General features: G+C 67.3%; 57 protein-coding genes and 2 tRNA genes (2 of these 59 running past the window's edge). 31 read left to right on the top strand and 28 right to left on the bottom strand.

The genetic code is table 11. The features are described 5' to 3' along the window. Positions 1 to 29, bottom strand: partial view of a complex I NDUFA9 subunit family protein gene (locus SPDO_RS09475; RefSeq protein WP_088367239.1) — the start only. Its footprint begins 901 nt before the window's first position; 29 of the gene's 930 nt are visible here — the first part of the coding sequence; it begins with the start codon at positions 27 to 29; the stop codon falls past the left edge of the window. 103 nt (positions 30 to 132) lie between these two features. On the opposite strand from SPDO_RS09475, the gene SPDO_RS09480 reads away from it, so the two are divergent. Continuing rightward, a tRNA-Leu gene (locus SPDO_RS09480) sits at positions 133 to 219 on the top strand. Positions 220 to 320: 101 nt separating this feature from the next. On the opposite strand, the gene SPDO_RS09485 is transcribed toward SPDO_RS09480, so the two are convergent. Further along, the gene (locus SPDO_RS09485) at positions 321 to 1,430 is read right to left on the bottom strand and encodes an AI-2E family transporter (RefSeq protein ID WP_088367240.1); all 1,110 of its coding nucleotides are present in this window, start codon (positions 1,428 to 1,430) and stop codon (positions 321 to 323) included. A gap of 159 nt (positions 1,431 to 1,589) precedes the next feature. Between SPDO_RS09485 and SPDO_RS09490 the strand changes: the two genes are divergently transcribed. The 4 genes from SPDO_RS09490 to SPDO_RS09505 all read left to right on the top strand — a co-directional run bounded on the left by SPDO_RS09490 (position 1,590) and on the right by SPDO_RS09505 (position 5,271). Continuing rightward, on the top strand, positions 1,590 to 2,645 hold the full coding sequence (locus tag SPDO_RS09490; RefSeq protein ID WP_088367480.1) for a class I SAM-dependent methyltransferase: 1,056 nt from the start codon (positions 1,590 to 1,592) through the stop codon (positions 2,643 to 2,645). Beyond that, positions 2,642 to 3,157: a GNAT family N-acetyltransferase gene (locus tag SPDO_RS09495; RefSeq protein WP_088367241.1), complete on the top strand. Its 516-nt coding sequence runs from the start codon at positions 2,642 to 2,644 to the stop codon at positions 3,155 to 3,157. The genes SPDO_RS09490 and SPDO_RS09495 overlap by 4 nt, the downstream gene beginning before the upstream one ends. Further along, complete coding sequence (gene pgeF / locus SPDO_RS09500) at positions 3,154 to 3,912, top strand: peptidoglycan editing factor PgeF (protein WP_088367242.1); 759 nt, start codon at positions 3,154 to 3,156, stop codon at positions 3,910 to 3,912. The genes SPDO_RS09495 and pgeF overlap by 4 nt, the downstream gene beginning before the upstream one ends. Before the next feature lie 144 nt (positions 3,913 to 4,056). Then, positions 4,057 to 5,271: a UbiH/UbiF/VisC/COQ6 family ubiquinone biosynthesis hydroxylase gene (locus tag SPDO_RS09505; protein WP_088367243.1), complete on the top strand. Its 1,215-nt coding sequence runs from the start codon at positions 4,057 to 4,059 to the stop codon at positions 5,269 to 5,271. 70 nt (positions 5,272 to 5,341) lie between these two features. On the opposite strand, the gene SPDO_RS09510 is transcribed toward SPDO_RS09505, so the two are convergent. The 3 genes from SPDO_RS09510 to SPDO_RS09520 form a co-directional block, all read right to left on the bottom strand. After that, positions 5,342 to 5,794: a hypothetical protein gene (locus SPDO_RS09510; protein WP_088367244.1), complete on the bottom strand. Its 453-nt coding sequence runs from the start codon at positions 5,792 to 5,794 to the stop codon at positions 5,342 to 5,344. Between the two features lie 76 nt (positions 5,795 to 5,870). Beyond that, positions 5,871 to 6,671: a DUF72 domain-containing protein gene (locus SPDO_RS09515; protein ID WP_088367245.1), complete on the bottom strand. Its 801-nt coding sequence runs from the start codon at positions 6,669 to 6,671 to the stop codon at positions 5,871 to 5,873. Positions 6,672 to 6,778: 107 nt separating this feature from the next. Continuing rightward, positions 6,779 to 6,853 (bottom strand) — tRNA-Gly (locus tag SPDO_RS09520). Positions 6,854 to 6,992: 139 nt separating this feature from the next. On the opposite strand from SPDO_RS09520, the gene SPDO_RS09525 reads away from it, so the two are divergent. The 8 genes from SPDO_RS09525 (at position 6,993) to SPDO_RS09560 (ending at position 14,146) form a co-directional block, all read left to right on the top strand. Next, positions 6,993 to 7,703 carry a response regulator transcription factor gene (locus SPDO_RS09525; protein WP_088367481.1) on the top strand — a complete coding sequence of 237 codons (711 nt, stop codon included), beginning with the start codon at positions 6,993 to 6,995 and terminating at the stop codon, positions 7,701 to 7,703. After that, on the top strand, positions 7,700 to 9,037 hold the full coding sequence (locus SPDO_RS09530) for an ATP-binding protein (protein ID WP_088367246.1): 1,338 nt from the start codon (positions 7,700 to 7,702) through the stop codon (positions 9,035 to 9,037). Before SPDO_RS09525 ends, SPDO_RS09530 begins: the two co-directional genes overlap by 4 nt. A 67-nt stretch (positions 9,038 to 9,104) precedes the next feature. Further along, positions 9,105 to 9,803, top strand: coding sequence for a carbonic anhydrase (locus SPDO_RS09535; protein ID WP_088367247.1), 699 nt, complete (start codon positions 9,105 to 9,107; stop codon positions 9,801 to 9,803). Next, positions 9,803 to 11,332, top strand: a complete 1,530-nt coding sequence (locus SPDO_RS09540) for a SulP family inorganic anion transporter (RefSeq protein ID WP_088367248.1) — start codon at positions 9,803 to 9,805, stop codon at positions 11,330 to 11,332. The genes SPDO_RS09535 and SPDO_RS09540 overlap by 1 nt, the downstream gene beginning before the upstream one ends. 160 nt (positions 11,333 to 11,492) lie before the next feature. Further along, positions 11,493 to 12,338, top strand: a complete 846-nt coding sequence (locus SPDO_RS09545; RefSeq protein ID WP_088367249.1) for a TorF family putative porin — start codon at positions 11,493 to 11,495, stop codon at positions 12,336 to 12,338. Positions 12,339 to 12,450: 112 nt separating this feature from the next. Next, positions 12,451 to 13,347, top strand: a complete 897-nt coding sequence (locus tag SPDO_RS09550; protein WP_088367250.1) for a tetratricopeptide repeat protein — start codon at positions 12,451 to 12,453, stop codon at positions 13,345 to 13,347. Then, the gene (locus SPDO_RS09555) at positions 13,344 to 13,961 is read left to right on the top strand and encodes an LON peptidase substrate-binding domain-containing protein (RefSeq protein WP_088367251.1); all 618 of its coding nucleotides are present in this window, start codon (positions 13,344 to 13,346) and stop codon (positions 13,959 to 13,961) included. Before SPDO_RS09550 ends, SPDO_RS09555 begins: the two co-directional genes overlap by 4 nt. Beyond that, positions 13,958 to 14,146 carry a Trm112 family protein gene (locus tag SPDO_RS09560; RefSeq protein ID WP_088367252.1) on the top strand — a complete coding sequence of 63 codons (189 nt, stop codon included), beginning with the start codon at positions 13,958 to 13,960 and terminating at the stop codon, positions 14,144 to 14,146. The genes SPDO_RS09555 and SPDO_RS09560 overlap by 4 nt, the downstream gene beginning before the upstream one ends. A 111-nt stretch (positions 14,147 to 14,257) precedes the next feature. Here SPDO_RS09560 and pal read toward each other — a convergent pair whose 3' ends face one another. The 7 genes from pal to SPDO_RS09595 form a co-directional block, all read right to left on the bottom strand. After that, positions 14,258 to 14,782 (bottom strand): peptidoglycan-associated lipoprotein Pal, encoded by a 525-nt coding sequence (gene pal, locus SPDO_RS09565; RefSeq protein WP_088367253.1) that lies wholly within the window; start codon positions 14,780 to 14,782, stop codon positions 14,258 to 14,260. A 45-nt stretch (positions 14,783 to 14,827) separates the two neighbouring features. Further along, complete coding sequence (gene tolB / locus SPDO_RS09570; protein ID WP_088367254.1) at positions 14,828 to 16,240, bottom strand: Tol-Pal system beta propeller repeat protein TolB; 1,413 nt, start codon at positions 16,238 to 16,240, stop codon at positions 14,828 to 14,830. A 147-nt stretch (positions 16,241 to 16,387) separates the two neighbouring features. Then, positions 16,388 to 17,503 (bottom strand): cell envelope integrity protein TolA, encoded by a 1,116-nt coding sequence (gene tolA, locus SPDO_RS09575; RefSeq protein WP_088367255.1) that lies wholly within the window; start codon positions 17,501 to 17,503, stop codon positions 16,388 to 16,390. Between the two features lie 5 nt (positions 17,504 to 17,508). After that, a complete protein-coding gene (gene tolR, locus SPDO_RS09580) occupies positions 17,509 to 17,934 on the bottom strand; it encodes a protein TolR (RefSeq protein ID WP_245829394.1) in 426 nt (141 codons plus the stop codon). Between the two features lie 50 nt (positions 17,935 to 17,984). Further along, positions 17,985 to 18,677, bottom strand: coding sequence for a protein TolQ (gene tolQ, locus SPDO_RS09585; protein ID WP_088367257.1), 693 nt, complete (start codon positions 18,675 to 18,677; stop codon positions 17,985 to 17,987). Next, on the bottom strand, positions 18,674 to 19,141 hold the full coding sequence (gene ybgC, locus SPDO_RS09590) for a tol-pal system-associated acyl-CoA thioesterase (protein WP_088367258.1): 468 nt from the start codon (positions 19,139 to 19,141) through the stop codon (positions 18,674 to 18,676). The genes tolQ and ybgC overlap by 4 nt, the downstream gene beginning before the upstream one ends. Before the next feature lie 56 nt (positions 19,142 to 19,197). Continuing rightward, positions 19,198 to 19,941: a hypothetical protein gene (locus SPDO_RS09595; protein WP_088367259.1), complete on the bottom strand. Its 744-nt coding sequence runs from the start codon at positions 19,939 to 19,941 to the stop codon at positions 19,198 to 19,200. 155 nt (positions 19,942 to 20,096) lie between these two features. On the opposite strand from SPDO_RS09595, the gene glsA reads away from it, so the two are divergent. Continuing rightward, entirely contained in the window at positions 20,097 to 21,053 is a 957-nt protein-coding gene (gene glsA, locus SPDO_RS09600; protein ID WP_088367260.1) for a glutaminase A, read from the top strand. A 39-nt stretch (positions 21,054 to 21,092) separates the two neighbouring features. On the opposite strand, the gene SPDO_RS09605 is transcribed toward glsA, so the two are convergent. Then, on the bottom strand, positions 21,093 to 22,130 hold the full coding sequence (locus SPDO_RS09605; RefSeq protein ID WP_211280037.1) for an NAD(P)H-dependent flavin oxidoreductase: 1,038 nt from the start codon (positions 22,128 to 22,130) through the stop codon (positions 21,093 to 21,095). A gap of 38 nt (positions 22,131 to 22,168) precedes the next feature. Here SPDO_RS09605 and SPDO_RS09610 point away from each other — a divergent pair, with 38 nt between their 5' ends. After that, positions 22,169 to 22,585 (top strand): secondary thiamine-phosphate synthase enzyme YjbQ, encoded by a 417-nt coding sequence (locus SPDO_RS09610; RefSeq protein ID WP_088367261.1) that lies wholly within the window; start codon positions 22,169 to 22,171, stop codon positions 22,583 to 22,585. Between the two features lie 30 nt (positions 22,586 to 22,615). On the opposite strand, the gene SPDO_RS09615 is transcribed toward SPDO_RS09610, so the two are convergent. Continuing rightward, on the bottom strand, positions 22,616 to 23,872 hold the full coding sequence (locus SPDO_RS09615) for an aspartate kinase (protein WP_088367262.1): 1,257 nt from the start codon (positions 23,870 to 23,872) through the stop codon (positions 22,616 to 22,618). Positions 23,873 to 23,925: 53 nt separating this feature from the next. On the opposite strand from SPDO_RS09615, the gene ubiG reads away from it, so the two are divergent. From ubiG to SPDO_RS09655, 8 genes are all read left to right on the top strand, one after another. Beyond that, entirely contained in the window at positions 23,926 to 24,687 is a 762-nt protein-coding gene (gene ubiG, locus SPDO_RS09620) for a bifunctional 2-polyprenyl-6-hydroxyphenol methylase/3-demethylubiquinol 3-O-methyltransferase UbiG (protein ID WP_088367263.1), read from the top strand. Positions 24,688 to 24,762: 75 nt separating this feature from the next. Next, complete coding sequence (locus SPDO_RS09625) at positions 24,763 to 26,883, top strand: S9 family peptidase (RefSeq protein WP_088367264.1); 2,121 nt, start codon at positions 24,763 to 24,765, stop codon at positions 26,881 to 26,883. Positions 26,884 to 27,021: 138 nt separating this feature from the next. After that, positions 27,022 to 28,680 (top strand): GGDEF domain-containing protein, encoded by a 1,659-nt coding sequence (locus SPDO_RS09630; RefSeq protein ID WP_245829352.1) that lies wholly within the window; start codon positions 27,022 to 27,024, stop codon positions 28,678 to 28,680. Positions 28,681 to 28,716: 36 nt separating this feature from the next. Continuing rightward, positions 28,717 to 28,920, top strand: coding sequence for a hypothetical protein (locus tag SPDO_RS09635; protein ID WP_088367266.1), 204 nt, complete (start codon positions 28,717 to 28,719; stop codon positions 28,918 to 28,920). A 52-nt stretch (positions 28,921 to 28,972) separates the two neighbouring features. Then, positions 28,973 to 29,209, top strand: a complete 237-nt coding sequence (locus SPDO_RS09640; RefSeq protein ID WP_088367267.1) for an exodeoxyribonuclease VII small subunit — start codon at positions 28,973 to 28,975, stop codon at positions 29,207 to 29,209. Then, positions 29,206 to 30,102, top strand: a complete 897-nt coding sequence (locus tag SPDO_RS09645; protein WP_088367268.1) for a polyprenyl synthetase family protein — start codon at positions 29,206 to 29,208, stop codon at positions 30,100 to 30,102. Before SPDO_RS09640 ends, SPDO_RS09645 begins: the two co-directional genes overlap by 4 nt. A 2-nt stretch (positions 30,103 to 30,104) precedes the next feature. Continuing rightward, on the top strand, positions 30,105 to 30,611 hold the full coding sequence (gene coaD / locus SPDO_RS09650) for a pantetheine-phosphate adenylyltransferase (protein ID WP_088367269.1): 507 nt from the start codon (positions 30,105 to 30,107) through the stop codon (positions 30,609 to 30,611). Positions 30,612 to 30,719: 108 nt separating this feature from the next. After that, the gene (locus SPDO_RS09655) at positions 30,720 to 31,415 is read left to right on the top strand and encodes a peptidylprolyl isomerase (RefSeq protein ID WP_088367483.1); all 696 of its coding nucleotides are present in this window, start codon (positions 30,720 to 30,722) and stop codon (positions 31,413 to 31,415) included. 25 nt (positions 31,416 to 31,440) lie between these two features. On the opposite strand, the gene SPDO_RS09660 is transcribed toward SPDO_RS09655, so the two are convergent. Both SPDO_RS09660 and katG read right to left on the bottom strand, forming a co-directional pair. Continuing rightward, entirely contained in the window at positions 31,441 to 32,034 is a 594-nt protein-coding gene (locus SPDO_RS09660) for an exopolysaccharide biosynthesis protein (RefSeq protein ID WP_088367270.1), read from the bottom strand. Positions 32,035 to 32,153: 119 nt separating this feature from the next. Beyond that, on the bottom strand, positions 32,154 to 34,400 hold the full coding sequence (gene katG, locus SPDO_RS09665; protein WP_088367271.1) for a catalase/peroxidase HPI: 2,247 nt from the start codon (positions 34,398 to 34,400) through the stop codon (positions 32,154 to 32,156). A 175-nt stretch (positions 34,401 to 34,575) separates the two neighbouring features. Here katG and SPDO_RS09670 point away from each other — a divergent pair, with 175 nt between their 5' ends. Continuing rightward, positions 34,576 to 36,897 (top strand): GH92 family glycosyl hydrolase, encoded by a 2,322-nt coding sequence (locus tag SPDO_RS09670; protein WP_088367272.1) that lies wholly within the window; start codon positions 34,576 to 34,578, stop codon positions 36,895 to 36,897. Positions 36,898 to 36,933: 36 nt separating this feature from the next. Here the strand turns inward: SPDO_RS09670 and SPDO_RS09675 are convergent, their stop codons facing one another. Continuing rightward, the gene (locus tag SPDO_RS09675) at positions 36,934 to 38,958 is read right to left on the bottom strand and encodes an amidohydrolase family protein (RefSeq protein ID WP_088367273.1); all 2,025 of its coding nucleotides are present in this window, start codon (positions 38,956 to 38,958) and stop codon (positions 36,934 to 36,936) included. Between the two features lie 233 nt (positions 38,959 to 39,191). Here SPDO_RS09675 and SPDO_RS09680 point away from each other — a divergent pair, with 233 nt between their 5' ends. Then, positions 39,192 to 40,859: a PAS domain-containing protein gene (locus tag SPDO_RS09680; protein WP_088367274.1), complete on the top strand. Its 1,668-nt coding sequence runs from the start codon at positions 39,192 to 39,194 to the stop codon at positions 40,857 to 40,859. A gap of 23 nt (positions 40,860 to 40,882) precedes the next feature. On the opposite strand, the gene SPDO_RS09685 is transcribed toward SPDO_RS09680, so the two are convergent. The 10 genes from SPDO_RS09685 to SPDO_RS09730 form a co-directional block, all read right to left on the bottom strand. After that, complete coding sequence (locus SPDO_RS09685) at positions 40,883 to 41,164, bottom strand: hypothetical protein (protein ID WP_088367275.1); 282 nt, start codon at positions 41,162 to 41,164, stop codon at positions 40,883 to 40,885. 40 nt (positions 41,165 to 41,204) lie between these two features. After that, positions 41,205 to 42,368: a UV DNA damage repair endonuclease UvsE gene (gene uvsE, locus SPDO_RS09690; RefSeq protein ID WP_088367276.1), complete on the bottom strand. Its 1,164-nt coding sequence runs from the start codon at positions 42,366 to 42,368 to the stop codon at positions 41,205 to 41,207. Then, positions 42,365 to 43,435 (bottom strand): single-stranded-DNA-specific exonuclease RecJ, encoded by a 1,071-nt coding sequence (locus tag SPDO_RS09695; protein WP_211280039.1) that lies wholly within the window; start codon positions 43,433 to 43,435, stop codon positions 42,365 to 42,367. The genes uvsE and SPDO_RS09695 overlap by 4 nt, the downstream gene beginning before the upstream one ends. 59 nt (positions 43,436 to 43,494) lie before the next feature. Further along, complete coding sequence (locus SPDO_RS09700; RefSeq protein WP_245829354.1) at positions 43,495 to 44,448, bottom strand: FAD:protein FMN transferase; 954 nt, start codon at positions 44,446 to 44,448, stop codon at positions 43,495 to 43,497. Positions 44,449 to 44,471: 23 nt separating this feature from the next. Further along, positions 44,472 to 45,329, bottom strand: coding sequence for a DUF4198 domain-containing protein (locus SPDO_RS09705; RefSeq protein ID WP_088367277.1), 858 nt, complete (start codon positions 45,327 to 45,329; stop codon positions 44,472 to 44,474). Positions 45,330 to 45,340: 11 nt separating this feature from the next. Further along, on the bottom strand, positions 45,341 to 45,817 hold the full coding sequence (locus SPDO_RS09710) for a DUF2271 domain-containing protein (RefSeq protein ID WP_088367278.1): 477 nt from the start codon (positions 45,815 to 45,817) through the stop codon (positions 45,341 to 45,343). 11 nt (positions 45,818 to 45,828) lie between these two features. Continuing rightward, the gene (locus tag SPDO_RS09715; protein WP_088367279.1) at positions 45,829 to 46,551 is read right to left on the bottom strand and encodes a PepSY-associated TM helix domain-containing protein; all 723 of its coding nucleotides are present in this window, start codon (positions 46,549 to 46,551) and stop codon (positions 45,829 to 45,831) included. 91 nt (positions 46,552 to 46,642) lie between these two features. After that, a complete protein-coding gene (gene ppc / locus SPDO_RS09720) occupies positions 46,643 to 49,312 on the bottom strand; it encodes a phosphoenolpyruvate carboxylase (RefSeq protein WP_088367486.1) in 2,670 nt (889 codons plus the stop codon). A 32-nt stretch (positions 49,313 to 49,344) separates the two neighbouring features. Continuing rightward, positions 49,345 to 49,755 (bottom strand): EF-hand domain-containing protein, encoded by a 411-nt coding sequence (locus SPDO_RS09725; RefSeq protein ID WP_088367280.1) that lies wholly within the window; start codon positions 49,753 to 49,755, stop codon positions 49,345 to 49,347. Positions 49,756 to 49,777: 22 nt separating this feature from the next. Then, positions 49,778 to 50,347, bottom strand: a complete 570-nt coding sequence (locus tag SPDO_RS09730; protein ID WP_088367281.1) for an HNH endonuclease — start codon at positions 50,345 to 50,347, stop codon at positions 49,778 to 49,780. Positions 50,348 to 50,446: 99 nt separating this feature from the next. Between SPDO_RS09730 and SPDO_RS09735 the strand changes: the two genes are divergently transcribed. The 6 genes from SPDO_RS09735 to SPDO_RS09760 all read left to right on the top strand — a co-directional run bounded on the left by SPDO_RS09735 (position 50,447) and on the right by SPDO_RS09760 (position 55,336). After that, a complete protein-coding gene (locus SPDO_RS09735) occupies positions 50,447 to 51,238 on the top strand; it encodes an enoyl-CoA hydratase/isomerase family protein (RefSeq protein ID WP_088367282.1) in 792 nt (263 codons plus the stop codon). A 63-nt stretch (positions 51,239 to 51,301) separates the two neighbouring features. After that, positions 51,302 to 52,132, top strand: coding sequence for a tRNA glutamyl-Q(34) synthetase GluQRS (gene gluQRS / locus SPDO_RS09740; protein WP_088367283.1), 831 nt, complete (start codon positions 51,302 to 51,304; stop codon positions 52,130 to 52,132). Between the two features lie 9 nt (positions 52,133 to 52,141). Further along, positions 52,142 to 52,378, top strand: a complete 237-nt coding sequence (locus SPDO_RS09745; RefSeq protein WP_088367284.1) for a twin transmembrane helix small protein — start codon at positions 52,142 to 52,144, stop codon at positions 52,376 to 52,378. A 156-nt stretch (positions 52,379 to 52,534) separates the two neighbouring features. Continuing rightward, on the top strand, positions 52,535 to 53,788 hold the full coding sequence (egtB, locus tag SPDO_RS09750) for an ergothioneine biosynthesis protein EgtB (protein ID WP_088367285.1): 1,254 nt from the start codon (positions 52,535 to 52,537) through the stop codon (positions 53,786 to 53,788). Positions 53,789 to 53,843: 55 nt separating this feature from the next. Then, positions 53,844 to 54,821 (top strand): L-histidine N(alpha)-methyltransferase, encoded by a 978-nt coding sequence (gene egtD, locus SPDO_RS09755; RefSeq protein WP_088367286.1) that lies wholly within the window; start codon positions 53,844 to 53,846, stop codon positions 54,819 to 54,821. 11 nt (positions 54,822 to 54,832) lie between these two features. Next, positions 54,833 to 55,336 carry a hypothetical protein gene (locus SPDO_RS09760; RefSeq protein WP_088367287.1) on the top strand — a complete coding sequence of 168 codons (504 nt, stop codon included), beginning with the start codon at positions 54,833 to 54,835 and terminating at the stop codon, positions 55,334 to 55,336. A 36-nt stretch (positions 55,337 to 55,372) separates the two neighbouring features. On the opposite strand, the gene kynU is transcribed toward SPDO_RS09760, so the two are convergent. Beyond that, on the bottom strand, positions 55,373 to 55,526 hold the end of the coding sequence (kynU, locus tag SPDO_RS09765; protein ID WP_088367487.1) for a kynureninase. It continues 1,052 nt past the right edge of the window; only the last 154 of its 1,206 coding nucleotides appear in the window; the start codon falls outside the window, past its right edge — the gene reads right to left on this strand; the stop codon is at positions 55,373 to 55,375.

The following is a 55,526-nucleotide window of genomic DNA, read 5'->3' on the forward strand; positions in this document are numbered from 1 at the left end:
CCGATCAGCGTGAACAGTTTGTCTCTCATGTAACGCTCCGCCGGGAAAAAAATCTCGGCACCGCCCCTACCCGTGCAAAGTGCCTGTTGACAAGGCCGCCACCCCGGCCCTAGAGGCGCCGGCCTACCCCGTGCCCAGATGGCGGAATTGGTAGACGCACCAGCTTCAGGTGCTGGCGCTCGCAAGGGCGTGGAGGTTCGAGTCCTCTTCTGGGCACCATTTCTTGCCGGCGCAGCGCGTCGGCCAGCAGCAGACTTAGACGCAACCTCCTGCGCTTCCCTCATCAGGGGCGCAGACGATCGCCGTGCCGCCGGTCGGTGTCAGGGATTGTTGCCGAGGTCTGCCGGCGGCGCCACCGGCACGGGCGCCGGCTCGTCGGCATAGCGTTGTTCGGTCAGGATCTGCCAGCCGGTGATGAACAGCGCCGCGGCGAGCGGCCCCACCACGATGCCGCTCAGCCCGACGATCTGAATACCGCCCAGTGTCGTCACCAGCACCACCCAGTCGGGCAGGCCGGTATCGCGGCCCACCAGGATCGGGCGCAGGATATTGTCGGCCAGTCCAACCAGCAGCACCCCCGACGCGATCACCACGGCCCCCTGCCAGATCGCGCCGGTCGCCAGCAGGTAGATCGCCACTGGCGCCCAGATGATCGCCGGGCCGATCGCCGGCAGCAAGGAGGCGATCGCCATCATCACGCCCCAGAGCAATGCCGCGGGCAACCCGACGATCCAGAAGGTGATCGCACCCAGGGCGCCCTGCGCCAGCGCGACGACGCCCGATCCCTTGATCGTCGCGCGCACCACCAGCACCAGCTGCGCGCTCAGCCGCTCCGCCACCGTCGGCTCCAGCGGCAGCCCGCGCACCACCGCCGGCCCGATCCGGTCGCCGTCACGCAGCAGGAAAAAGGTGGCGTAAAGGCCGACACCGAAGGCCAGCACGAACGCCGCGGCATTGGCGCCGATCGAAAGCGCCCGCTGCACCAGATCGCTGGTGCTGCTCGCCAGCACGCCCGATACCCGGGCCTGCACCCGGTCGAACGTGCTCAGCCCCGACGAATCCAGCATCCGCTGCACGCGCCGGGGCAGCGCATCGTGCATCTGTTGAAAATAGGCCGCGAAATCGACCTGCCCGGTGCGCAGCTGGTTGTACACGCCCGCCGCCTGATCGACGATCAGGCTCCCCAGCACGATGGCCGGGATCACGACGGCCACCGTGATGATCAGCAGCGTCATCGCCGCGGCCATGTTGCGCTGCCTGGGCCAGCGCTCAAGAAACCGCTGAAACAGCGGCTGGAACAGCAAGGCCGCGAGCGCCGCCCACAGCAGCGAGCCGATGAAGCCCGACACGGTGATCACCAGCGCCAGCGTGATCAGCAGCAGAAAGGTGAGGAAGCCGCCGGATTCGACACGGTGGCGGGCGATAGGCATCGTACTCGATCCTCAAGGCTGTCTGGCGTTCGTCCTTGCGCCGGCGAGACGCGCTGTAAAGCGACTTTCCTGCCGGGTGGTGGAGCGGCGCGGCAGCACGCACAATCGGCACGGCGCCGCTTGCGGGATCGGCGGCGTCCCGCCATGTCTGCGCCGCGCATGACCGAAACACCCGCCCCCTCCCCGGCCGACGTCGCCGCCGAGCCCGACCTGCCGGCGCGCCTGGCCCGCGCCATTACCCTGGGCGGGCCGATCCCGGTCAGCCAGTTCATGGCCGCCGCCAATGCGCATTATTATGCCACGCGCGATCCGCTGGGCGCCGATGGTGATTTCACCACCGCGCCCGAAATCAGCCAGATGTTCGGCGAGCTGATCGGGCTGTGGGCGGCCGATCTGTGGGATCGCGCCGGTCGCCCCGATGTCCGCTGGGTGGAGCTTGGCCCGGGGCGTGGCACGCTTACCGCCGATGCGCTGCGCGCCGCCGCCCGCGCCGGCTTCGCCCCGCCGGTGCATTTCGTCGAAACCAGCCCGGCGCTGCGCGCGCGCCAGGCGCAGCGGGTCCCCGCCGCCACCTGGCACGACGATGTCGAGGATCTGCCGACCGACCTGCCGATGATCGTCATCGCCAACGAATTCTTCGACGCGCTGCCGATCCGCCAGCTGATGCGCGGGCGCGCCGGCTGGCAAGAACGGATCGTCGCCTGCCAGGATCTCCTGTTCCTACCCATCCCCGGCGCCTCGGTGCCCGACGGCATCATTCCAGACGAGCTGCGCGATGCGCCATCGGGCGCGATCATCGAAACCTCGCCCGCCAGCGTCGGGATCATGCGCGTGCTCGCCGCGCGCATCGTCGCGCAGGGCGGCGCGCTGCTCGCGGTCGATTATGGCTATGAAGGCCCGGCGATCGGCGAAACGCTGCAGGCGGTGCGCGGCCACGCCTTTGCCAATCCGTTCGAGGAACCGGGCGAGCGCGATCTCACCGCGCACGTCGATTTCGCCACGTTGGGGGCGGTCGGCACGGCGAGCGGCGCGATCGTCTCCGGCCCCGTGCCGCAGGGCGCGTTCCTGACCCGCCTCGGCATCGACACCCGCGCCGCCGCGCTCGGCCCGCGCGTCGCGCCCGATCGCGACCGGCTGGTCCAGGCGATGGGCACCTTGTTCAAGGCATTGGCCATGCGGCATCGCGACTGGCCCGAACCCGCAGGATTCCAATGATCGACTATCGCAATGCCGTCAGCACCGATGGCGACGCCCTTGATGCCATGGCGCGCCGCGTGTGGATGGCGACCTTTGCCCATTCCGCACCGCCAGGCGACATCGAGGCGTATGTGGCGGAGGCATACGGCCCCGCCGGCACGCTCCGCCGCCACCTCGCCGACCCGGCTTATGACTTCCAGATCGCCTTGGAGGGCGGCGCGGTGATCGGTTATTGCAAGGTCGGCCCCAGCTTCTTCAAGGGCGAGGTGCCGACCGAGGGAACGCTTCACCTGCACCAACTCTATGTCGATCCCGCCGCGCACGGCAGCGGTGTCGCCGCGCACCTGCTCGACTGGGCGTGCGACCTCGCGCGCCGCCGCGATCTCAGCGCTATCCTGCTGACCGTGTGGGAGGAAAACCACCGCGCCCGCGCCTTTTACGCCAAGCACGGCTTTGCCCATATCGGCGATTATGCGTTCAAGACCGGCGAACAGATCGACCGCGATCTGATCATGAGGCGCGACCTGTGAGTGACGTTGAAGTAATTCGCGCGGGTGCGCTCGGCGACGTGCCGCACGGCTTTCTCGGCCGGCGCGGCGGCGTGTCGCAGGGCCTCCACGGTGGGCTGAACGTCGGGCTCGGCTCGGACGATGATCGTGCCGCGGTCGAGGAGAACCGCCGCCGTGCGGCCGACGCGGTGCTGCCCGGCGCGCCGCTCGTCACCTGCTACCAGGTCCACGGCGCCGACTGCATCCGCGTCAACGCGCCTTTTGCCGAACGCCCGCACGCCGACGCGTTGGTCACCGATCGACCCGGCCTCGCGCTCGGCATCCTCACCGCCGATTGCGCGCCCGTGCTGCTCGCCGATGCGGCCGCCGGCGTGGTCGGCGCGGCGCATGCCGGCTGGAAGGGCGCGATCGGCGGCGTCACCGATGCCACGGTCGCCGCGATGGAGCGCCTCGGCGCGCAACGCGACCGCATCGCCGCCGCGATCGGCCCGTGCATCGCCCGCCCCAGCTATGAGGTGAACGAGGAATTCCGCCGCCGCTTCGAGGCGGAAGATCCCGCCAACGAGCGGTTCTTCGCGGACGCCCGCGCGGGCCACGCGCAATTCGATCTGGAGGCCTATGTCACGCACCGCCTCGCCAATGCCGGCATCCGCCGGATCGAGGCGCTGGGGCTCGACACCTATGCCGACGAGGATCGCTTCTTCAGCTATCGCCGCGCCACCCACCGCGGCGAGCCCGATTACGGCCGCCAGATCGCGATCATCGGGCTGGGCTAAGGCGCTGCTTTCGCGCGCGCTCCCCAATCGCTAAAGCGGGCGAAACGCGCGGCGTGATCCGCAGGCGGCCGGCGCATCTGATCGACGCGCGCCGCCCCAAGGGTCAGCTAGCCGCCGCGCGACGAGACAGATAGGGCCAGGCACATGCAGCACGCGGACGTACTCATCCTTGGCGGCGGCCTGGTCGGCGCGACACTGGCGATCGCGCTCGATCGCCATGGCCTCTCGACGATCGTGGTCGATCCTGCCGACCCTGCCGTTACCTTGTCCGCCGGCTTCGACGGCCGCGCCTCGGCCATCGCCAGCGCCAGCCATCGCATGCTCTCGGCGATCGGCGTGATCGACCGGCTCGCGGGGCAAGGTTGCGCCATCCGCCAGATCCGCGTCAGCGACGGACTGGAGCCGGGCGCGCTCGATTTCATCCCCGACGCCGACGATGACGCGCTCGGCACCATGTACGAAAATCGCGCGCTGCGCCGCGCGTTGGCCGAGACGATGGCCGAGAGCAATGTCGATTTCCGCCCGCTCACCCGCACGACCGAGGTGGAGCGATCCGCCACCGGCGTCCGCGCCCGGCTCAGCGACGGCAGCGAAGTCACCGCCTCGCTCCTCGTCGCGGCGGAAGGGCGCAATTCGCCCACGCGCGCCGCGGCCGGCATCACCACCGCCAATTGGCGCTACGATCACGCCGCGATCATCGGCGCCTTCCACCACGAAATCTCGCACGAGAATAACGCCTTCGAGATCTTCTATCCGACCGGCCCCTTTGCGCTACTGCCGCTGGTCGACGACGCCGACGGGCACCGTTGCGCGATCGTCTGGTCGGTGAAGCAGGCGGACGGGCCGGGCATGCTGAAACTGTCCGATCGCGCGTTCCTGGCGCAGGCGGAAAAGCGCATGGGCGGGTTCCTTGGCAAACTATCCAACGCCAGCCCGCGCTCGAGCTACCCGCTCGGCTTCCACCACGCCGCCTCGATCACCGCCGAGCGGCTCGCGCTGGTCGGCGACGCCGCGCACGGCATTCACCCGATCGCCGGCCAGGGCCTGAACCTCGGCTTCCGCGACGTCGCCGCCTTGGTCGAGGTGCTGGTCGACGGCCGCCGCTTGGGGCTGGAGGCGGGCGACGCGCAACTGCTCGATCGCTATCGCCGCTGGCGCAGTCTCGACACGATGCTGGTGGCGGGCGCGACCGACGGGCTCAACCGCCTGTTCAGCATCCCCGGCCGCACCGCCAGCGCCGTGCGCCGGCTGGGCATCTCCGCCGTCAACGCCGTCCCGCCCCTGAAGGATCGCTTCATGGCCGAAGCCCGCGGCGAAAGCGGCGCGCTCCCCCGCCTGTTGCAGGGGCAGATGGTCTGAGGGCAGGCACGACGCCGGCTGATCGGTAAGACGAAGGCGCTCGCAAGATCCGCCATTCGGCGCTTGCTGTTCAGTCGCCGATTGCTGGTGCCTTACGACGCCACAAATTAACAAAGGCGAGAGTGACGAAATACGCTAGGGGACATAGCAGCATCAGCATCACTGCCGGATCGCTAGCCCACCCGGTCAACCCTTCACTGTCTGGCTCTCCGGCACTCATCACCATTATCGCGATAGCACCGCGTACAATCGCGTAGCTGACGGGCCAAAGAAGGACGTGAAACACCCATCCGTAAGTTCTACCACGCGAGCAGAACCAACTGCCAATGGCTAAGGAAGGTGGGGAGAGCGTAGCTACAGTCAGACCAAGGAGCCAGGCGATGAATGCTGGCGTGGTTAGCGTGTCACGGTAATAGCTAATGATGCCCTGCGGTCGCGTGCCGAGAACAACAAACGACGCAGCAATAAGAACGGCAACCGAAATCGCCAGCACCAAGGCCCGTGCTGCTCCATGTTTGTACATTAGCTTTCCAGATAGGCGAGCGGGCGTCCTCTCAATCCGATTCTCAGCGAGTTGGCGAAGCTAGCCAGCTTACCTCTCACCCCGCCACCCGCTCGATCAACGCCATCGCCGCGTGCGGATTGCGCTCCTTCGCGCCGGCAATGAAGAACACGAACGTATCGCGCGGCTTCGTCTCCGGCTTCGCCTCGACCACATAGGGCAGCCCCTCGGGCGCCCCGCCGCCCGCCCAGGTCCGCGCCGCCGCAGCCCAGCGATCCAGCGCCGCCGGCGGATAGCCCAGCGCCTCCTCCTCCACCGCCGTCTCCAACCGCGCATAGACGAAATCGCCCGTTACGTCGGCGATCGCAGGGTATTCCGCCGACGCGCCATAGACGATCGCCACCCCCGCCGCGCGGCACATCTCCACGAATGCCGGCACGGCGAAGCTCTCGTGCCGCACCTGCACCGCATGGCGCAGCGCGACGCCATCCTTCTCGCGCGGCAGCAGCGCCAGAAACGCGCGGAAATCCGCCTCGTCGAACTTCTTCGTCGCCATGAACTGCCACAGGATCGGCCCCAGCTTGTCGCCAAGCTCCACGATCCCCTGCCCGACGAACTTCGCGACGGATTCGCCCGCCTCCGCCAGCACCTTGCGATTGGCGCAGAAACGCGACGCCTTCAGTGCGAAGACGAAGCCGTCCGGCGCCGTCTCGCGCCACCCGGCAAAGGTCGCCGGCTTGAACCCGCTGTAATAGGTGCCGTTCACCTCGATCGCGGTCAGGTGCCGGCTGGCATATTCCAGCTCGCGCTTGATCGGCCATTTGGCGGGATAGAAGCTGCCGCGCCACGGCTCGAAGGTCCACCCGCCGATGCCGACGCGAATCGCTGTGTTGGTCATGTGCCCGGCTGTAGCAGGGTGGCAAAGCCGCGTCCTTGCCGGCCCATCGGGCCGGTGGCGGCAGTCGCTGCTGTTTCGCAAGAAAGGCTGCCTTTCTCGGCAGCGACTGGAGCGGGCGAAGGGATTCGAACCCTCGACCCCAACCTTGGCAAGGTTGTGCTCTACCCCTGAGCTACGCCCGCTCTGGCGTCAGTCCCGGTTGCTTCCGGGCTGGGTGAGGCGCGGCCACTAGCAGCGGGTTTTGAGGGCCGCAACCCCCTTTACAACATTCTTGTAGAAAGATTGACCGAACCGGCCCTTCCCGCCTACCTGCGCTTCCGCATGACCGCACCTACCATCTTGCTCGTCGAGGACGATCCAGCGCTTCGCACCCTCACCACCCGGGCGTTGCAGGAAAACGGCTTCAACGTGCGCCCCGCCTCCGCCGCGCCGGAAATGTGGCTCGCGCTCGATGCCGGCCCGGTCGATCTGGTGCTGCTGGACATCATGCTGCCCGGCACCAGCGGGATCGATCTGTGCCGGTCGCTGCGCCAGAAAAGCGACGTGCCGATCATCTTCATCTCCGCGCGGTCGAGCGAAACCGATCGCGTCGTCGGGCTGGAGCTCGGCGCCGACGATTATATCGCCAAGCCCTTCGGCGTGCGCGAGCTGGTCGCCCGCGTGCGCGCCGTGCTGCGCCGCCCGGCGCTCGATCGCCGCTCGGGCGAGGGCGACCAGGGCCTTCTCAGGTTCGAAGGCTGGACGGTGAACCTGCCGCGCCGCGAGCTGACCTCGCCGACCGGCGCGTCGGTCGATCTCACCGGCGCGGAGTTCGACCTGCTGGTCGCGCTGGCCGATCACGCGCAGCGCGTCATCGCGCGCGAGCGGCTGATCGAGCTGTCGCGAACTAGGCTCGGCGACAGTTCGGATCGCTCGATCGACGTGCTGGTCAGCCGCCTGCGCCGCAAGCTGTCGAGCGCCGGCGAACAGGCGCCGATCGTCACCGTGCGCGGCGTCGGCTACATGCTGAACGTGCCCGTGGAGCGCAGTTGAGGCGCTTTCTCCCGTCGGTCGGCCTGCTCGGGCAGGTCGTCGCGATCCTGCTGCTCACCATGGTCATCGAATTCGGCGTCTCGACGCTGCTCTACGAGCGGGCGAGCGAATTCTCCGTGCGCGACGACGAGGCACGCCGCCTCGCCGAGCATCTCGTCATCAGCCGCCGCCTGCTGGAGGATCGCGCACCGGCGCAGCGCCCCGCGCTCGCGCTGGAGCTGACGACCGATCGCTACGAGGTGCAATGGGACGGCGCGGCCGGCATGACGCCGGCGGTGGAGCCGGCGCTCGATCCCATGCGCCGCCAGATCGTGGAATGGGAGCCGAGCCTCAGGACGGGCGACGTGCGGTTGCGGCTCATCTCGCCCGGCCGCAGTTCCAAGGTGCGCGGCGCGCTGCGCCTGCGCGACGGCAGCTGGCTCCACTTCCGCACGCTGAACGCCGTCGCCAAACTGGATTTCGCCTTTGAACGCATCCTGCTCGGCCTGGTGCCCGCCATCGCGCTGATGGTGCTGGGCGGCCTCATGCTGCGCCGCGCGCTGTTTCCGCTCCGCCGTCTGGCGGAGGCGGCGGACCGTGTGGGGCACGATACGGTGGGCGCGGTGCCGGAGGATGGCCCGCGCGAGGTGCGCCGCCTCGTGGCTGCGTTCAACCGGATGCAGGATCGCATCGGCGCGCTGATCGAGGCGCGCACGGAGGCGCTCGCCGCCGTCGGCCACGATCTGCGCACGCCGCTCGCGCGCCTGCGGCTGCGCACGGAGGCGATCGGCAGCGCCGACACGCGCGACGCGATCGGCGGCGACATTGCGGAGATGGAGGCGATGATCGCCTCGCTGCTCGCCTTCCTGAGCGGCGATAACGATCCCGAACGCCCCAGCGCGGTCGATCTTGCCGTGCTGTGCGCCACGCTGGTCGATGACGCGACCGACAGCGGCCATGACGCAAGCTACGCCGGCCCCGACCATTTCGAGTTGCGCCTGCGCCGCCTGGCGATCAAGCGCGCGCTCACCAACCTCATCGATAACGCCATCAAATATGGTCAGAGCGTCACGGTGGAGCTGATCCCCGGCGACGGCATCGTCACGCTGCGGGTCTGCGACAAGGGCCCGGGCGTTCCGGATGAGGAGCTGGTGCACATCCTCGAGCCGTTCGTTCGGCTCGATCCGGCCCGCGGCCGCGATACCATCGGGTTCGGTCTGGGGCTGCCGATCGCGGTTCAGGCGATCAAGGCGGAAGGCGGCACGCTCAGCCTCTCCAATCACGCCGGTGGCGGCCTGGTCGCCACCATTGTTCTGCCCATCACGCAATGGGCGCTGCCCGGACACAAAACGTAACGGGGCCGCTGCGCGGCGGAAAGGCGCGGTCTCTAGGTTGGTTCTTTAGTTTTAAGGAGCAGCCTTCGTGAACGAACTGATCGGCCGCGTCTTCAATTTCGAAAAGACCGTCTATGAGGACAGCCGCGCGCTGTACTCGAAGCTCGCAAACTTCGGCCAGGAGCCCAAGGCGCTGATGATCAGCTGTGCTGATTCGCGCATCGTGCCCGAACAGATCATGCAGGCGCAGCCCGGCGACCTGTTCGTCTGCCGCAACGCCGGCAACATCGTCCCCCCCTATGCCACGCAGAACGGCGGCGTCACCGCCACGGTGGAATATGCCGTGATGGTGCTCGGCATTCGCGACATCATCGTGTGCGGTCACTCCGATTGCGGCGCCATGAAGGGCCTCGCGGCGGATCCCAAGACGCTGGAAAGCATGCCCAACGTCGCAGGCTGGCTGCGTCACGGCTCGGCGGCCCGCCAGGTGGTCGATAGCAGCTACAGCGAGCTGGAGGACAGCGAGCGCATCCGCGCGATCAGCCTTGAAAACGTGGTCGCACAGCTTGCCCACCTGCGCACGCACCCGTCGGTCGCGGCCGGCGTCGCGCGCGGCGAGATCGCGCTGCACGGCTGGTTCGTGGATATCCACAACGGCCAGATGCTCGCACTGAACGGCCAGACCGGCCGCTTCGAATCGGTCGGCGGCGATCGCCCGCTCCCCGTCGCACTGCCTGCCGAAAAGCGGCTCGCGGCCGATTTCCTCACCCAAGAGGCAGCTGAATAATGACCCAAGCAGCGGCAGAGCGCCCCGGCGTCTCGATCCCCTCGGTCAAGTTCCTGGGGCGGGATCTCACCGCCTCCATCGTCGTGTTCCTCGTCGCGATGCCGCTGTGCATGGGCATCGCGGTCGCATCGGGCGTGGCGCCGGAAAAGGGACTGATCACCGGCATCATCGGCGGCATTGTCGTCGGCATGCTCGCCGGCTCGCCGCTGCAGGTTTCCGGCCCCGCCGCCGGTCTCGCGGTTATCGTCTTTGAGCTCGTACGCGATCAGGGCCTATCGGCGCTTGGCCCGATCCTCATTCTCGCCGGCGCGATCCAGGTCGTGGCCGGCATTTTTCGTCTGGGCGGGTGGTTCCGCGCGATCAGCCCGGCGGTGGTGCACGGCATGCTCGCCGGCATCGGCGTGCTGATCGTCGTCGGCCAGTTCCACGTCCTGTTCGACGAGCGCCCGCTCTCGTCCGGCCCGGAAAATCTCGCCGCCATGCCCGGTCGCCTGCTCGGCCTGTCGACTGATATCCAGGCGACCGAGATCGCCTTCATGCTCGCGCTCGTCACCATCGGCGCGATGGTCGGCTGGGAAAAGTTTCGCCCGCAGGCGCTTCGCCTGCTGCCCGGCGCGCTGGTTGGCGTGGTTGCGGCCACGATGTTGACGCTCGTCTTCGGCCTGGACGTCGCAAAGGTCGTCGTGCCCGAATCGATCGTCGCGGCGATCGCGCCGCCCGAAAGCGGCTTCCTGTCGCGCTTCGGCGATCCCGCGATCCTCACCGCGGCCGTCGCCATCGCCTTTATCGCCTCGGCCGAAACGCTCCTGTCCGCCGCCGCGGTGGACAAGATGCACGATGGCGTGCGCACCGATTACAACAAGGAACTGCGTGCGCAGGGCATCGGCAACCTGCTGTGCGGCTTTGCCGGCTCGCTGCCGATGACCGGCGTGATCGTGCGCAGCTCGGCCAACGTCCAGGCCGGCGCCATCACCCGCGCCTCCGCCATTCTCCACGGCATCTGGATCCTCGGCTTCGTCGCGTTGCTGCCCTGGCTGCTGCGCGCCATCCCGATGGCCGCGCTCGGCGCCGTGCTGGTCGTCACCGGCTGGCGGCTCGTCAGCCTCAAGCATGCCAAGCATTTGTTCAAGGATTACGGTATCTTGCCGGTCGCGATCTGGGCCATCACGCTGTTCATGGTCGTCGCGACCGACCTGCTGACCGGCGTGCTCACCGGCATCGCGCTCACCATGCTGGAGCTGATCCCGAACCTTCGCCGCCTGAAGCTGAAGGTCAGCGAACAGCGCGACGGCGAGGCGCATGCCATTGCGCTCGACGGCGCGGCGACCTTCGTTACCCTGCCCAAGCTCTCCGCGACGCTTGATCGCGTGCCGTCGAACGCGCCGGTCCGACTCGACGTGTCGAAGCTCGATGCGGTGGATCACACCACCGCCGAGCTGCTGCGCGACTGGTTTCAGCGTCGCAAGGCCGCCGGCAATCCGGTAGAGCTGCGCGGTCAGCGTGGCCGTATCGCCACACTCGCCGCATAAACCGTGATGACAGACACACTTTGACGCAATTCAGCAATATAACATTCGATTTGCTGCGATAGCGTAAGCACGTCCGGCCAGCCCGCGACCGCTCCCTCGGGGGGGAGGAGGAGCGCGGGCGGATCGGAAGCAGGAGGAGCCTCTGCCAACAGGAGGTTCCATGACGATACTGAAATACGTTCCCGCCGCGCTTCTGGCCGCCATCGCGGTTCCTGCCGCTGCGCAGGAAGAGCCGCCCAAGCCGATCACCGTCAGCGGCAGCGTCACGCTCGCCTCCGACTATCGCCTTCGCGGCGTTTCGCAGACCGACAAGGAAGGCGCCATCCAGGGCGGCGTCACCGTGACGCACGAAAGCGGCCTGTATGTCGGCACCTGGGCCAGCAATCTTGCCGGCTGGGGCACGTTCGGCGGCTCCAACATGGAGCTCGACCTGTTCGCCGGCTACAGCACGGAGGTCTCGCCCGGCGTGACGGTCGATGCCGGCCTCACCTGGTACATGTATCCGGGCGGCCTCTCCAAGACCGACTTTGCCGAGCCGTACGTGAAGGTATCGGGCGCGCTCGGCCCGGCCAATCTGCTCGTCGGCGTTGCCTATGCGCCCAAGCAGGAGGCGATCGGCGAATGGTATGATGGCGGCGCCGATTATGCCACCGGCATCCCGACCCGCCCGGGCAAGAAGAACGACAATCTGTACATCTGGACCGACGGCAATGTCGGCATTCCCAGCACGCCGCTGACGCTGAAGGGCCATGTCGGCTTCTCGAAGGGTAATCCGGGCCTCGGCCCCAACGGCACCAGCCCCGCGCCGACCGGCGAATATATGGACTGGCTGGTCGGCGCCGATTTCGCCGTCCCCAGCACGCCGCTCACCCTCTCGGTGGCCTATGTCGACACGAATATCTCGAAGCGGGACAGCGCCTATCTGCAGCCGAACTTCTCCTCGACCAAGAACGGCAGCTCGATCGCCGGCTCCACCGTGGTGTTCAGCCTATCGGCCGCCTTCTGATCGCGTAGCGCGTCGCTAGATTATCGGGCGGGCCGGGGGTTTGCTTCCCCCGGCCCGTCCCCACATAAGGGGGCGAACGACTAATCGGGAGCGACCTTTGGCGACGTTGGGAATGAGTGCCGCGGAAAAGGAAGCCGTTCAGGCCTTCCGCACGGACGTGGTCGAGCCGTCGATGACGAAGCTCGTCATTATCGATTTTTGGGCGGAATGGTGCGGCCCGTGCAAGGCGCTGGCCCCGGTGCTGGAAAAGGTCGCCGCCGCTTATGCCGACAAGGGCGTCGTGCTGGCCAAGGTCGATACCGACAAGAACCAGTTCATCGCATCGCAATTCCAGATCCGCTCGATCCCGACCGTCTATGCGATGTTCCAGGGCCAGCTCGTCGCCGATCTCACCAATGCACGCACCGAATCGCAGCTGCGCACCACGATTGACCAGCTGCTGCGCCAGCTGCCGATCGAGGGCGAGGCACAGTCGCAGGAGGCCGAGCTCGAGCCGCTGATCGCGATGGGCGAGCAGGTGCTGGGCGAAGGTGACATCGAGCGCGCGCTGTCGATCTTCGATCAACTGTTCGAGATGGCGCCCGATCACCCCGCCGTGCTTTCCGGCCGCATCCGCGCGCTGGTCGCCGCCGGCGCGCACGAGGAGGCCGAAGCCGCGCTCGCCGCGCTACCCGAGGAGGTGGCAACCCGCCCCGACATCGAGCGCGCGCGCTCGGCGCTGGCACTGGCGCAGTCCGCCCCGCAGGTTGGCGACCTTGCCCCGCTTGAGGCCGCGGTCGCCGCCAATCCGGACGATCTTCAGGCCCGCCTCGACCTCGCCAACGCACAGATGGCGGCGGGCAACCGCGATGCGGCCGCCGACGGCTTCCTCGCCATCACCGCGCAGGACCGCGACTGGAACGAGGGCGCCGCCCGGCAACAGCTCCTGAAGCTGTTCGAGGTGGTCGGCCTGGAAGATCCCTGGGTGTCGGCGCAGCGCCGGCGGCTGTCCGCCATCCTGTTCGGATGACCCGGCTTTCGATCTTTCCCCTGCCCGGCGCGCTCCTCTTCCCGGGCATGCACCTGCCGCTGCACATCTTTGAGCCGCGCTACCGGGCGATGGTGTCCGACGCGATGGCGCGCGACCGGCGCATCGGCATGGTGCAGCCGCGCCTCATGGAGGCGGGCGCCGGCGACAAGCCCGCGCTCTACGACATCGGCTGCGTCGGGCGCATCGCCGAGATCGAGATGACCGACGACGGCCGCTCGAACCTCGTCCTGGAGGGCCTGTCGCTGTTCCGCGTGATCCGCGAGCTCGACGTTTCCACGCTGTTCCGCCAGGTCGAGGCCGAGCTCCTCCCCGCCCCCGAGGCCGAAACGCTGTCGCTCGGTTCGCGCGCCTCGCTGGAGATGGAGGCACGCCGCTTCGCCGAGCAACAGGGCTATGCCGTCGATTGGGAGGCCGTTTCGCGGCTCGACGACCAGAGCCTTGTCAACGGGATCGCGCAGATCGCGCCCTTCGACGTCGCCGCCAAACAGGCGCTGCTCGAGGCCGCCGGCATCGCCGATCGCGCCGAGCTGATCGTGCAACTGATGCAGTTCTTCGGCCGCCACGACGGCGACGATCGCGTGACGCTGCAATGACCATCGACCCCTGGCTGCTCGAACGCCTGGTGTGCCCCGCCACCCGCACGCCGCTGACCCTGGACGAAGCCGCCGGCGAGCTGATCTCCCCCGCCGCCGGCCTCGCCTATCCGATCCGAGACGGCGTACCCGTGCTGCTGGTCGAGGAAGCGCGCCAGTTGAACGGCGCAGCGACCGGCGCCTGATCCGGGCTTCCGACCGCCGACACGAAAACGGGCGCGGCAGCATCGCGCCGCCCCGCCCGTCTCACTATCCCGAACCGCCGCGCCTAACCAGCGCCGCGGCCCCGGCTCACATCAGTTCAGCACCACCGTCACCGCGCGACGGTTGCGTGCCCAGCTCTCTTCATCCGAGCCCAGCGCGATCGGCCGTTCCTTGCCATAGCTGATCGTGGTGATCCGCGACGGCGAGACGCCGCGCGCCACCAGATAGTTCTTCGCCGCATTGGCGCGGCGATCGCCCAGCGCGAGATTGTACTCGCGCGTGCCACGCTCGTCGGCATGGCCCTCCACCGTCACCCGCACGTTGGGATAACGCTGCAGCCACACCACCTGGCTGTCCAGGATCTCGCGCGCGGTCGGATCGATGTCATATTGGTCGAGGCCGAAGTTCACCGTGTCGCTCGTCACCGAACGCTTGAAATCCTCCGACGAGCCCGGCGTCACCGCGCCGGTCGTCGCCCCGCCACCGGCGTAGCCGCCGCTGGTGTCGGCGGGCGCCTCGCCCGGGGCCGGCGGCAGTACTTCGGGCCGCTTCTTGGAGCAGGCCGCGGTGGTCACCAGCGCGGTTGCGAGCAGGATCGTGGTGGTCAGTCTCGCCATTCGTTTTCTCCCATTTTCCATAGCTCTGCTGCCGTCATAACAGCTTCACGGACGAATCGGACCCCATGACGGGTCCGAGCCATCCAGCGGCGTCGGCACGCGGCGCTCGTTCACGCCGGTCAGGTCGACCGACCACAGATCGGCCTTGCCGCTGCGCCCCTGTGCCGACCGATAGAACATCAGCACGCGGCCGTTGGGCGCCCAGGACGGGCCCTCGTCGTGCCAGCCGTTGGTCAGGATCTTCTCACCGCCACCGTTCGGGCTCATCACGCCGATCCGGAACCCGCCCGACATGCGGGTAAAGGCGATCATGTCGCCGCGCGGGCTCCACGCCGGCGTGCCATAGCGCCCGCCGCCGAAGCTGATGCGCTGCTGGTTCGATCCGTCGGCGTTCATCACGTACAGTTGCTGCCCGCCCGAGCGGTCGCTCTCGAACACGATGCGGCTGCCATCGGGCGAATAGCTGCCGCCGGTGTCGATTCCCGGCGAATTGGTCAGCTTCTGCGGCGTGCCGCCACTCGCCGGCACGCGATAGAGGTCGGTGTTGCCGCCCGTCGCCATGGAAAAAAGGATCCAGCGCCCATCGGGCGAGAAGCGCGGGGCAAAGGTCGTGGCGACATTCTGCACCACCATCCGCTGCCGCCCGCTGCCGATCTCATAGACATAGATCGCCGGCACGCGCCCAACATAGCTCATGTACACGATCGACTGCTGGTTGGGCGAAAAGCGCGGCGTCAGCACGATCGACTGGCCGTTGGTCAGGAAGCGGTGGTTGGCGCCGTCCTGGTCCATGATCGACAGGCGCTTGATGCGGTTGTTCTTCGGCCCGGTCTCGGACACGTACACGACCCGGCTGTCGAAATACGGCCCCTCGCCGGTCAGGCGGGTATAGACCATGTCGGCGCATTTATGCGCCGCACGCCGCCAGTCGGACGGCGGCACCACGAAGCCTTGCCGGATCAGCTCGGTCTGCGCCGACACGTCGAACAGATAGCAGCCGACCGTCAGCGTCCCATCGCCGTTGGCGCGGATATAACCCTGCACCAGCGCCTGCGCGCCCATGCCGCCCCAGTAGGAGAACGCCGGCGCCTGCACCTCGGGAAACATCACCGTGCGCAGCTGCGCGGGCTGCAGCGGGGTGAACAGCCCCGAATTGCGCAGGTCGTTGGTCACGATCTCGGCCAGCTGCCGGCCGAGCGCATCGGTCGACCCCGCCGGCGTCTGCGCGATCGCGGCTGCTGGCATGAACGGAATGGCGATCGGCATCGGCGCGGAGATGCCGCCCGTCACGTCGACCTCCAGCGGGCCGCCGGCGGTCTGCGTCGCCGCGGCGGGCCCAGGCTGGCCAGGCGCCGCCTGCGCGGCCTGGCCGGGCACCACCAGCGGCGTGGGCGGCACGTCCTGCGCGATCACCGGCGCGGCGAGCAGAAGCGGGGCCAACAGGGCAAAGCGTTTCATCGTCTTCCTCTCACTCGGACGGGGAGCCGGCGCCGCGGCAATGCATCGTTCCGCCACTTCCATGGGGCGAGATGAACGTCGCATGTAGCGGCCGCGATCCCGGCAACGAAATCTCGATGATCCATCCACCGGGAACACCACCACCGATCAGCGCAGCTTCCACTTGAAGTTGATGTTGTTCCACCCGCCATTGGGGGTGTCGTAATATTCCGCCGGCAGCTTCAGCGGCGAACAGCCCTTGAACGCCGCGATCCCCAGATCCCTGACGCGCTGCGCATAGCGTTCGTTCTGCGCGTTGACGCCCGTCTGGCGCACCATCGTCGGCGTCGCCGCCAGCGTTCCATTCTCGTTCAGACGGAGGTTCAGCGTCGTTACGATCTCGTTCGCGCCCGGGCCGGGATCGACCTGGCGATCGGCACACGGCTGGATCTGCCGCGCGATCGCCTGCACGATCGAGGCGAGCGCCGCGCCGTCGATCTTCGCCGCGCGCGGTGTCTGGCTCTTGCTCGCCGATTTCTCCGCGGTCAGCCCCTTCAGGAAATCGTCGCCCAGCCGCCCGCCGCGCGGCTTGGCGCTCTTGGAATTGCTGTCCGATCCGCTGCCCCGCGCCTTGGCCGCCGCGTCCGCCTTCGCCTTGGCATCTGCTTTCGCCTTGGCGTCGGCCGCAGCCTTTGCCTTGGCATCCGCCGCCGCCTTCGCTTTGGCATCGGCCGCCGCTTTGGCCTTCGCCTCCGCCGCCGCTTTCGCCTTGGCGGCATCCGCCGCGCGCTTCGCCGCCGCAGCCTTTGCCGCCTCGGCCTTTTTGGCAGCCTCGCGCTCGGCCGCCGGGTTCGGCCGGGGCTTCGGCTTGGGTTCAGGCTTTTCCACCGGCTTGGGCGCTGGCGCCGGCTTCTTGGGCGCGGGCTTTGGCTTAGGGGCGGCCTTGGGCGCTGGCTCGGGCGGTGCCGGTTTGGGTTCAGGCTGCGCCTGCGCGGGCGCAGGCTCCGGCGCGGGGGCGGGCTCCGACGGCGCGGGCTCCGATGGTGCAGGCGGCGCGGCATCGTCGGGCTCGCCCGTTTCGGGCGCCACCGACTGCGCCGGCTCCTCCACCGCCTGCGGCGCGGTCGCCTCCAGCCCCACGTCCTTTACCAGGCTGACGTCGATCGGCTGCTGCTTGAACTTTTCCGGGTTCGGCGTCGCAAGAAAGCCGACCGACAGCAGGCCGAACAGGACCACATGTCCTGCGACCGCAACGCCCAGCCCGACCTTTTCCGACCGCTCCATTCGGGTCACTCGTCCCCGATCGTCACCAGCGCCACGCGGTTCAGCCCGGCACGATTGAGCTCGCCCATCACGCGCATCACGCGCCCGTAATCCAGCGCACGGTCGGCACGCAGATACACCTGCGGCGGATCGCCCTCGCCGGCCTGCGCGGCGATCGCGTCCAGCCGCTCGCCCAGCGTGCCCTCGGGCACCTCATCCTTGGCGATGAAGATGCGGCCATCGGCGTCGAGCGAGATTTCGGTCGGCTCCTTGTCCTGATCCAGCGGCTTGGCGCGGCTGTCGGGCAGGTTCACCGGCACGCCCGCGGTCAGTAGCGGCGCCGTCACCATGAAGATGATGAGCAGCACCAGCATCACGTCGACCAGCGGCGTCACGTTGATCTCCGCCATCGGCGCACGGCGCCCGCCGGACCGCTGCGAGGGAAGCTGCATCGCCACGCCTCAGCCCTCCTGCGCGGCGCGGATTATCGCTCGCGCGCCGCTCACCGTTCGCGGTCCAGCTGGCGCGACAGGGTCGCGTGGAACCCGTCGGCGAAGCGGTTCAGCCGCGCCTCGATCCGGTTGATACCATGGCTGAAGCGATTGTACGCGATCACCGCCGGAATCGCCGCGAACAGGCCGATGGCGGTGGCGAACAGCGCCTCCGCGATGCCCGGCGCGACGACGGCAAGGCTGGTGTTCTGCTGACTGGCGATGCTCGTGAAGCTGCGCATGATGCCCCACACCGTGCCGAACAGGCCGACGAACGGCGCCACCGAGCCGACCGTCGCCAGGATGTTCAGCCGGTCGGACAACCGGTCGATCTCGGTCGCCACTGCCGCACCCATGGTGGTCGCCAGCCGCTCGCGCGTGCCGCCGCGATCGATTGCCGCGCCTTGGGTCGAGCGGCGCCATTCGGCGACGCCGGCGGCAAAGACGCGCGCGCTCGGCAGATCCTCTTCGGCGCGCGTCTTGTAGAACGCGTCGATATCATCCGCCTTCCAGAAATCGCGTTCGAACGCCTCGGTCGCGCGCCGGGTACGGCCCAGCTTGCGCCAGAACATGAAAATGATCGCCCAAGTCCAGATGCTCGCCGCAAGCAGGCCGAACATCACCAGCTTCACGACGATGTCCGCCTGCAGAAACAGCGCAACCGGCGAAAGAGTGGCAGCGTCGGTATTCAAGAACGGGTTCAAGGCCTCTTATCCCCCTTGTCGACGAGAGCGTCGAAACGGTCGATCCAGTCGCGCGGTTGCCGCCGCGGCCGCCCCGACGGCGCCACCAGCGCCGCCACGACCTCCGCCTCGGCCAGCACAAGCGTGTCGCGCATGACTCTTTGATGAATGGAAACGCTCGCCGCGCGCACCGCCGTCACCCGCGTGGCGACCACCAGCGCATCGTCCAGCCGCGCCGGCGCGATGTAGCGGATGGCAAGGCTCGCGACGGCATAGGCGCCCTCGCCCGCTTCATGCGCCGCGCGCTGGTCGACCCCGGCAAGCCGCAGCATGTCCGATCGCGCGCGCTCCATGAAGCGAAGGTAGTTCGCGTGATAGACGACGCCGGAAAGGTCGGTGTCCTCGAAATAGACGCGCACCGGCAGCCGATGCTCCACGCCGGCAAAGCGCCCTTGGGCGGGCTGGTCGGCGTGGCCGGTCTCCATTTCGCCGTTGTTAACCGAACGTCGGCGGCTCGGGTAGCCCCGGCGGGGCGATCCGGTCAGTCTTGCAGAACGGCGGGATCGACCTCGATCCGCGGCGCCCGCGTGCCCACCGCCGGGATACTGGCCGGCGCCCGCACGGCGGTGGCCGAAGGCGCGCCGCTAACAGGCCGGTTTGTATCCGGTGCCGCTACCGCCGAGGCCGCCGGCACCCCGCCCGCAAACGGCACGGCAACCGGCGAAGACGACAGCGCAATCACCGGCCGCGGTGCCAGCATCTCGGCAAAGGGCGCGTCCAGCGTCGGCAGCACGGCATTGGCAAACGCCGGCAATTCGCCCGGCTGAAGCCGCTCCGCCTCGGTCAGCGTCGCAACCGCCGCGGTGCAGAATCCCTCGCGCGCCTGCGCCTGCGAGAAGAAATTGTAGAGCTTGGTCATGGCATCGTCATAGCGATCCTGCCAATCGCCTCCGCCCGCGCGAAACTGCGCTTCCAGCTGGCTTTCCGCGCCCGCCAGCGTGGTTTTATGCGTGGCGAGCATCGCATTGTAGCGCTGCACGATCACCGCCTCCTGCGCCCCCCGACAGGCGAGCGCCGCAACGTTCAGCGCCACGCGCATGTGCCACACCGTCGCTGCCTGGGTCAGCCCGCGATTGATCGGCGTGATCGGCGGGGTGACATAGACCGGCACGGGCGCCGGCACAGCCGGCGGCGCGACAACCGCGACCTCCTTAGGCCGCGACGCGCAGCCCGCGACAGTGGCGATGGCGGCAATGGCGGTGATGGCTTGCGATACGCGTAACATGGCGGCTCCGATCTCCCCCCGGTGCTTCCAGCGGTTATGTGCCGCACATTTGGTGAAGGCGGAGTAAAGGATATCGTTTCGCCGCCGGGCCGCGCCATGGCACCCGATGCATCGCCGCCGCGTTCTTCCCTCCTCGCAACCATCCTGGAGCAGACATGACGCAGCCGCGCGCCAACGACGACTTGCACCGAATCATCGCCGAGATCGCGCAGGAAATCAGCGAGAATGCCGCCGAGATCGAGCGGGCCGCCGACGCCAAGAAGGAAGGACTCGCGCCGGGCGACTTCGGCATCGCGGTCGCGCTGACCGGCGGCGAGATTATCTCGGCAGGCGCTGCCCGGACGGCTTTTCCGCTACAGAGCATCGCCAAGGTTTTTGCGCTGGAGTTGGCGCTCTGCGCGATCGGCGACAACGTGTTCAAGCGGGTTGGGCGCGAGCCATCGGGCGACCCGTTCAACTCGATCGTCGATCTGGAGCGCACCTGCGGCATCCCGCGCAACCCGTTCGTCAATGCCGGCGCGCTGGCCGTGGTGGACATCCTCGTCGAGCAACTCGACGACAAGTCGCAGGCCGGCGCCGTAGTCGAGTTCGTCCAACATCACGCCGGTCTCACCAGCATCGACCTGAACGACGAGGTGCTCGCCTCCGAACATGAGGGCGGCGATCTGAACCGCGCGATGATGAGCTTCATGCGTCACCACGGCAACCTTCACTCCTCGCTGGACGAAGTGATGGAGGCCTATGTCAATCAATGCGCCATCATGCTCGATTGCGAAGGACTGGCGCGCACCGGGCTCTTTCTCGCGCACACCCGCCGCAATCCCGACGACAAGGCGGCGGATGCCGTTGCCACGCGGATGCGCAAGCTGCTCGCGCTCATGATGACCTGCGGACATTATGACGGTTCGGGCGATTTCGCGCTGCGCGTCGGCCTGCCGGCAAAGAGCGGCGTCGGCGGCGGCATTCTGGCCGTGGTGCCGGAAACCGCCGCCATTTCGGTCTGGTCGCCCAATCTCGATCAGCACGGCAATTCGATGCTCGGCGTGCGCGCGCTGGAAATGCTCGCGCACCGCACCGGCTGGTCCGTCTTCGGCCCGCCGATGATCGGCTGAGTCCTGGCGTGCGCGGCTGGCGGAGGGCGCGCCGCCGGCTCAGGCCGCGCGCTGCTCCAGTGCCTGCGCGGCCTCGGTCATCAGCGATGCGATAATGTCGGCCAGCGGCTCTTCCTTGGTCACCATGCCGACCGATTGGCCCGCCATCACGCTGCCATGCTCGACATCGCCGTCGATCACCGCGCGGCGCAGGGCGCCCGCCCAATAATGTTCGATCGCGAGCTGCGCCTCGGCCATCGCCACCGCGCCCTCGTCGAGCGACTGCGCTACTTCGCGCTGCTTGGCGGTAAAGAGTTCGCCGCCGGCATTCTTCAGGGCGCGCACCGGAATCACCGGCAGGCGCGGATCGATCTGCACGCTCGCCACCGCATCGCGCGCGGAGGCACGGATGAATGCCTGCTTGAACTTGGGATGCGCGATCGATTCCGTAGCACAGACGAAACGCGTGCCGAGCTGGACGCCCGCCGCGCCCATGTCGAGATAGCCAGCAATCGCCTCGCCGCGCCCGATCCCGCCAGCGATGAACACCGGCACGTCCTTGGCGATCGCCGGCAGGATCTCCTGCGCCAGCACACTGGTCGATACCGGGCCGATATGCCCGCCCGCTTCCATCCCCTCGATCACCAGCGCGTCGACGCCCGAGCGGATCAGCTTCTTGGCCAGCGCCAGCGTCGGCGCGAAGCAGATGACCTTGGCTCCGCTCGCCTTGATCGCCTCCAGCGAGCCCTTGGGCGGCAGCCCGCCCGCCAGCACGACATGGCCCACCTGATGCTTCGCGCAGACCTCGATGAGCGCCATCAGATCGGGGTGCATGGTGATCAGGTTCACGCCGAACGGCTTGTCGGTCAACGCCTTCGTCGCCGCGATCTCGGCATCGAGCAGCGCGACCGTCATCGCGCCGCACGCGATCACGCCGAAACCGCCGGCGTTGGACATGGCGGCAACCAGGTTGCGCTCGCTTACCCAGCTCATCGCGCCGGCCATGATGGCCACGTCGCTGCCGAGGAATGCGGCGCCGCGCTCCATGCGGCGGGCGAGACGGGCGGAACCGGAACGGTTGGTCGTGGTATCGTTCATCACCGCGCCGCTACACCGGTCGCGCGGCGGAGACAAACATGCGGCAGCACGCCACCGAATTGATCGTCACCGCCCCCCGCCAGGGCCTGCACGAATTCACCCTCGACGTGGCCGATTGGGTCGCCTCGACCGGCATCAACGAGGGCCTGCTCACCCTCTTCATCCGCCATACCTCGGCGTCCTTGCTGATCCAGGAAAATGCCGCCCCCGCGGCGCGCCGCGACATGGAGCGCTACCTTGCGCGTATCGCCCCCGAATCGCGCGACTATGAGCATGACGACGAGGGGCCGGACGACATGCCCGCGCACCTACGCTCGGCGCTCACCGCCACTAGCCTGTCGATCCCCGTCGCAAACGCCCGCCCGGCGCTCGGCACGTGGCAGGGCATCTTCCTGTTCGAGCATCGCCGCAGCACGCACCGCCGACAGGTCGCGCTTCACCTCATCGGCGAATGACGTCAGGCCACGAGCGATAAACCGCGCCGATCAGGCCGCTTCGTCGGCGTCCAGACCATACGCGGTGTGCAGCACGCGCACCGCCAATTCGGTCTCGTCCTCGTTGATCAGCACGCTGACCTTGATCTCGCTGGTCGAGATCGCGAGGATGTTGATCCCGCGGGCACCCAGCGTCGAGAACATCGTGCTCGCCACGCCCGCATGGCTGCGCATGCCGACGCCGACGACGCTGATCTTCGCAACGCGCGTATCATGCACCAGCTCCTCGAAGCCGATCGCCGCACGGCCCTGGTTCAGCGTCTCGATCGATCGCGCCAGATCCGCTGCCGGCACGGTGAACGTGACGTCCGTCGATCGCGAGCCGTGCGCGATGTTCTGGATGATCATGTCGACGTTGATGTTCGCCGCGGCGAGCGGCTCGAAGATCGCCGAAACCGAACCCGGCTTGTCGGGCACCGCAGTCAGCGTGATCTTTGCTTCGTTCTTGTCGTGCGCGATGCCGGTGATCAGCTGGCGTTCCACGTCTTCTACCTCCTCTTCGCCCACGATCATCGTGCCGGGCAATGTATCCGCCATCGGTGCATCCTCGCCGGTGAACGACGACAGCACCTGGACGCGGACGTTTTCCTTCATGGCGAGGCCCACCGACCGCGTCTGCAGCACCTTCGCGCCGACACTGGCGAGCTCCAGCATCTCCTCGTACGTCACCTTGGCGAGCTTGCGCGCGCGCGGCACGATCCTGGGATCGGTCGTATAGACGCCGTCGACGTCAGTGTAGATGTCGCAGCGATCGGCCTTGATCGCCGCCGCGACCGCCACCGCCGACGTGTCGGATCCGCCGCGCCCCAACGTCGTCACGCGGTTTTCATGCACGCCCTGAAATCCGGGGATCACCGCGACTTCGCCTGCCCCCATGCTGGCGAGCAGCGCTTCGGCATCGATCGTCTCGATACGCGCCTTGGCAAAGGCGTCCGACGTGGCGATCGGCAGCTGCCATCCCAGCCACGACCGCGCCGGCACGCCGATCGCCTGCAGTGCAATCGCCAGCAAGCCACTGGTGATCTGCTCGCCGGCGGAAACGACGACGTCATATTCGCGTGCGTCGTAAAGCGCGCTCGCTTCCCGGCAGAAATTGACCAGCCGATCGGTTTCGCCCGCCATGGCGGAGACGACCACCGCCACCTCATTACCCGCCGCCACTTCGCGTTTCACCCGACCTGCGACCGAGCGAATACGCTCGATCCCCGCCATCGAGGTGCCGCCGAATTTCATGACGATGCGGGCCACGGGAAGACTTTCCGGTGCTTGGGGAAAACAGGCGCGCCTGATAGGAGTGGCCCATGGCCGACGCAACTGTAACAACTGAAACTGCTCCAGCCGGCGGGCACGCCAGCATTGTCGCGCGCGAGGCGGCGCATTTCGGCACAATGGCGCAGGATTGGTGGGATCCGCGCGGCTCCTCGGCGATGCTTCACCGCCTCAATCCGGTGCGCCTGCGCTACATTCGCGAACAGGCCGACCGGCATTTCGATCTCGATCCCGAGAGCTTCACCCCACTCGCCGGCAAGACCGCGCTCGATGTCGGTTGCGGCGCCGGGCTGCTGGCGGAGCCGCTGAAGCGGCTGGGCGCCGCCGTTGCCGCGATCGACGCCGCGCCCGAAAACATCGCGGTGGCGCGCGACCACGCCGCCACGAGCGGCCTTGCGATCGACTATCGCGAGGGCGGTGTGGAGGCGGTCGCCGGTGAGCGCTTCAATCTTGTTACCTGTCTGGAGGTGATCGAGCATGTCGCCGATCCCGTCGCGTTCGTCGCCGGGCTGGCCGGCGCGCTCGCCGACGGCGGCCTGCTGATCATGTCGACCCCCAATCGCACGCCACTGTCGCGGGTCACCATGATCACCCTGGCGGAGGGAACCGGGCGCATTCCGCGCGGCACGCACGACTGGAACCGGTTCGTCACCCCCGACGAGCTTGGCACCATGCTGGCCGACGCCGGCCTGTCCGTGCGCGACACACGCGGGATCGCCTTTTCGCCGACCAGCGGCTTCAGCCTGTCGGAGTCGCTCGCGCTCAATTACCTGATCACGGCAACGCGCTCATAGGCAGGGTATACGGCGAAACGCTTGCGCCCGGCGCCCGATCGCGCTTCATACGCGCCATCACGCCGGAGTAACCCAATGCGCCGTCTCGCTTTCCTTCTCGCCTGCACAGCCCCCGCACTTCTCACCGGCGCGCTTCCTGCCGCCGCGCAGCAGAAGCAAACCAATGCTGCGCCGGCACAGGGCCCAAGCCGCACCTTCACCGGCGCGGACCTGTTCGGCCTGTCGATCGCTGCCGATCCGCAGATCAGCCCCGATGGCCGCACCATCGTCTATGTTCGCCGCACCGGCGATATCATGACCGATCGGATGCAATCGTCCTTGTGGTTGATCGACGTGGCGAGCGGCAAGCAGTCGCCCTTCGCCGCCAATGGCTCCAGCCCGCGCTGGTCGCCCGATGGCAGCCGCATCGCCTATGTCGCCTCGGATGGCGATCGCGCGCAATTGTTCGTACGCTGGCTCGATACCGGCGCCAGCGCACGCGTCACCAGCCTGCCCGGCGATCCCAACAGCCTGTCGTGGTCGCCCGACGGCACCCGCCTCGCCTATATCGCCACGGTCGCTGGCGAGGCGACGAAGCTCGGCAAGGCGCCGGCAAAGCCCGAGGGCGCGAAATGGGCCGAACCGCTCGAGGTGATCGACCGCATCACCTATCGCAACGACGGTCCCGGCTATCGCAAGCCCGGCTATGATCATCTGTTCGTCGCGGCGGCAGACGGCGGCGCGGCGCGCCAGCTCACCTTCGGCAATTTCGACGATGGCGGCCCGCTGTCATGGAGCGCGGATGGGCGCACGATCCTGTTCTCCGCGATTCGCGGCGCGGATGCCGAGCGGCAGGTGATGAACTCCGAGGTCATTGCGGTCGACGTAAACACCGGCGCGATGCGCACGCTCACCAGCCGTGACGGCCCCGATGGCGCACCGCGCTTCTCGCGCGATGGCAGCAAAATCGCCTGGATCGGCTTCGACGACAAGCGCCGCGCCTACACCAATGCCGAGCTCTACGTCGCCGGAGCGGACGCGGCCGATCCGCGCTCACTCACCGCCTCGCTCGATCGCTCGATCGACGACGCGCTTTGGGCGGATGACGGCCGCGCGCTCTACGCCAGCTATGACGACAAGGGGCAGCGCAAGATCGCGCGGATCGGCCTAGATGGCCGCTCGACCGTGCTGGCGGACAATCTGACGGGTGGCGGTCTCGATCGCCCCTATACCGGCGGCGATTTCTCCATCTCGCGCGGCGGCACCATCGCCTACACTGGCGGTGACGCCTCGGCGCCCGCGGACGTATGGGTGTGGAACGGCGGCAAGGCGCGCCGGTTGACGAACCTCAACCAGGTGCTCACCGCGTCCAAGACCTTGGCCCCGGTCCGCAAGGTCGCCGTCACCGCGCCGGACGGTCGCCCGATCGACGCTTGGCTGGCGACCCCGCCGGGCTGGCAGCCGGGCACGCGCGTGCCGCTGATCTTGGAGATCCACGGTGGGCCGCACTCCGCCTATGGCCCGACGTTCGCCACCGACGTCCAGCTTTACGCCGCTGGCGGCTACGCGGTGTTGTGGACCAACCCGCGCGGCTCCACCTCCTATGGCGCCGAATTCGCCAATCTGATCGACAAGAACTATCCCAGCCAGGATTACGACGACCTGATGGCGGCGGTCGATGCCACGATCGCCGAAGGCGTCGCCGATCCGAACAACCTGTTCGTCACCGGCGGTTCGGGCGGCGGCGTGCTCACCTCCTGGATCGTCGGCAAAACCAACCGGTTCAAGGCAGCGGCGACGCAAAAGCCGGTGATCAACTGGATCAGCGAAGCGTTGACGATGGACAACACGCTGTTCACCTCGCGCTACTGGTTCACCAAGCTGCCGTGGGAAGATCCCATGAGCTATTGGAACCGCTCGCCGCTGAGCCTCGTCGGCAACGTCAAGACGCCGACACTGGTGGTGGTCGGCAGCGAGGATTACCGCACCCCCGTCAGCGAGAGCGAGCAATATTATGCCGCGCTCCAGATCGCCGGCGTGCCGACCGCGCTGGTGAAGGTGCCGGGCGCCAGCCACGGCGGCTTCACCAGTCGGCCGTCGCAATCCGCGGCAAAGGCGAGCGCAATCCTCGCCTGGTTCGATCGGTATCGCGGCGCCGGCGCACCGGCCGGCGGCGTCGCCCCCACTAAGACGGCCGCCGAAACCCCGACCAACTGACGAGCGTCTGTTCGGGACGGCCTCGTTGCCGCCCCGAACACCGTCCGCCATGACGGCGTTTCGTTTCGTTTCGTTTACGTATTCTTTGCCCTGCTAGCTTAAACCCGAGTCATGCCGGGGTGGGTAAAACAGTGTCTGATGTGGCTGGTGGCGTGCGCCGTCGCCCCATGGGCGCTGGCGCCGTCTGCCTCAGCCGACATCGGCGTGGTCGGCAGCCCCGTTTCCGTGTGCATCGCGCCCGTAAGAGCTGGGGATACGCTCGCTGCGATGCTGCGCGCTCGCGACCGGTTCGACTGCACGAGCGATCAGAAAAGCTTCGGCTCGGGCGATTACTGGGCGCGCTCGGAGCCGCTTTCCGCGCAAGGACCGGTGTCGCTGCGCATGGCCAGCCTATGGCAACAGCAGGTAACGCTCTGGACGGTGTACGCCGATGGCGTAGTCACCAAGCGCAGCTTTGATGGCAAGGCGCTTGCCCGCACGATCCAGTTTGGCGCGATAGTCGAGATGCCGCTGGCAACGCGCGCTGCACCCGTTTCACGGCTTCTCTGGCGCATCGACGGCGCGGCGAACGTGCGCGGCGTGTTGGTCGGCGCGCGACTCGCGTCGCCGCAGGAGAGCGCCACGTCGAACCTGGCGATGGCAGCATCGTACGGCGGCTTTGCCGGGCTTTGCCTTGCCATGTTCGTCTACAATCTCGCACTTTGGTCAGCGCAGCGGCACAGCTTCCAGATCGTCTATTGTGCCATGCTGCTGTCGCTCGGCGGCTACGCTTTTTCTTCGTCGGGCGCGCTAGCCTGGGTCTGGCCCGATCTGCCGAACAATTACCGTCTGCGGATCAACTATCTGACGCTGGCCGCTTCCGGCGCGTGCGCGATCGCTTTTGCCCGCACCTTTTTCGAGCCGCGCGTCTTCAGCGGATGGCTGAACCATCTCACCAACCTCGTAATCGCGATGGTTCTCGGCAGCGCCATCCTGCTGGCGTTGGCCACAGGATGGGAAAAGGTGCTGCTCGACCGCCTATACGCGTTCAGCTTTCTCCTGCTCACGCTCACCAGCATCCCGGTGCTGTGGCAGGCGTGGCGGCGGCGGAGCGATTACCTGTGGCTGTTCGCCTGCGCCTGGGCGCTGCCGATCCTGCTGGCCGCAATTCGTACCGCCGGCAACTTCGGCCTTCTGTCCTGGAGCTTCCTGCTCGACAATTCGACGCTTGCTGCCATGGCGGCCGAAGCGCTGCTGTCGAGCCTTGCCATCGCCTATCGCACTCGCCTGCTCGCCCGCGAGCGCGACGAAGCGCGCGAACAGGAGCATGCCGCTCGCTGGCTTGCCGATCATGACCCCCTCACCGGGCTGCTCAATCGCCGCGCCTTCCTCCGCGAGGCGATCGGCCGGTCGGGCGACCACCAGCTGGTGCTTGTCGACATGGATCACTTCAAGTCGGTGAATCAGGCGCTCGGCCATGATGGCGGGGACGAAGTGTTGCGCCTTGTGTCGCGCGTGCTCGCCCGTGTCGGCGCACAAAGCGACGCGCTCGTCGCCCGGCTCGGCGGCGAGGAATTCGCACTGCTGGCCTTTGCCGATGCACCGATCGCAGTGGAACTGGTGCTGCACGCGATCCGTGCCGAGCGGATGCCCTCCGACCGTCATGTCACGGCCTCGCTGGGGATCGCGACGGGGCCGATCTACGACGAGGCTGGATGGCAGCAGCTGTATCGCACGGCCGACCAGGCGCTCTTCGCCGCCAAGGCGGCCGGCCGCGATCGTGCGCGCGGCACCGGCGCGGTCGCGCTCGCCGCCTGATTGCAGGGCGCCGCCCGCCGCGCTATCGTTCGTTCCATGAACAAGCGTCGTCAGATCGCCCTTGCCGTCGGCGTGCTTTCTCTGGCCGCGGTGGCGTCCGATCCGCCCAGCGCGAACATCACGATCCTGACGCACCGCGCGGGTGACGTTGCGCCGGCGCGTTTCCAGGCTGCGGTCGACCTCGGGCTCGCGAGCGCGACGATCCTGGTGACCTGGACGGCCGACCAGCTCGCCCGTTAAGCGGACGCGCCGTAACCTTGATTATTCGCCTGCCGCTGGCCATAGCGCAGGCATGGACAATCCCGTGGAGAGCCTGTCGTTCGAGGCCGCGCTGAAAGAGCTCGAGCAGATCGTCGCCCGTCTCGAATCCGGTGACACGCCGTTGCAGGACGCGATCGAGCTGTACGAGCGCGGCAATGCCCTGCGCGCCCGCTGTTCCGAGCGGCTGGACGCGGCACAGGCGCGGATCGAGGCGATCCGGCTCGATGCCGAGGGCCGTGCCACTGCCACGCCGTTTACTGCCGGATGAGCCCCTCTCCTGCGCTTGCTGCGGCGCTGGCCGATACGGCGCGCGAAATCGACGCGCGGTTCGACGCGCTGCTCGCGGTGCCGGACGACCCCCGCGCGGATCTGTATCGCGCGATGCGCCACGCGGCGATCGATGGTGGCAAGCGGCTCCGCCCGCTTCTGGTCTTTGCCACGGCCCGGCTGTTCAACTGCGACATGACCTGCGCCGGTCGCGTGGCGGTCGCGCTGGAAGCAATCCACGTTTATTCGCTGATCCACGACGACCTGCCGGCGATGGACGATGACGATATGCGTCGCGGCCGACCCACGGTGCACAAACAGTTTGGCGAGGCCGCCGCGATTCTGGCGGGCGATTGCCTTCATGCGCTCGCCTTCGAGGTGCTGGCCGATCCCGAAACGCACCCCGATCCGTTCGTGCGCGCCGAGCTGGTGCTGGATCTCGCCCGTGCGGCGGGGCCGTCGGGCATGGCTGGCGGGCAGATGATGGACCTGGAGGCGGAGCATGCCAGCTTCGACCTTCCCACCGTCACGCGGCTGCAGGCGATGAAGACTGGCGCGCTGATCCTGGCCGCCGTCGAAGCAGGCGCGATCCTCGGCCGCGTGCCGCCGGAGGGGCGCACGCACCTGCGCGGCTATGCGCGCGACATCGGCCTAGCCTTTCAGATCGTCGACGACCTGCTCGACGTCGAAGGGGACGAGGCGCTGGCCGGCAAGAAGCTGCGCAAGGATGCCGGGGCGGGCAAGGAAACCTTTGTTTCGCTGCTCGGGATCGAGCCGGCGCGCGAACGCTGCCGCCTGCTGGTCGATCAGGCGATCGCGCATCTTCGCCACTACGGATCGGAGGCGGACCTGCTCCGCGACATCGCCCGCTTCGTGCTGCAAAGGGATCATTGATCATGACCACGCGTATTGGTGTTTACCCCGGGACGTTTGACCCCATTACGCTGGGCCACATGGACATCATCCGTCGCGGCGCGAAGCTGGTCGATCGGCTGGTCATCGGCGTCACGACCAATCCATCGAAAAGCCCGATGTTCAGCCTCGACGAGCGCATGATGATGGTGAAGCGCGAATGTGCCGGCCTCGACGCGCATATCGACGTGGTCAGCTTCGACCTTTTGCTGATGGATTTTGCCGAGCGCGAAGGCGCCAGCGTCATCGTGCGCGGGCTGCGTGCCGTCGCCGACTTCGAGTACGAATATCAGATGGCGGGCATGAACCAGCAGCTGAACGACCGGATCGAAACGGTCTTCCTGATGGCGGATGTCGCGCTGCAGCCGATCGCCAGCCGGCTGGTAAAGGAAATCGCGATCTTCGGCGGCGAGATCGGCAAGTTCGTGACTCCGGCAGTGCGCGACGAAGTGGTCGCGCGGGTCGCGCAGACGGGGCGGCGCGGCGGCTGACGCCCTTTCAACAACGAACTTTTCACGCCGGCAGCGCCGCGCAGTTCAGTTTGGCGCAAGGCACGATCTGGTTTAGGGCCGCGTGCACATATTCTGGTTGGGATGACGATGCGGTTTGTTGGATTGATCGCGATGCTGGCGGCCGTGCTGGCCGGGCCGGCCATGGCGCAGGATAAGACGCCGGAAACGACGGCCGCTGCCACCGCTTCCAAGCAGCGCTATACCCCGCCGCCCACCACCGATCTCGAGAACACCTGGCTCCTCGATCTTTCTACCGGCGGGCGCGTGTCGATCTGGCTGCGGCCGGACGTCGCGCCCGACATGGTGCGCCGGATCAAGAACCTTACCCGGCGCAAGTTCTACGACGGCCTGACATTTCACCGCGTGATCGACGGCTTCATGGCGCAGGGCGGCGACCCGCAGGGCGACGGCACCGGCGGCTCGGACCTGCCCGACGTAAAGGCGGAGTTCAATTACCTGCCGCACGTGCGCGGCGCGGTTGCCGCTGCACGCGCACAGGACGAAAACAGCGCCAACAGCCAGTTCTACATCATGCTGATGCCGCGCCTCAGCCTGGACAACAAATACACTGTGTTCGGGCGCGTGCTGCAGGGCATGCAATATGTCGATGCGATCGAGAAGGGCGAGCCGCCGGCGAACCCGACGCGCATCCTCCACGCCTATATCGCTGCCGACAATCCGCCGCCGTACCAGGCGGCGCCTGCCGCGCAGCTGCCGACACTTGACGCGCCGGCCACCTTGCCCGGTGCCAAGTCCAAGACGCCGAGCAAGCCGCGCCGCTGATTGGCGGGGCATCGCCCAGCCGCGGCTAACCCCGTCCGCTCAACAGCCCGGCGCCGACCGCCAGCGCGCCGGCTGCCGCCGTAAAGGCGATTACCATCAGCAGCCCGTCATTGACGAGCAGCGCCATGCCGAAGGCGGCGATCGCCGCCATCGGCGCGGTGGTCGCCATTGGTAACAGCTCCAGCGGCGGCACCGCCAGCGTCATGACAATGATCGCCGCCGCCGCCACGCGCACCATCGGGCCCTTGGTTAGCGCGGGCAGCCGCCCATGAAACCATTCGTCCATGCGTTCGGCGATCGGACGCACCTTCTTGATCGCCTTCTTCGCCTTCTCGGATGTCACGGACCGGTTGGCTAGGAAACCGGGTAGCCAGAGGTGCTTGCGACCGAACAGCATCTGTACGGCGATGAGCGCTATCGCGAGTGCCAGCATCGTTGGCAGCCCCGGGATCGCGCCCAGCGGTGAAATCTCCAGCAGCGGCAGGATGACCAGGAACGGAGCATAGCTTCGGTGACCGAACGCCTCGATCGTGCGCCCTAACGTCAGCCTGTCCTGCTGCTCTGCCAGGTCATCAAGCCGGTCCAGAATGTCGCCGACGCTATGCGGATCATCTGCCATCCGCCGGTGAACAACACAGCCACAAGGCCGGTTCCACGCCCGCGGACGGCATGGCCCGGGCACAAGAAAAGGGGCTGCGGCACCAGTGATGCCGCAGCCCCTTCGATCACCCGTTCGGATCAGGCGGCCAGATCGAAACGATCCGCGTTCATCACCTTGGTCCAGGCGGCCACGAAGTCGGAGACGAACTTCTCCTTCGCATCATCGCAGGCGTAGACCTCTGCGATCGCGCGCAGCTGCGAGTTTGAGCCGAACACCAGATCGGTGCGCGTCGCCTTCCATCGCGGTTCCTCGGTAGCGCGATCGGTGCCGACGTACAGCTCGTCGCCGGTTTCGTCGACTTCCTTCCACGCCGTGCGCATGTCGAGCAGGTTGACGAAGAAGTCGTTCGTCAGCTGCCCGGGCCGCTCCGTCAGCACGCCATGGTCGGTATCGCCGTGATTGGCACCCAACACGCGCAGACCGCCGACCAGCACCGTCATCTCGGGCGCACTCAACCCCAGAAGCTGCGCACGATCAAGAAGCAGCTCCTCGGTTGGCACGTTGAAGCGCACCTGGAGATAGTTGCGGAAACCATCGGCCTTGGGCTCCAGCACCTCAAACCCTTCGGCATCGGTCTGCTCTTCGGTCGCGTCGGTACGGCCCGGCGTGAAGGGCACGCTGATCGTGTGGCCTGCCGCCTTGGCGGCCTGCTCGACACCGACGATGCCGCCCAGCACGACCAAGTCGGCGATCGACACCTTCTTGCCACCGCTGGCGCTGCCATCGAAATCGGCCTTGATACCCTCATAAGCCTTGAGCACCTCGGCCAGCTTCTCCGGCTCGTTCACGTCCCAGCTGCGCTGCGGCTCCAGCCGAATGCGCCCGCCATTGGCGCCGCCACGCTTGTCCGATCCGCGGAAGGTCGCGGCGGAGGCCCACGCGGTCTTCACCAGCTGGGTCACGGTCAGTCCCGTGTCCGCAATCTTCTGCTTCAGCGTGGTCACGTCGCCATCGTCGATGGTCGCATAATCGGCCTTGGGGATCGGATCCTGCCAGATCAGATCCTCAGCCGGCACGTCTGCGCCGAGGTAGCGCGCCTTGGGGCCCATGTCGCGGTGGCACAGCTTGAACCAGGCACGCGCGAACTGATCAGCGAAATAGTCCGGATCCGCCCGGAACGTCTTCATGATCTCCAGATACTTGGGGTCGACCTTCATCGCCATGTCGGCGGTGGTCATCATTGTCGGCACCTTGACGCCGGGCGTGTGCGCCTTTGGCGCCAGCGTCTCCTCCGGGTTGCCGACCGGCTGCCACTGCTTTGCGCCTGCCGGACTCTTCACCAGCTCGTATTCATGATCGAGCAGCATGTCGAAATAGGTCATGTCCCATTTCGTCGGCGTCGGCGTCCACGCGCCCTCGATCCCGCTAGTGATCGTGTGATCGCCCATGCCGGTCTCGTGCGTCGACATCCAGCCGAAGCCCATCTGCGCGATGTCGCCGCCTTCCGGCTCCGCACCAACCAGCGAGGCATCGCCCGCGCCATGTGCCTTGCCGAAGGTGTGGCCGCCGGCGGTCAGCGCCACCGTTTCCACGTCGTTCATGCCCATTCGCGCAAACGTTTCACGGATGTCGCGCGCCGATTGCGCCGCATCGGGGTTGCCCCCCGGTCCTTCGGGATTGACGTAGATGAGGCCCATCTGGATTGCGGCCAGCGGGCTTTCGAGCACCATCTCGCGATCGGGCTGGATGCGGGTCTGGCTGCTCTCGCTGCCGACCCACTCTTCCTCCGTGCCCCAGTAAATGTCCTTCTCGGGTTCGAAGATGTCGACGCGTCCGCCGCCGAAGCCGAACACCGGACCACCCATCGATTCGATCGCAACGTTACCGGTCAGGATGAACAGGTCCGCCCAACTCAGTTTGCGGCCGTACTTCTGCTTGATCGGCCACAGCAGGCGGCGTGCCTTGTCGAGATTGCCGTTATCCGGCCAGCTGTTGAGCGGCGCGAACCGCTGCGAGCCGGAGGAGGAGCCGCCGCGCCCGTCGCCGGTGCGGTAGGTACCGGCCGAGTGCCACGCCATGCGGATGAAGAACGGACCGTAATGCCCGTAATCGGCCGGCCACCACGGCTGGCTGTCGGTCATCAGCGCGCGCAGATCGGCCTTCACCGCCTCCAGATCGAGCGTCTTGAACTCGGCGGCATAATCGAAATCGTCGCCCATCGGATCGCCCGACAGGCCGTTCTGCTGCAGGATTTCGAGCGACAGCTGGTTCGGCCACCAGTCGCGGTTCGTACGCCCGAGCAGCTTGCGCAGTGCTTCGGGCTCCTTGGCCTTGTCACTCAGCGGATCGCCCGACATCGGGCAGCCACTTGTTTTCGCGTCCATGCCTCGTCCTCTCGTCTCTGATATTCTGACAACAGCCTAGCCCCTCCCACGTCTCACGGAAGTGACGAAAATTCGTCAGAGCGAATGGCGAAATCGATCAGTGGAGGCACTTCCAGCTAATTGACCAATCGCAGCAGCGCTTGGCGCCTTACCGGCACCATGCTCTAAGCCGCTTATGCTGCGCTCCGTCCTTGCCGCCCTTCTGTCCACCTCCCTCGCCGCCGCCCCGCTGTCGGCGCAATCGACCTATGACAGCGTCGATCCGTTCATCGGCACCGGCGGCGAGGGGCACACCTTCCCCGGTGCGGTCGCGCCGTTCGGCATGGTGCAGGTCAGCCCGGACACCGACACCACCTGCCAGGTGCGCGACTGCTACGGCCACGCCGCCGGCTATCGTTACGACGACAGCACCATTCAGGGTTTCTCGCAGACGCACTTCTCGGGCTCGGGCCATTCCGATCTCGGCGATTTCCTGATGATGCCGGTGGCGGGCGACACCGTGCCGCTCGATCCCGGCAGCGCGGCGAAGCCCGACACCGGCTACCGCTCGCGCTTCAGCCACGACACCGAAGTCGCGCGCCCCGGCTATTATGCCGTGACGCTGGCCGACAGCGGCGTGCGCGCGGAGCTCACCGCCGGCACCCGCGTCGGCGTTCACCGCTACACCTTCCCGGCCGGCAAGGCCGCGCACGTCGTGCTCGACCTGCGCTCCTCGCTCTACGATTATTCCGGCAAGATCCTGTGGTCCTCGGTGCGCGTGCGCGCCGACGGCACGATCACCGGCATGCGCGAGACGCGCGGATGGGCACCCGCGCGCAAGCTCTTCTTCGCGATACGCGCCAGTGCGCCGCTCACCGGCCACGCCTTCCACAATCGCGAGGAGAAGATCGCCTACAAGGGCTTCCAAGGGCCCGGCCGCGGGCGCACCGACGTGGCGCAGCTACAGGGTCAGGCGCTCGTCGCCGCGCTCGACTTCGGCCACCTCACCAGGCCGCTCGAACTGAAGGTCGCCATCTCGGGCGTCGACGAGGATGGCGCCCTCGCCAATCTCGACAGCGAAGTGGGCGGCTTCGACGCGGTCGCCGCCGTTAGCCGCACCGCGTGGCAACAGGCGCTGGACCGCGTCGATCTCGACGCCCCCGCACCGATGAAGCGCAAAGTCGCCACCGCGCTCTACCATGCGATGATCGCGCCCGGCGTCTTCTCCGACGTCGACGGCCGCTATCGTGGCCCCGACGATCAGGTGCACAAGGCGGACGGTTTCACCTTCCACTCCACCTTTTCGCTATGGGACACGTTCCGCGCCGAACACCCGCTGCTGCTGCTGGTCCAGCCCGAGCAGCGCAACCGCGACTTCGTGAAATCGCTTCTCGCCAGCCAGCAGGAAAGCCCCTTCGGCATCCTGCCCGTCTGGCAATTCCACGGTCGCGAAACCTGGACCATGATCGGCTATCACGCCGTCCCGGTCATCGCCGACGCGTATCTGAAGGGCGTGCGCGGCTTCGACACCGACGCCGCGCTCGCCGCCATGGTGAAGAGCGCGACCTACGGCCCCTACGGCGGGCTGGACGAATATATGAAGCGCGGCTTCGTGCCGATCGACAAGGAGCCGGAGGCCGCGTCCAAGACGGTCGAATATGCGTACGACGACTGGACCATCGCGCGCATGGCCCGCGCGCTCGGCAAGACCGACATCGCCGCGACTTTCGACAAACGCGCCGCGAACTGGCGCAACAGCTTCGACGCCAAGACCGGTTTCCTCCGCGCCCGCAAGTCGAACGGCGCTTTTCGCACCCCCTTCGATCCCACCGCGATCAACTACGGCAGCGACTATACCGAGGGAAATGCGTGGCAATATTCCTGGTTCGTGCCGCAGGACCAGGCCGCGATGTTCGCGCTGCTCGGCGGCGACAAGGCCGCGGTGGCGAAGCTCGACGCGATGTTCAACTACGACAACAGCAAGCTCGACTATAGCCATGCCGAGGACATCGCCGGGCTGATCGGCCAGTACATCCACGGCAACGAGCCGAGCCACCACGTCGCCTATCTCTACAGCTACGCCGGCCAGCCGTGGCGCACGCAGGAGCGGTTGGCGCAGATCGTCGCCAGCCAGTACAAGGCCGCCCCCGACGGCCTGTCCGGCAACGACGATCTGGGTCAGATGTCCGCCTGGCTCGTCTTCACCGCGCTCGGTTTCTACCCCGTGGCGCCGGGATCGAACCAATATGTCATCGGCCGCCCCTTCGTGAACCGCGCCGCACTGACGCTCCCCAATGGCAAGCGCTTCACAATGGTGGCGGACGACCTGACGGACGCGAACCGCTACGTCGGCCGGGTGACGTTGAACGGCCGGCCGCTCGACCGCACATTCCTTCGCCACGAGGAACTGATGCGCGGCGGCGAGCTACGCTTCGCCATGCAGGCGACACCGAACAAGGCGTGGGGCGCGGCGCCAAGCGCACGGCCGTATTCGATGAGTACGGCCGCTGCAAAATAAGTCGTCACCCCGGGCCCGACCCGGGGTGACCCGACCTTACTTTGCCCCGCCGCTCACCTTGGGCGCTGCCGCGAACGGCGTGATTCCGAACTCCGGATATACCTCCGCCGGATAGTAGAAGGCGCCATCCTTCACCACCATCGCGATGCGCTTGATCGCCTTCAGATCCTTGGTCGGATCGCCCGGCACCAGGAAGAAATCGGCCAGCTTGCCCTGCTCCACCGAGCCGAGCGTGGCGCCCTGCCCCAGATAGTTCGCCATGTCCCATGTCGCGCGCGTCAGGATCTGCGCGGGGGTCATGCCGACCTGCTGATACAGTTCCAGCTCGCGGTGGAACGTGAACGACCCGCCCGTGTCCGTTCCCGGCACGATCATCGCACCGCGATCGTTCAGCATGCGGATCGTCTCCACAATCTTGTCATAGGCGCCGCGATACGCCGCATCGTCGCCGGGAGCGGAGGTGTCGATCCACTGCTGCTTCAGGCTACGCTGCGCGCCGACGGGCAGATGGTCGATATAGTCCACCGCGCCCGGCGCAACCTGTCCGTCGCGGTTGAGCAGCAGATTCTCGTGGATGCCCAGCGTCACGTCGATCGGCAGCTTGCGCGCGGTGACCAGCCCCATGGTGTGCTGCACCCGTTCGCTGTTGAGGTCGAGCGCGGGTAGCCGCTTCAGCGCGGTCAGGCGGAACAGCGTGCGCGTGTCCTCCTCCGGCTTGATCACCCATTGCAGCATGAACTGATTGATGTGCGTCATCTCGTCGAAACCCGCCTCGATCATCTGATCGGCGGTGGCGAAGGCGGGAACGTGCCCCGCCACCTTCAGCCCGCGCGCATGCGCTTCCTTCACCAGCGCGGGGATCCACGCCGGGTTCATGCTGTTATACGATTTGACACCCCAGAACTTGCCCTGGTCGGCGTACCAGCGCACCGCCGCCACCGTCTCCGCCTCGCTGTTGACGAGGATGCCATTGTTGGCGCTGAACGGGCTCTTGCCCTCGATGAAGCCGGCGCGCACGATCCGCGGCCCGGCGATCACCCCGCCGTCGATCCGCTCGACCAGCTTGTCGAGCACCGCATTGTCGTTGCCCATGTCGCGCATGGTGGTGACGCCCGCGGCAAGGTTCAGCAGCGCGCCTTCCTGCCCGGTATGCGCGTGCATCTCGTACAGGCCGGGCACGATCGTGCCGCCCGCGCCGTCGATCACCGTCTCGCCCGCCGCACCCCTGGCGCCCAGCGGCTCGATCTTCGCGATCCTGTTGCCCGACACCAGCACCGACACCGGCGCGCCCACCGTGCCCACCTTGCTGTCGAACACCCGCACGTTGCGGATGCGCACCGGCCCGGCATAGCGATGCGCCACCTTCTTGTTGATCGCCACGAACCGGTCGGTCGACCATTGCGCCGCCAGCGTCTTCAGCCGCTCGGCCTCGCCCTCATAGCCTTCACGCACGATCACCTGCCGCGGCGAGACCGCCGCGAACATCTCGCCATCCGCATCCAGCAGGATGGTGTCGGGCGTGGTTTCGATCCCGCCCAGGTCATAGGCGGTCACCGTCAGCGGCCCGCCCGCGCCTTTGACGCTCAGCGTTTCGCCCTTGGTCAGCGTCAGCGTGCCGCCCGGCAGCGCCGCGAGCGTGGTGCCGCCCGCCTTCATGATCGCGCGCGCATACAAGCCAGTCGCCCAGGGGCTGCCGCTCTGCGCGATATAGACGCCGCGCGTGTTTGCCGATCCGCTGCCCGTCGCATCGGTCCAGCGCGCCGCCTTGCCGTCGGTCGCGAAATGCTCCTCCACCTTGGAGCCGAAGGTGGTCGTGCCGGTGATGTCCCACGCCACCGGCAGCCCGGCGGCATCGGTGCGCAGCACCTCCTTCATCGTCGGTCCGCGACCGTTGTTCTTGTAGTCGAAGTCGATTGCGGTCCGGTCGCCCTGAATGTCTGCGTTCAAATGCCCCACGGTCTTGCCGCCGAAGATCACGCTGTACCGCTCCACCTCCGCAGCGGCATTGGTGGCGAGCGACAGGGCGAGCGCAGCGATTGCTGCCGTGGAGAGGAGCTTCATGACGCAACCGTACGGAGCGCATTGCTGGCGCGCAACTCGCACCGACACCCGCTCAAGCGCGTCCCGAAGGGAACAACGCGCCAGATTGACTCTTCTATTGCGAACCACCGCCCGGTAGATCGCCGGCATTCGAGATGGAAGCGGATAACAGCGTGGCAGAAAAAGGCTCTGGGCACACACCGACTGACGTAGAAGGCGGTGGCCAGAGCGCCGGTGTACCCGCAGAAGGATCGATGGACGTCGGCGGACACGAGCCGATCGGTCGCGGCAGCGACGGCAAGCGCCATTGGCGCGAAAGCACGATCACCGAGCCTGGTCTCGACAGCCGCGGCAATGTGTTCTTCGCCGCAATCGAGATGACGCGGATGCCGATGATCCTCACCGATCCGCATCAGGACGACAATCCGATCGTCTTCGCCAACAAGGCTTTCCTCGATCTGACCTTGTACGAGGAAGAGGAAGTCTTGGGCCGCAACTGCCGCTTTCTGCAGGGCGCCCGTACCGATCCCGAAAGCGTCACCGAATTGCGCAACGCGGTCGCCTCGACCAGTTCGATCGCGCTCGAAATCCTGAATTACAAGCGCGACGGCTCGCCATTCTGGAATGCGGTTTTCATCGGCCCGGTGTACGACACCACGGGCAATCTGCTGTACTTCTTCGCCAGCCAGCTCGACGTCACGCGCCGGCGCGAAAGCGAACGCTCCTACCTTCAGGCACAGAAGATGGAAGCGGTCGGCCAGCTGACCGCCGGCCTGGCGCACGATTTCAACAATCTGCTGCAAGTCGTGAACGGCAATCTCGAGCTCGCGGTGGCGCGCAGTTCGGACGAGCGCGTGCTGCGCTATCTGGAAAGCGCGCGCGGCGCGGCCGAACGCGGCGCGAAGCTGACCGGCCAGTTGCTTGCCTTCGCGCGCAAGACACGGCTTGATCCGCGCCCCGTGGATGTCAGCGAATGCCTCAACGGCTTTGCCGACGTGATGGAAAGCGCGCTGGGCCGAAAGGTGGAGCTGCATTTCAGCGTTCGTCGCGGCTTGCCCAAGGCGCTGCTCGATCCGCAGCAGTTCGAAATGGCGGTGCTGAACATCGCGATCAACGCCAAGGATGCGATGCCGGGCGGCGGGGTGATCGAGCTTTCCACAGCGCGGGTGAAACTCAACGGCGATGCCGCCGCACGCGGCCTTTCGCCGGGCGAATATGTCGCGGTGCAGGTGCGCGATGAGGGGCAGGGCATGCCGCCCGAGGTGATCGAGCGCGCGACCGAGCCGTTCTTCACCACAAAGGGCGTCGGCAAGGGCACTGGCCTCGGACTCGCCATGGCCAGTGGCTTCGTGCAGCAATCGCGCGGCCGGCTGGAGATCGAAAGTGCGCCGGGCAAGGGTACGACCGTCCGGATGCTGTTTCCCGTTGCATCCAGCGAACTGCACGATTTGCCGCAGGAGCCGGAGAAACGCAGCAAGGCCGCTTCGTCGGGAAAGTCCGGCGCGCACATCCTCGTCGTGGAGGATAGCCCGGAAGTGCTCGCACTCGCCCGCGAGATCCTGGAGGAAGTCGGCTATCGCATCACCACGGCCGAAACCGGGGAAGACGGCTTCGCCACCTTCAAGGCCGAACCGGAAGGCTCGGTCGACCTAGTGTTCACCGATCTGGTGATGCCCGGCGGCATGAACGGCATCGTGCTGGCACAGGAGATCGCCAAGATCGCACCCGACGTCCCCGTGCTGATGACGACCGGCTATAACGAGGAGCTGGTCGCCGATGGGCCGCTGCGAAGTGGTCTGGACGTATTGGGCAAGCCGTATCGCCGCAGCGACCTGCTCGACCGCGTGCGCCAGGCGCTGAACCGCAAGGGCGACGGTGGCCCACGTCGCAACATATCGGATTACGGCTCAGCCGAGGAATGATCGGCTAAGCCGTGATCCGCGCGTCAGATCACATCGGGTAGCGGCGCCGTTCCCTCGGAGCGGCAGACGTGCAGCACCTCGGCGCAATGTTCGCCTGCCCAAGCGAGACCTGCCGCTTCGGCGTCGTCATAGCTGCCATACGGATCGCCGCCGACCAGCGACACCGACTCGGCCTCCTCGCCATCGCCGCACCGGACCAGCACCGATCCGGCGAGCCGGAACTGGCCGCTGTCCAGCTCCTGGATGCGGATGCAGTCGGCGTTGCTCGGTGCCGGTTCGCCCGCGGGCAGCTTCTTTATCTCCATGTTATCTCCCTTTCGTCACCCGCCGCAACGCGCGAGGCGGCTATTCCGCCGCTTCGGCCAGTCCTTCATCGACATCGGGCTCGTCGTCCGTATCCACCCCGCCGTCGAGCCGCGCCTCGTCGTCGGCGAACTCGGCCGCATCGCTCGCGGTGATCCCGAACCGCACCGCCACATCGGGGGCGAAGCGGAGCAGGTCCGGGCGCAGCCGCAACAGGCTAAGATCCTTGGACTTGCCCTCCATCATCACGTCGAAGAACAGCCCCTCGGCCATCCGCATGAAGGTCGCGAACTCGAACGGGTTGGTAAAGTCGGCATGGCCGGTCCAGATCGGCGGGCGCAGCACCGTCTTCACCCGCGCGGTGTCCTTCACCGGCGCCTTCAGCACCTCGCCCGACTTCGCGCGCCCCTTGCCGGCCTTTGCCGCGGCGCGCTGCTTGGGTGTGATCTTCTGCTTGATCTCGCGCATCTCGGTACGCGGCGAGGAAAAGTGGATCTTGGGCCGGACACCCGCCGGCCAGGTCGCCAGAAACCGCTCCAGCGTCTCGCGCATGTCGAGCCGCTCGGGGTTGAGGCACCAGAAATGCTGATAGTCGAAGATCAGCCGGACGCCGGTGCGCTCGTGGATCCACAGCACATCGGCGGCGGAAAAGCGGATGTCGTCATTCTCCAGCACCAGCCGGCGCTGCACATGCTCGGGGCATTGCTCCCATCCCTCGATCCAGCGCGCGCGGCTCGCCTCATGGTCGTCGTACACGCCGCCGACATGGGTGATCATCACCGCTTCGTCGTCCAGCTCCATCCGGTCGAGCATCTCCGCCTGGCTCGACAGGTCCCAGATGCTCTTCTTGGTCAGGTCCGGGTTGGGCGCGTTCAGCAGCACATATTGCGACGGGTGGAACGACAGGCGGATGTCGTAATCGCGCGCCTTTTTTCCGAACGCGCGCAGCTCCGCGTCACTCTCCGCCACCATGTTGTGGAACTGCGGCATGTCGGGATGCGTCGCGTAAGGCGCGATGTCCGACGACAGCCGGTACATGTCGAGATCCTCACTCTTCAGATACTCGAGCACGTCGTCGAGCAGCTCGAGCGAGCATTTGAGGTGCGGGTTCTTCTGCCAGCGCCGCGTGTCGCCGGATTTCAGCCCGGGCTTGCCCATCACCTTCACCGGAAAGCCCAGGCGAAGCGGGCGGCTGTTGTCGGTCATGATGGCACCTGTGCCTGAGGAAAGCCGAGTTCGCGGACGAAGCCGTTCCAGTCGTCCGCGCGGAGCGCCCCGCCGGTCGCCTGCGCATGGCCGTTGCCATAGCGTCCGTCGGCGCCCGCCGGGCGGTGCTCGGCCAGAAAGTCGATGAGATTGCGCCCGCTCGCCGATCGCGCCGCGAAATGCACCCAACCGGGGCGGTATCCACGGTTGGCGGCGATCACGATCTTGTCCTTCAGCCGCCCGCGCCATTGCTGCGCGATCAGTGGATGGATCTGGCACGGCGTGTCGAGCGGGATCAGCGCCACGTCGCCCACCACAATCGGCGCGGTGCGCTTGCCCGCATCCATCGCGGCGCGCACCTCCAGCTTGGCGGCGCGCAGCGCCTCGGCATCGGCGTCGGTGCCCTTGGTGATCGCCTTGGGCCCATCGGCGCGCAGCAGCAGGCGCAGCGCCCGCCCGGCATCCGCCGCCGCGGTCCGCCGTGGCGCGTTCAGCAGCGACACCGCATCGCGCAGCGCGGTCTTGCCCCAGCGCGCCTGCGCCTCGCCCAGCTCGGGAAAGTCGCGCCCGTCCTCCATGTCACCGATCAGGCCGATCGCCGCGAGCCACAGCATGTCGCTCACATCGCCCAGCGCCGCCGCAGCCCAGCAGGCGAGCAGCGCGCTGGTCGGCTCGGGCGAGAGGCCGTTGCCGCTGATCGTGATCGCGTTTTCGGGATCGCCGGTCGGCACGTGATGGTCGATCACCAATGTCGGGCAACCCGGCAACACCGGGTCCGCGCGCGTGCCCAGATCGGCGAGGATCAGCCCGCCCGGCGCATGCGCGGCAAGCCGCGCGCGCACCGCATCGTCCCACGGCGTCTCGCCCTTGCCGGTCAGCTCGATCGCGACATGGTGCCCGGCACCTTCCAGCGCGCGCGACAGCAAGGCGGCGGCGGCCAGGCCATCCGCGTCGAAGTGCGACAGGATCACGATCGGCCGGTCCGGTGCGAAAGAGGCCAGCGCGTCGCGCATCGCCGCCGCGGCGGCGTCACGCAGGTCGGGGGCAGAGGCGAGGCGGCCAAGCATCGCACCTAAACGCAAGCGGGCCGCCAGAGGCTCCCGATCCGTTCGCAACGCCGCTGCCGTCAGTCCTCGATCAGCGACGCCAACGCCGGGCTGATCCATTCGCGCACCCCATCGCGCTGCCGGATCAGCGCACGGACCATCAGCCCCCTTGCCTTCGCCAGCGCGATCATCTCGTCAGGCGCAACCACGCCAAGCGCCGTCGCCCAGCCATCCGCCAGCATCGCCGATCGGTGTACCACGCTGACCGCCAGCGCATGCTCCACCGGCCGTCCCTTGCGCGGATCGATCGTGTGCCGCCCGCGCACGTAGTCGCCCGACGTCGCGACTGCCAATTGGTGCAGCGCCACGCGGATCGGCGTCGCCACCATGCCCGGCGTCTCCAGCTCGACCCACCACGGATCGCCATCCGGGCGCATCCCGAACCCCACGAACTCCCCGCCGATCTCCACCAGACCGTGCCGAATGTCATGCGCCGCCAGCACCGCGGCGAGGCGATCGACCGCATGCCCCTTGGCTATGCCCGACAGGTCAAGCTGGACATCGCTCAGCCGCTGCAACCGCCGCGCCGCCGGATCGAAGTGCAATTGCCGCCACCCGCCCGCAGCCACTACGCCTGCGATCGCCGCCTCATCGGGCGTGCCGACCCGCGGCGTCGGACCATAACCCCACAGGTCCGCCAGCGCGCCGACCGCCGGATCGAACGCGCCGTCCGTCGTTGCGGCAAGTTCAAGCGCCGCTGCCATCACCGTCGCGAAATCGGGTGGCAGCGCCATCCAGCGTCCGACCGGCGATTTGTTGAACCGGCTGAGCAGCGACTCCGGCACCCAATGGCTCACCTCCGCGACGATCCCGTCCAGCATCGCCTCGATCGCACGGGTGAGCGCGGCGAGGTCGAGCCGCAGCGGCGCCGCGAACCGCACCCGCCATCGCGTCCCCATCGTCGCGCCGCCGAGCTCCATTACCGCTGCGCGCGGATCCCACCCCGCGAGCGCCGCCGGGTCGATCGGCGACACGACGAGCCGCGGCGGCAGTGTCGTCAGGGCGCCGGCACCTCAAGCGTGGTGGTGAAGCCCATCCGCCGCTCGGTCGCACGCGGCGCTGTCGCCTTGGCGTCGGTCACGGTGGCGCTCATCCAGTAAACGCCCGGCACCGGCCAGGTGACGTGCAGCACGCCGTCCGCCCCGGTGGTGAGCTCCTGCGCCCCTTCACTCTCGCGAAACTTCTTGGACCCGGGCACCACCATCACCTTGACCCCGGCGGCAGGCTTGCCGTCGACCAGGAAGCGGAACTGCCCTTCCTCGTCGGCGACCAGCGCGGCCGGGTGGGTGATCGGCTGCATCTCCAGCCCCTTGCCCGTCGGCGTGAACACGTCCTCGCTCGGTGCGCCGGCGGTGACGAAGATCGCGTTGCGGTTCATCACTTCGGTCAGCTTCACGTCGGTGGCGCCCGCCGGGATGTCGGCGGCGGTGGCAACGACCTTCGGCATCGGCCGTGCGGCGGCACCCGCGGCCGGTGGCGGCCCGCGCCGCCCGCCAACGCGCCATTGCTCGCCGTTCAGCATGAAACCCCCCATCACCGCATCTGTCTCGGTGCCGATCTTCCACGTCCCTGGCTTGTCGATCTTGACGTCAAAGGTGGTGCGATGCCGTCCCTTGGCGGCATTCTCGATCGTGCCGCTGCTGCCATCGGGCGCCTGCACCGCGATCATATCGGGGTTCATTGCGACATGATCGGGATAGAACAGGTCGTTCGACGCCGCCGCGTCCACGGTGACATATTGGCTGGTGTCCGACAGCGTCGTGGTCGACGGCAGCAGCCACTGACGATGCGCCAGCGCCGGTGCGGCAAGCGATACGGCGGCAGTGGCGGCGAACAGCAGGTGGGTCAGGCGCATAAGGTGAATCCTCAACGAACGGTGACGGTGCCGAGCTCGGTGCTGCCCTTGGCAGTGCCGCCGCGGCGCGGAACGGTGATCGGCACGCGCACCAGCTCGCGCCCGCCGGTCTCGCGCGCGGCCTCGACGTTCAGCACATAGGCGCCGGGCGCCAGCCCTTTGGGCAGCGGGATCTGATAGGTGCCGGGCGCGCGCGTCGCGCCGCTGACGCCATCGGCGGGCAGATGCAGCGACCGGCCGCCCTTGCGCCACCAGCTGCGCAGGTCGGCGAGCCATTTGGTGCCCGGCTCCGCGCCGCGCTTCTTGATGTCGTACCACACGAAAACGGTCCGCGCCGGCCCGCCCGCCGCCGGCTCCAGCCAGCCCGCTACATAGGGCCGGTGATATTCGGCGACCTTCAGCTGCGGCACGGTGACACTGACGGTCTGCGCAGCGGCAGACCCGGCGACGAGCGGCGCACCGATGGCGAGCAGATGGGATGGGCGCATGCGTTTTCCCCTCAATGGATCAGGAACAGGGCCAGCAGCAGCGGCACGAGCAGGCTCGTGGCGACCAGCGGCCAGGTGGACGGGCGGTGTCGCGCGTGGAGCTGGAGCAGCAGCAGCCCCGTAAGCGTGAAGACGATGCAGGCGACCGCAAAGACGTCGATGAACCAGAACCAGGCATCGCCGGTGTTCCGCCCCTTGTGCAGGTCATTGAGGTACGACACCCAGCCGCGCCACGTCGCTTCCGCACTGATCGCGCCGCTCTGGCGGTCGATGCTGACCCAAGCATCACGCCCCGGCCCAGGCATCGCGACATAGACCTCATCGTCCGACCATTCGCCCGCGCGCCCCGCTGGGTCGATCGCCACCGCATCGGCGACAGCCTGTGCCACGCGCGGCGGCAGCGGCGCGGCGGCGGCATGATCGCCGCGCAGTTCGGCAAGCCGCGGCGTCGGCAGCATCGCCTCGGCACGCGTGACCTGCGGCTCGGCCCCGATCGAGGCGGCGTGATTCAGCGTGATGCCGGTGATCGCGAACAGGAACATGCCGGCCAACGACACCGCCGCGCTCACCCAATGCCAGCTGTGCAATTGCTTCAGCCAGAAGGCGCGCACCTTCTTCTTCGGCTTGGCAGGTGCGGCGCGATCGGTCGTCGATGGCGCGTGTCGCGACGATGGACGCGGCGTGTCGCTCGACGCCCGCACCCCACGCACCCTTTCCACCTCGCTCGCCTGCATGATCTGCCCCGCAAGAGGCTGGCTGCAGCCTCTACACAGCGGCTAAATCAATCGCGAATAACTCGCAACAGCAAAACGAGACGGCCAGGCCTCACCCCGAATTGCGCAGCGCTGTCGCGATCGCATTGATCGACAGGAGGATGCCCTCGGCGATCCGCGCATCATCCTCGCCGGCGCGGTGCCGTCGCATCAGCTCGATCTGCAGGAGGTTCAGCGGCTCAATATAAGGCAGCCGCAACCGGATCGAGGCATCAAGGCTCGGCTGCTTTTCCAGCAGGCGCGATTGTCCGGTTATCTCCAGCAACGCGTCATGCGTGACCTGCCAATCGTCACGAATACGCGTGAAGATTCGGTGGCCCAGCTTCTCGTCCTCGACCAGGCTCGCATAGCGTTCGGCGATCCCCATGTCGGATTTCGCCAGCACCATCTCCATGTTGGCGAGCGTGGCCGCGAACAGCGGCCAGCCTTCCGCCATTTCGGCGAGAAGCGCCTTGTCCTCGAACGCCGCAATCGCGTGCCCGACGCCGTACCAGCCCGGCAGCATCACGCGCGCCTGCGCCCAGCTGAACACCCAGGGGATCGCACGCAGATCCTCGATCTTGGCGGACTTCTTGCGACTCGCCGGGCGGCTGCCGATCTTCAGGCCCGAGATTTCCGCGATCGGCGTCATTTGCCGGAAAAAGCTGTTGAACCCTTCGGTGCCATAGACAAGGTCGCGATAGGCGTGGAATGCCGTGTCCGACAGCTTGTCCATCGCGCCGGTAAAACTTTCATTCTCTGCATTGGAAAGCGGCGCGGGCGACAGGCTGGTGAGCAACGTCGCCGAGGCCATGGCCTCCAGATTGGTGATCGCGCTTTCGCGCGTGCCGTATTTGCCGGCGATCACCTCGCCTTGTTCGGTGATGCGGATGCGGCCCTGCACCGTGCCGGGCGGTTGCGCGCGGATCGCGGCAAAGCTCGATCCGCCGCCGCGCCCCACCGCGCCGCCGCGCCCGTGGAACAGCTGCATGCCGACGCCCGCCGCCTCGAACACCGGCTTTAGCGCGGTCGACGCCTTGGACAATTGCCAGGTGGAGGTGAGATAACCGCCATCCTTGTTGGAATCGGAATAGCCGATCATCACTTCCTGATGGCCCCGCGCCTTGGCGATCGCGGCGACTTCGGGCAGCGCGAACCACGCGCGCATGATCGTCGGCGCCGCCTCCAGATCGCCGATCGTCTCGAACAGCGGCACCGCCATCACCTGCGCGCTCGGCGGATCGCCGGGGACGTACAGGCCCACTTCCTTCAGCAGCAGATGCACTTCCAGCAGGTCGCTGACCGAGGTGCACATCGACACGATGTACTGGCGGATGCACTGCGGGCCGTAGGTCGCATGCGCCTCCGCCGCCGCCGCGACGATCGCCAGCTCCTTGGCGGTTTCCTCCGAATAGTCGATGAAGCGGCTGGTCAGCGGCCGTGCCGTCGCAAGCTCGCGGTTGAGCAGCGCGACGCGCTCGTCCTCGTCCAGCGCGGTGTAGTCGTCACACACGCCGGCGCACGACAGCAGCTCACCGACAACCCGCTCGTGCACCGCGCTGTTCTGCCGCAGGTCGAGCGTCGCCAGGTGAAAGCCGAATACCTCGACCGCACGGATCAACCGTCCAATCGCGCCGCCACTCGCGAGCAGGCCACCGCCCGCCGCCGACAGGCCGCGCGCCAGCGCCAGCAGGTCGGCGCGCAGCGCGCCGGGGTCGGCATATGGCTCCGCCTCGCGCGCCGCGGGCCGCGGCGGGCGCGTGCCGACCAGCTTGCGATAGGTCGCCGCCAGCCGCGCATAGATGCCCGACAGCGCCCGGCGATAGGGCTCGTCGTGCCGGCTTTGCGCATCGTCGCCGCTCGCCTCGGCCAATGCCATCACCGCATCGTCCACCGGTGCATGTTCGGCCGAAATCGACAGTTCGGACCCAAGCGCATGCAGCTGGTCGAGATAGAAGCCGATCGCCGCGCCCGACGCCTTGCTGAGCGCGACCTTCAGCGATTCGGCGGTGACGAACGGATTGCCGTCGCGGTCGCCGCCGATCCAGCTGCCCGGCCGCAGGAAACCCGGTACCCGCTGTCCCATTGCCCGGTCCCACCGCTGATACAGCGCGGGAATGACCGGCAGGAACACGTCGCGCAGATAGCTGAGCGCGGTTTCCACCTCATCGGTGACGTACAATCGTTCGCGGCGCAGCACGCGCGTCTGCCACAGCAGCGCCACCTGGCGCACGATCGCTTCTTCGATGCGGTCGCCCTCGGGCGTATCCTCCGCCCCCGTATCGCGCAGCGCCATCAGCTCTGCGATCCGATTGCGGTGGTCGATCATGCTCTTGCGGCGCACCTCGGTGGGGTGCGCGGTCAGCACCGGCGCGATCAGCGCGTGCTCCAAGAGGCCGAGCACGGCCTCGCGATCGGTCCCCTCGGTCGCAAGCCGATCCACCGCGGCGGCAACATCGGCGCCCTCTTCGGCGGTGATGCCCTGCCGATCTTCCGCAAGATTGGCGAGCATCGAAAACAGCATAAAGCCGCGCACGACATCCAGCGTCTCGTCGAGCGACAGCGCCTCGAGGTGATGATCGACCGCAATGCCGGTGCCACGGTGCCGCTCCACCGATGCCGATCGGATCTCCTCGGTTGCGGCGAACAATCGCTCGCCGCCAAGCTCGCGGATCACATCCCCCAGGACGCGCCCGAGATAGCGGATGTCGGCATTGTTGGTGATTGAAGGAAGCGTGCTCATGTCGCCATGCTGCATTGCGTCAACCACCGGCGTCAACGCGCAGCTTCGTCAGGTTGGCTTGCGGGCGCGGCCTGCCGCCGCTCGCGATAGGTCTCGCGCTCCTCGCTGGTCAGCGTGCCGTCGCCGTTCAGATCGTTGCGATCGAACCAGCTCAGCATCAGCTCGCTCCACTCCTCCGCGCTCAGCGCGCCGTCGCCATCCTTGTCGCCGCGCTTGACCAGCGACTGCCACCGGTCGGGCAGTTCGTCGGGGGTGATGCGGTCATCGCGATTGACGTCGATGCGGTGAAAACGACGCTCGACCTCGCCGCCGAAATCCAGCCGCGAGGTGACCGTGGGCGGCGTATATTGCGCGGCAGCCGTGTGATTTTCCACGTCGTCACTCTTGCTGCCACAGGCTGCCAGCAGCGTTCCTCCCGCCACCAGCATGATCAATGCTCGCATCCCCGATTAACCTCCCTCAAGATCAGGCTTCGAGCTCAACGTCCCAGTAAAGCCAATCGTGCCATGTCTCGTGCAGATAGTTTGGCGGGAAGCTGCGGCCATGCTCCTGCAACTGCCAGCTGGTCGGCCGGATCGGTTCGATATGCAGCGGCATGGCGGCCTGCTTGGGGGTGCGCCCGCCCTTGCGCAGATTGCATGGGGAGCAGGAGGTGACGACATTCTCCCACGTCGTACGCCCGCCCTGTGCGCGCGGCACCACGTGATCGAACGTCAGGTCGCGCACATGCGTGCCGCAATATTGACAGGCGAAGCGATCGCGCAGGAACAGGTTAAAGCGGGTGAATGCAGGAAATTGCGACGGCTTCACATATTGCTTCAGCGCAATGACGGAGGGCAGCCGGATCGCCTGCGTCGGGCTGCGCACCTCGCGCTCATAATGCGCGACGATATCCACCCGGTCGAGAAACACGGCCTTGACCGCGGTCTGCCAGGGCCAGATGCTGAGCGGATAATAAGATAACGGCGTATAGTCGGCGTTCAGAACGAGCGTCGGGCACGCGTCCGGATGGCGGATCAGATCGGGATGGAACAAGCGGGTCCCCCTTCGATACCGTGTCGTGGCGCGGTGTCACGCCAGTCGATGACGCCATGATGACAGCCGGCGAATCGCCGGGTCAAGGGGAGAGGATATTTGACCGAAACGGTAACCTATGCGGTCGCTGATCACGTCGCGACGATCACGCTCAATCGCCCCGAACGGCGCAACGCGCTGAACTGGGATGCTTATGCCCGGCTGGAGGCGGCGCTGCGCCGCTCGGTCACCGACGAGGAAGTGCGCTGCGTCATCATCACTGGCGCCGATCCGGCCTTCTGCTCGGGTGATGACGTGGCGGAGATCATGGCCGGCCCCGACAGCTTCACCGCGCGCAAGGCGCCGCCGGTGGTGCGGCACCAACCGACACCTGCGGCGATGGCGGCGCTCGAATGCGACAAACCGGTGATCGCGGCGGTGAACGGCGCGGCAGTCGGCTGGGGCATGGAACTGGCGCTCTACGCCGACATCCGCGTCGCGTCGGACAAGGCGAAGTTTGCCGAACTGTTCATCAAGCGCGGGCTCGTCTGCGACGTCGGCGGCTTCTACCGCCTGCCCTCGATCGTCGGCCCGGCCAAGGCGGCCGAGCTGTTGTTCACCGGCGACGTGATCGACGCGACCGAGGCGGCGCGGATCGGCCTGGTGCGCGAAGTGGTGCCGCACGCGGAGCTGATGAACAGCGCCCGCGCGCTCGCCGCCCGCATCGCCGCCAATCCGCCGCTCGCGTTGCGCTACATGAAGGAGGGGCTGCGCCGCGCAGCCTATGGCGATCCGCGCGAGCTGGGCGGCTGGGCGATCGAGACGATCCGCCGCCTGATGGGCACGGAGGATCACAAGGAGGGCGTCGCCGCCTTCATGGAAAAACGCGAGCCGGTTTTCAGCGGTCGCTGATCTGCCCCACGCCGGTATGCCCGGGGCTTGCCCCCGGTGCACCCGCACCGCACATGCCGGCCCGTGATCGTCACCCGCTTCGCCCCGTCGCCGACTGGCCGGCTGCACCTTGGCCACGCCTATAGCGCGATCCTGGCGCATGACGCCGCGCGCCGCGACGACGGACGCTTTCTGCTGCGGATCGAGGATATCGACGGCACGCGCAGCCGCCCGGAGCATATCGAGACGATCCTGGCCGATCTCGCCTGGCTCGGACTTGAATGGGATGGCGCGGTGGTGCGCCAATCGGATCGCCTGCCCGCCTATGCCGACGCGCTCGAGCGGCTGCGGGCGTTGGGCCTGCTCTACCGCTGCTATTGCACCCGCGCCGAGATCGCCGCGGCCAGCCTGTCCGCACCGCATGGCGCCGAGCCGCTCTACCCCGGCACCTGCCGCACGCTGGCGATGGCACACCCGGATCGGCCGCATTGCTGGCGCCTCGACATGGCACGCGCCGCCGCCCTGGCCGGCCCGCTGCACTGGACCGATCACGGCCAGCGCATCACCGCCGACCCACTTGCCGCCGGCGATGTGGTGCTCGCACGCAAGGACGCGCCCGCCAGCTACCATCTCGCCGTGACGGTCGACGATGCCTGGCAGGGCGTTACCGATATCGTGCGGGGCCAGGATCTGTTCGCCGCCACCCACGTCCATCGCCTCCTCCAGGCGCTGCTCGACCTGCCGACGCCGCGCTATCATCACCACGCCTTGCTCACCGGTCCGGACGGCAGTCGGCTGGCGAAGCGCCACGGCGCCCCCGCACTGGCCGACATGCGCGAAGAAGGCGCGGATGGGCTCGCGCTCGCCATGAACCTTCGGGCAGGGCGGGTTCCCATCGGGGCCGCTGATCCCTAAGTCGGGGTCATGCAAACATTTCTGGTCATCCTCCTCGTTGCGGCGCTGATAGCGACGCTGGTGGCGCTGGTGCGCGGCATTGTCGCCTTTCTGCAAAATGCCAGCGCGGAGGCGCGCGGTACCGGCACCACCGGCCCCACCGCCGGACAGCTCAAGTCCAACAAGATGATGCAGCAGCGCATCCTGTTTCAGGCGCTCGCCATCATCATCGTCGTCGTGATGCTGTTCGCCGCCGGCCGGACCTGACCGGAGGGCTTCGTTCCGGCGCGATGAACCAAAGGCACGGTTGATCGTTATGCGTTGGTCGAGGCTAGCGGATGGCTGTGGGGCGGCCCGCCGTCTCCTGTCCTCGCGCGCGTGCGTGTCCGCTGCGTGCGATCAAGGAGGGAGGGCTCTCGCCAGATGGAACAACGCAAGTCAGCCAGCGCTGATGACCTGACCACCCTGTTTTCCGATGTTCGCGGCTTGAGCGAGGCGCTCGCCGCACCACTCAGCGATGCCGATGCAACCGTCCAGTCGATGGACGATGCCTCCCCCGCGAAATGGCATCTGGCGCACACCACCTGGTTTTTCGAAACCTTTATTCTGCGCGATCACGTGCCCGGCTACCGCCTGCACGACCCGCGCTTTCCCTTTCTGTTCAACAGCTATTACGAGGCGGAAGGCCGGCGTCATGCACGCGGCCGGCGTGGCATGGTGACCCGCCCGACCTTGGCGGAGGTATTGGATTATCGCGCGGCGGTGAACGCCGCCGTTGTCGCCGCGCTGCCGACGCTCGCTGACGATGTGCGCGACCTCGTGACGCTCGGCTGCCATCACGAGCAGCAGCATCAGGAACTGCTGATCACCGACATCCTGCACCTGTTCTCCGAAAATCCGCTGGAGCCGGCAATCTGGCCCGCCGCGCCCAAGGTGCCGGTGGCGATGCCTGCCGCAATCGGCTGGATCGATCAGGACGAACAAGTGGTGGAAATCGGTCACGACGGCCGCGGTTTCGCCTTCGATTGTGAAGGGCCGCGGCACCGCAGCTTGCTCGCGCCGCACGCGATCGCCGATCGAACCGTGACCAACGGCGAGTGGCAGCAGTTCATCGCCGAAGGCGGCTATCGTGAGCCGCGCTGGTGGCTATCCGATGGCTGGGCCTGGGTGCAGCGCGAGCGGATCGAGGCGCCGCTCTATTGGGAACAGCGCGACGGCGTCTGGACCCGCTTCGGCCTCGACGGCCGCCGCCCCGTCGATCCCGCCGCGCCGGTCACGCATGTCAGCTTCTACGAGGCGGACGCCTATGCCAGCTGGGCCGGCGCACGCCTGCCGACCGAGGCGGAATGGGAAAACGCCGCCGCCCGCCATGATGCGCATGGCGGCAATCAGCTCGATGCCGCCGGCCCGGTCGAGCCGCGCCCCGCCGCCGGCGGCCCCGCCTTCTTTGGCGACGTGTGGGAATGGACGGGCAGCGCCTATCGCCCCTATCCCGGCTTCGCGCCGGCCGACGGTGCGGTTGGCGAATATAACGGCAAGTTCATGAACGGGCAGTTCGTGCTGCGCGGCGGCTCCTGCGCGACGCCGCGCGGCCATGCGCGCGCCTGCTATCGGAATTTCTTCTACCCCCACCAGCGCTGGCAATTCACCGGCGTTCGGCTGGCGCAGGATCGCTGACACCATCCCGCGCGGCGCATTCGCGACGACGACGGGACGACCAGGAAGGATAAGGATGCTGAAGCAGGAAATGGAGGACGGCCAGGCGTCCCTCGCCGATCCGCAATTCCGTGCCGACGTGCTGAACGGCCTCACGCTGCGCCCGCGCGCCATCCCCGCGCGCTGGTTCTACGATCGCCGCGGCTCGGATCTGTTCGAGGATATCACCCGCCTGCCCGAATATTATCCGACGCGCACCGAAACCGCGCTGCTGGAACAGATCGGCTCCGACCTCGCGCGCCATGTTGCGCCCGGCGCGGCGCTGGTTGAGTTCGGCTCCGGTTCCTCGACCAAGACGCCGCTAGTGATCGATGCGATCCAGCCGAGCGCTTATGTGCCGATCGACATTTCCGGCGACATGCTGCGCGAATCCTCGCGCGTCGTGTCCGATCGCTACCCGAACATGCTGGTGCTGCCGTTCGAGGCCGACTTCACCCGCCTCGTCGATCTTCCGCGCACCATCGAAAGCACGCCCAAGATCGGCTTCTTCCCCGGCTCGACGATCGGCAACCTGATGCCGCGCCCCGCGGTTGACCTGCTACGCGCGATGCGCGGCTCGCTCGGCGAGGGCAGCCGCCTCATCATCGGCATGGATCGGATCAAGGATCCTTCGGTGCTCGTCCCCGCCTATGACGATGCCGCGGGCGTCACTGCCGCCTTCAACTGCAACCTGCTGGCGCGCATCAACCGCGAACTCGAAGGCACCATCCCGCTCGACGCCTTTCGCCACCGCGCGATCTGGAACGACGACCGCGCGCGCATCGAAATGCATCTGGAGGCGACGCGCGACGTGTCGTTCGAGGTCGAGGAACGCCCCTTCTCGATCACGGCGGGCGAGACGATCCATACCGAAAACAGCCACAAATACGGGCCTCGCGATGCCCGCATCCTGCTGCGCGCCGGCGGCTGGACGCCGGTCGCCGAATGGACCGATCCCGACGGCCTGTTCGCGGTGATCCTCGCCGAAGCGCAGGCGGAACGCCTCGCCCCTTAGGAGACCACCCGGTGAGCGAGACCGCCGACCGCGACGATCCCGAATTGTGGGAAAAGGTGAAGGCCAGGGTGACCGCCGGCGACAAGGGCGGTCACAAGGGTGAATGGTCCGCGCGCAAGGCACAGCTGGCGGTTGCCGAATACAAGAAAGCCGGCGGCGGTTATCGCGGCAAGAAGGATGCCGACAACAGCCTTCACCAGTGGAGCGAGGAGAAATGGGGCACCCGCTCGGGCAAGAAGAGCGAGGACACCGGCGAGCGCTACCTCCCGAAGAAAGCACGCGACGCGCTGACCAGCGAGGAATACGCCCGCACCACCGCCAAGAAGCGCCGCGACACAAAGAAGGGCAAGCAGCATTCCGCCCAGCCGGATGACGTCGCGCGCAAAACCGCACCCTTCCGCCACGCCGACGCCGATCTCACCAGGGCCGAGCTGATGGACATGGCCCGCGCCCGTGACATCAAGGGCCGCTCGACCATGAACAAGGCCGATCTGATCAAGGCGTTGCCCGACTAGCTTCTACGCACGGGCTTTACAGGTAGCGAAGCCCTATCACGTCACCGCCGCACGCTCGGCATAGGCCGGGTCACGCCACGCCTCGGTCTCCATCACCTCGGCGATCATCTCCACCGCACGCCACACATCCTCGTGCGACGTATAGAGCGGCGTCAGGCCCAGCCGCAGCACCTCCGGCGCACGGAAGTCA

The sequence above is a fragment of the Sphingomonas dokdonensis genome, assembly GCF_002197685.1.
Classification (GTDB): domain Bacteria; phylum Pseudomonadota; class Alphaproteobacteria; order Sphingomonadales; family Sphingomonadaceae; genus Sphingomonas; species Sphingomonas dokdonensis.

Bases quoted from the DNA above. Each gene is read 5' to 3' on its own strand.
- SPDO_RS09705 (WP_088367277.1), bottom strand. From the start codon at position 45,329: ATGCGCCTGACCCACCTGCTGTTCGCCGCCACTGCCGCCGTATCGCTT.
- egtB (WP_088367285.1), top strand. From the start codon at position 52,535: ATGGAACAACGCAAGTCAGCCAGCGCTGATGACCTGACCACCCTGTTT.
- SPDO_RS09680 (WP_088367274.1), top strand. From the start codon at position 39,192: ATGGACGTCGGCGGACACGAGCCGATCGGTCGCGGCAGCGACGGCAAG.
- ppc (WP_088367486.1), bottom strand. From the start codon at position 49,312: ATGAGCACGCTTCCTTCAATCACCAACAATGCCGACATCCGCTATCTC.
- uvsE (WP_088367276.1), bottom strand. From the start codon at position 42,368: ATGACCGACAACAGCCGCCCGCTTCGCCTGGGCTTTCCGGTGAAGGTG.
- SPDO_RS09655 (WP_088367483.1), top strand. From the start codon at position 30,720: ATGCGGTTTGTTGGATTGATCGCGATGCTGGCGGCCGTGCTGGCCGGG.
- SPDO_RS09505 (WP_088367243.1), top strand. From the start codon at position 4,057: ATGCAGCACGCGGACGTACTCATCCTTGGCGGCGGCCTGGTCGGCGCG.
- SPDO_RS09685 (WP_088367275.1), bottom strand. From the start codon at position 41,164: ATGGAGATAAAGAAGCTGCCCGCGGGCGAACCGGCACCGAGCAACGCC.
- katG (WP_088367271.1), bottom strand. From the start codon at position 34,400: ATGGACGCGAAAACAAGTGGCTGCCCGATGTCGGGCGATCCGCTGAGT.
- SPDO_RS09640 (WP_088367267.1), top strand. From the start codon at position 28,973: ATGGACAATCCCGTGGAGAGCCTGTCGTTCGAGGCCGCGCTGAAAGAG.
- SPDO_RS09515 (WP_088367245.1), bottom strand. From the start codon at position 6,671: ATGACCAACACAGCGATTCGCGTCGGCATCGGCGGGTGGACCTTCGAG.
- SPDO_RS09660 (WP_088367270.1), bottom strand. From the start codon at position 32,034: ATGGCAGATGATCCGCATAGCGTCGGCGACATTCTGGACCGGCTTGAT.
- SPDO_RS09670 (WP_088367272.1), top strand. From the start codon at position 34,576: ATGCTGCGCTCCGTCCTTGCCGCCCTTCTGTCCACCTCCCTCGCCGCC.
- SPDO_RS09695 (WP_211280039.1), bottom strand. From the start codon at position 43,435: ATGCTTGGCCGCCTCGCCTCTGCCCCCGACCTGCGTGACGCCGCCGCG.
- SPDO_RS09495 (WP_088367241.1), top strand. From the start codon at position 2,642: ATGATCGACTATCGCAATGCCGTCAGCACCGATGGCGACGCCCTTGAT.
- SPDO_RS09550 (WP_088367250.1), top strand. From the start codon at position 12,451: ATGAGTGCCGCGGAAAAGGAAGCCGTTCAGGCCTTCCGCACGGACGTG.
- SPDO_RS09715 (WP_088367279.1), bottom strand. From the start codon at position 46,551: ATGCAGGCGAGCGAGGTGGAAAGGGTGCGTGGGGTGCGGGCGTCGAGC.
- SPDO_RS09490 (WP_088367480.1), top strand. From the start codon at position 1,590: ATGACCGAAACACCCGCCCCCTCCCCGGCCGACGTCGCCGCCGAGCCC.
- SPDO_RS09725 (WP_088367280.1), bottom strand. From the start codon at position 49,755: ATGCGAGCATTGATCATGCTGGTGGCGGGAGGAACGCTGCTGGCAGCC.
- tolA (WP_088367255.1), bottom strand. From the start codon at position 17,503: ATGGAGCGGTCGGAAAAGGTCGGGCTGGGCGTTGCGGTCGCAGGACAT.
- SPDO_RS09635 (WP_088367266.1), top strand. From the start codon at position 28,717: ATGAACAAGCGTCGTCAGATCGCCCTTGCCGTCGGCGTGCTTTCTCTG.
- SPDO_RS09545 (WP_088367249.1), top strand. From the start codon at position 11,493: ATGACGATACTGAAATACGTTCCCGCCGCGCTTCTGGCCGCCATCGCG.
- SPDO_RS09560 (WP_088367252.1), top strand. From the start codon at position 13,958: ATGACCATCGACCCCTGGCTGCTCGAACGCCTGGTGTGCCCCGCCACC.
- glsA (WP_088367260.1), top strand. From the start codon at position 20,097: ATGACGCAGCCGCGCGCCAACGACGACTTGCACCGAATCATCGCCGAG.
- ybgC (WP_088367258.1), bottom strand. From the start codon at position 19,141: ATGGAGACCGGCCACGCCGACCAGCCCGCCCAAGGGCGCTTTGCCGGC.
- egtD (WP_088367286.1), top strand. From the start codon at position 53,844: ATGCTGAAGCAGGAAATGGAGGACGGCCAGGCGTCCCTCGCCGATCCG.
- SPDO_RS09625 (WP_088367264.1), top strand. From the start codon at position 24,763: ATGCGCCGTCTCGCTTTCCTTCTCGCCTGCACAGCCCCCGCACTTCTC.
- pal (WP_088367253.1), bottom strand. From the start codon at position 14,782: ATGGCGAGACTGACCACCACGATCCTGCTCGCAACCGCGCTGGTGACC.
- SPDO_RS09630 (WP_245829352.1), top strand. From the start codon at position 27,022: ATGTGGCTGGTGGCGTGCGCCGTCGCCCCATGGGCGCTGGCGCCGTCT.
- SPDO_RS09745 (WP_088367284.1), top strand. From the start codon at position 52,142: ATGCAAACATTTCTGGTCATCCTCCTCGTTGCGGCGCTGATAGCGACG.
- SPDO_RS09510 (WP_088367244.1), bottom strand. From the start codon at position 5,794: ATGTACAAACATGGAGCAGCACGGGCCTTGGTGCTGGCGATTTCGGTT.
- SPDO_RS09595 (WP_088367259.1), bottom strand. From the start codon at position 19,941: ATGTTACGCGTATCGCAAGCCATCACCGCCATTGCCGCCATCGCCACT.
- SPDO_RS09710 (WP_088367278.1), bottom strand. From the start codon at position 45,817: ATGCGCCCATCCCATCTGCTCGCCATCGGTGCGCCGCTCGTCGCCGGG.
- SPDO_RS09645 (WP_088367268.1), top strand. From the start codon at position 29,206: ATGAGCCCCTCTCCTGCGCTTGCTGCGGCGCTGGCCGATACGGCGCGC.
- ubiG (WP_088367263.1), top strand. From the start codon at position 23,926: ATGGCCGACGCAACTGTAACAACTGAAACTGCTCCAGCCGGCGGGCAC.
- SPDO_RS09540 (WP_088367248.1), top strand. From the start codon at position 9,803: ATGACCCAAGCAGCGGCAGAGCGCCCCGGCGTCTCGATCCCCTCGGTC.
- SPDO_RS09605 (WP_211280037.1), bottom strand. From the start codon at position 22,130: ATGAACGATACCACGACCAACCGTTCCGGTTCCGCCCGTCTCGCCCGC.
- SPDO_RS09525 (WP_088367481.1), top strand. From the start codon at position 6,993: ATGACCGCACCTACCATCTTGCTCGTCGAGGACGATCCAGCGCTTCGC.
- SPDO_RS09555 (WP_088367251.1), top strand. From the start codon at position 13,344: ATGACCCGGCTTTCGATCTTTCCCCTGCCCGGCGCGCTCCTCTTCCCG.
- SPDO_RS09675 (WP_088367273.1), bottom strand. From the start codon at position 38,958: ATGAAGCTCCTCTCCACGGCAGCAATCGCTGCGCTCGCCCTGTCGCTC.
- SPDO_RS09610 (WP_088367261.1), top strand. From the start codon at position 22,169: ATGCGGCAGCACGCCACCGAATTGATCGTCACCGCCCCCCGCCAGGGC.
- tolR (WP_245829394.1), bottom strand. From the start codon at position 17,934: ATGCAGCTTCCCTCGCAGCGGTCCGGCGGGCGCCGTGCGCCGATGGCG.
- SPDO_RS09485 (WP_088367240.1), bottom strand. From the start codon at position 1,430: ATGCCTATCGCCCGCCACCGTGTCGAATCCGGCGGCTTCCTCACCTTT.
- coaD (WP_088367269.1), top strand. From the start codon at position 30,105: ATGACCACGCGTATTGGTGTTTACCCCGGGACGTTTGACCCCATTACG.
- tolB (WP_088367254.1), bottom strand. From the start codon at position 16,240: ATGAAACGCTTTGCCCTGTTGGCCCCGCTTCTGCTCGCCGCGCCGGTG.